53 protein-coding genes, 1 tRNA gene and 1 pseudogene (2 of these 55 only partly in view) are annotated in these 56,793 nt (G+C 69.4%); 35 read left to right on the top strand and 20 right to left on the bottom strand.

What is annotated here, in order from left to right; genetic code table 11:
* Window positions 1-1,061: the 5' end (the start) of a tetratricopeptide repeat protein gene (locus tag ACI2LP_RS10085; RefSeq protein WP_404724038.1), read on the bottom strand. The gene continues 1,288 nt to the left of window position 1, outside the view; 1,061 of the gene's 2,349 nt are visible here — the first part of the coding sequence; its start codon is at window positions 1,059-1,061; its stop codon lies beyond the left edge, outside the window.
* Window positions 1,062-1,208: 147 nt separating this feature from the next.
* On the opposite strand from ACI2LP_RS10085, the gene ACI2LP_RS10080 reads away from it, so the two are divergent.
* Window positions 1,209-1,721 (top strand): hypothetical protein, encoded by a 513-nt coding sequence (locus ACI2LP_RS10080; protein ID WP_404724037.1) that lies wholly within the window; start codon window positions 1,209-1,211, stop codon window positions 1,719-1,721.
* Between the two features lie 119 nt (window positions 1,722-1,840).
* On the opposite strand, the gene ACI2LP_RS10075 is transcribed toward ACI2LP_RS10080, so the two are convergent.
* Both ACI2LP_RS10075 and ACI2LP_RS10070 read right to left on the bottom strand, forming a co-directional pair.
* On the bottom strand, window positions 1,841-2,317 hold the full coding sequence (locus ACI2LP_RS10075) for a hypothetical protein (RefSeq protein WP_404724036.1): 477 nt from the start codon (window positions 2,315-2,317) through the stop codon (window positions 1,841-1,843).
* 472 nt (window positions 2,318-2,789) lie between these two features.
* A tRNA-Arg gene (locus ACI2LP_RS10070) sits at window positions 2,790-2,861 on the bottom strand.
* 124 nt (window positions 2,862-2,985) lie between these two features.
* Here ACI2LP_RS10070 and ACI2LP_RS10065 point away from each other — a divergent pair.
* The 25 genes from ACI2LP_RS10065 to ACI2LP_RS09945 all read left to right on the top strand — a co-directional run bounded on the left by ACI2LP_RS10065 (window position 2,986) and on the right by ACI2LP_RS09945 (window position 28,960).
* Window positions 2,986-3,468, top strand: coding sequence for a response regulator (locus ACI2LP_RS10065; RefSeq protein WP_404724035.1), 483 nt, complete (start codon window positions 2,986-2,988; stop codon window positions 3,466-3,468).
* Window positions 3,469-3,523: 55 nt separating this feature from the next.
* Window positions 3,524-4,633: an ArgS-related anticodon-binding protein NrtL gene (gene nrtL, locus ACI2LP_RS10060; protein WP_404724034.1), complete on the top strand. Its 1,110-nt coding sequence runs from the start codon at window positions 3,524-3,526 to the stop codon at window positions 4,631-4,633.
* Window positions 4,634-4,653: 20 nt separating this feature from the next.
* Window positions 4,654-6,045: a diaminopimelate decarboxylase gene (lysA, locus tag ACI2LP_RS10055; RefSeq protein WP_404724033.1), complete on the top strand. Its 1,392-nt coding sequence runs from the start codon at window positions 4,654-4,656 to the stop codon at window positions 6,043-6,045.
* 100 nt (window positions 6,046-6,145) lie between these two features.
* On the top strand, window positions 6,146-7,435 hold the full coding sequence (locus ACI2LP_RS10050) for a homoserine dehydrogenase (protein WP_404724437.1): 1,290 nt from the start codon (window positions 6,146-6,148) through the stop codon (window positions 7,433-7,435).
* Window positions 7,436-7,441: 6 nt separating this feature from the next.
* Window positions 7,442-8,500 (top strand): threonine synthase, encoded by a 1,059-nt coding sequence (thrC, locus tag ACI2LP_RS10045; protein WP_404724032.1) that lies wholly within the window; start codon window positions 7,442-7,444, stop codon window positions 8,498-8,500.
* Window positions 8,501-8,838: 338 nt separating this feature from the next.
* Entirely contained in the window at window positions 8,839-9,756 is a 918-nt protein-coding gene (gene thrB, locus ACI2LP_RS10040; protein ID WP_404724031.1) for a homoserine kinase, read from the top strand.
* Window positions 9,757-10,149: 393 nt separating this feature from the next.
* On the top strand, window positions 10,150-12,150 hold the full coding sequence (rho, locus tag ACI2LP_RS10035) for a transcription termination factor Rho (RefSeq protein WP_404724030.1): 2,001 nt from the start codon (window positions 10,150-10,152) through the stop codon (window positions 12,148-12,150).
* Between the two features lie 325 nt (window positions 12,151-12,475).
* Window positions 12,476-13,579 (top strand): LCP family protein, encoded by a 1,104-nt coding sequence (locus ACI2LP_RS10030; protein ID WP_404724029.1) that lies wholly within the window; start codon window positions 12,476-12,478, stop codon window positions 13,577-13,579.
* A gap of 201 nt (window positions 13,580-13,780) precedes the next feature.
* On the top strand, window positions 13,781-14,005 hold the full coding sequence (rpmE, locus tag ACI2LP_RS10025) for a 50S ribosomal protein L31 (RefSeq protein ID WP_149181220.1): 225 nt from the start codon (window positions 13,781-13,783) through the stop codon (window positions 14,003-14,005).
* 101 nt (window positions 14,006-14,106) lie between these two features.
* A complete protein-coding gene (prfA, locus tag ACI2LP_RS10020) occupies window positions 14,107-15,186 on the top strand; it encodes a peptide chain release factor 1 (RefSeq protein WP_404724028.1) in 1,080 nt (359 codons plus the stop codon).
* Window positions 15,187-15,217: 31 nt separating this feature from the next.
* Window positions 15,218-16,063, top strand: a complete 846-nt coding sequence (gene prmC, locus ACI2LP_RS10015) for a peptide chain release factor N(5)-glutamine methyltransferase (RefSeq protein WP_404724027.1) — start codon at window positions 15,218-15,220, stop codon at window positions 16,061-16,063.
* A 40-nt stretch (window positions 16,064-16,103) separates the two neighbouring features.
* Complete coding sequence (locus ACI2LP_RS10010) at window positions 16,104-16,751, top strand: L-threonylcarbamoyladenylate synthase (protein WP_360872231.1); 648 nt, start codon at window positions 16,104-16,106, stop codon at window positions 16,749-16,751.
* Window positions 16,748-17,386 carry a protein-tyrosine-phosphatase gene (locus tag ACI2LP_RS10005; protein ID WP_360872228.1) on the top strand — a complete coding sequence of 213 codons (639 nt, stop codon included), beginning with the start codon at window positions 16,748-16,750 and terminating at the stop codon, window positions 17,384-17,386. The genes ACI2LP_RS10010 and ACI2LP_RS10005 overlap by 4 nt, the downstream gene beginning before the upstream one ends.
* A 129-nt stretch (window positions 17,387-17,515) precedes the next feature.
* Entirely contained in the window at window positions 17,516-18,787 is a 1,272-nt protein-coding gene (gene glyA, locus ACI2LP_RS10000; RefSeq protein ID WP_404724026.1) for a serine hydroxymethyltransferase, read from the top strand.
* A gap of 106 nt (window positions 18,788-18,893) precedes the next feature.
* Entirely contained in the window at window positions 18,894-20,261 is a 1,368-nt protein-coding gene (locus tag ACI2LP_RS09995; protein ID WP_404724025.1) for an MraY family glycosyltransferase, read from the top strand.
* Between the two features lie 262 nt (window positions 20,262-20,523).
* Window positions 20,524-20,961, top strand: coding sequence for a hypothetical protein (locus ACI2LP_RS09990; RefSeq protein ID WP_404724024.1), 438 nt, complete (start codon window positions 20,524-20,526; stop codon window positions 20,959-20,961).
* 228 nt (window positions 20,962-21,189) lie between these two features.
* Entirely contained in the window at window positions 21,190-21,999 is an 810-nt protein-coding gene (gene atpB / locus ACI2LP_RS09985) for a F0F1 ATP synthase subunit A (RefSeq protein WP_404724023.1), read from the top strand.
* Window positions 22,000-22,081: 82 nt separating this feature from the next.
* On the top strand, window positions 22,082-22,312 hold the full coding sequence (gene atpE / locus ACI2LP_RS09980; protein ID WP_137993321.1) for an ATP synthase F0 subunit C: 231 nt from the start codon (window positions 22,082-22,084) through the stop codon (window positions 22,310-22,312).
* Window positions 22,313-22,356: 44 nt separating this feature from the next.
* A complete protein-coding gene (locus tag ACI2LP_RS09975; protein ID WP_404724022.1) occupies window positions 22,357-22,902 on the top strand; it encodes a F0F1 ATP synthase subunit B in 546 nt (181 codons plus the stop codon).
* Window positions 22,899-23,714, top strand: coding sequence for a F0F1 ATP synthase subunit delta (locus ACI2LP_RS09970; RefSeq protein WP_404724021.1), 816 nt, complete (start codon window positions 22,899-22,901; stop codon window positions 23,712-23,714). The genes ACI2LP_RS09975 and ACI2LP_RS09970 overlap by 4 nt, the downstream gene beginning before the upstream one ends.
* A gap of 130 nt (window positions 23,715-23,844) precedes the next feature.
* A complete protein-coding gene (gene atpA / locus ACI2LP_RS09965; RefSeq protein ID WP_404724020.1) occupies window positions 23,845-25,437 on the top strand; it encodes a F0F1 ATP synthase subunit alpha in 1,593 nt (530 codons plus the stop codon).
* A gap of 20 nt (window positions 25,438-25,457) precedes the next feature.
* Complete coding sequence (locus tag ACI2LP_RS09960; RefSeq protein WP_404724019.1) at window positions 25,458-26,375, top strand: F0F1 ATP synthase subunit gamma; 918 nt, start codon at window positions 25,458-25,460, stop codon at window positions 26,373-26,375.
* A complete protein-coding gene (gene atpD / locus ACI2LP_RS09955; RefSeq protein WP_404724018.1) occupies window positions 26,375-27,817 on the top strand; it encodes a F0F1 ATP synthase subunit beta in 1,443 nt (480 codons plus the stop codon). The genes ACI2LP_RS09960 and atpD overlap by 1 nt, the downstream gene beginning before the upstream one ends.
* Before the next feature lie 185 nt (window positions 27,818-28,002).
* The gene (locus ACI2LP_RS09950; RefSeq protein WP_404724017.1) at window positions 28,003-28,374 is read left to right on the top strand and encodes a F0F1 ATP synthase subunit epsilon; all 372 of its coding nucleotides are present in this window, start codon (window positions 28,003-28,005) and stop codon (window positions 28,372-28,374) included.
* 136 nt (window positions 28,375-28,510) lie between these two features.
* Entirely contained in the window at window positions 28,511-28,960 is a 450-nt protein-coding gene (locus tag ACI2LP_RS09945; protein WP_404724016.1) for a DUF2550 domain-containing protein, read from the top strand.
* 82 nt (window positions 28,961-29,042) lie between these two features.
* Here the strand turns inward: ACI2LP_RS09945 and ACI2LP_RS09940 are convergent, their stop codons facing one another.
* From ACI2LP_RS09940 to ACI2LP_RS09930, 3 genes are all read right to left on the bottom strand, one after another.
* Window positions 29,043-30,905, bottom strand: a complete 1,863-nt coding sequence (locus tag ACI2LP_RS09940) for a glycosyl hydrolase family 18 protein (RefSeq protein WP_404724015.1) — start codon at window positions 30,903-30,905, stop codon at window positions 29,043-29,045.
* 158 nt (window positions 30,906-31,063) lie between these two features.
* A complete protein-coding gene (locus ACI2LP_RS09935; RefSeq protein WP_404724014.1) occupies window positions 31,064-31,714 on the bottom strand; it encodes a response regulator in 651 nt (216 codons plus the stop codon).
* Window positions 31,711-32,907, bottom strand: a complete 1,197-nt coding sequence (locus ACI2LP_RS09930; RefSeq protein ID WP_404724013.1) for a sensor histidine kinase — start codon at window positions 32,905-32,907, stop codon at window positions 31,711-31,713. Before ACI2LP_RS09930 ends, ACI2LP_RS09935 begins: the two co-directional genes overlap by 4 nt.
* Before the next feature lie 150 nt (window positions 32,908-33,057).
* Between ACI2LP_RS09930 and ACI2LP_RS09925 the strand changes: the two genes are divergently transcribed.
* Window positions 33,058-33,627, top strand: a complete 570-nt coding sequence (locus ACI2LP_RS09925; RefSeq protein ID WP_404724012.1) for a hypothetical protein — start codon at window positions 33,058-33,060, stop codon at window positions 33,625-33,627.
* A gap of 189 nt (window positions 33,628-33,816) precedes the next feature.
* Here the strand turns inward: ACI2LP_RS09925 and ACI2LP_RS09920 are convergent, their stop codons facing one another.
* The 3 genes from ACI2LP_RS09920 to ACI2LP_RS09910 are packed head-to-tail and all read right to left on the bottom strand — an operon-like array spanning window position 33,817 to window position 35,949.
* Entirely contained in the window at window positions 33,817-34,389 is a 573-nt protein-coding gene (locus ACI2LP_RS09920; protein WP_404724011.1) for a cob(I)yrinic acid a,c-diamide adenosyltransferase, read from the bottom strand.
* Between the two features lie 13 nt (window positions 34,390-34,402).
* Window positions 34,403-35,158 carry an ABC transporter permease gene (locus ACI2LP_RS09915; protein WP_404724010.1) on the bottom strand — a complete coding sequence of 252 codons (756 nt, stop codon included), beginning with the start codon at window positions 35,156-35,158 and terminating at the stop codon, window positions 34,403-34,405.
* A gap of 8 nt (window positions 35,159-35,166) precedes the next feature.
* Window positions 35,167-35,949 (bottom strand): ABC transporter ATP-binding protein, encoded by a 783-nt coding sequence (locus ACI2LP_RS09910; protein ID WP_404724009.1) that lies wholly within the window; start codon window positions 35,947-35,949, stop codon window positions 35,167-35,169.
* A gap of 79 nt (window positions 35,950-36,028) precedes the next feature.
* Here ACI2LP_RS09910 and ACI2LP_RS09905 point away from each other — a divergent pair, with 79 nt between their 5' ends.
* From ACI2LP_RS09905 to ACI2LP_RS09890, 4 genes are all read left to right on the top strand, one after another.
* On the top strand, window positions 36,029-36,667 hold the full coding sequence (locus tag ACI2LP_RS09905; RefSeq protein ID WP_404724008.1) for a TetR/AcrR family transcriptional regulator: 639 nt from the start codon (window positions 36,029-36,031) through the stop codon (window positions 36,665-36,667).
* A 128-nt stretch (window positions 36,668-36,795) separates the two neighbouring features.
* Window positions 36,796-37,644 carry a 3-hydroxyacyl-CoA dehydrogenase family protein gene (locus tag ACI2LP_RS09900; protein ID WP_360872172.1) on the top strand — a complete coding sequence of 283 codons (849 nt, stop codon included), beginning with the start codon at window positions 36,796-36,798 and terminating at the stop codon, window positions 37,642-37,644.
* A gap of 208 nt (window positions 37,645-37,852) precedes the next feature.
* Entirely contained in the window at window positions 37,853-38,176 is a 324-nt protein-coding gene (locus ACI2LP_RS09895; protein WP_399281687.1) for an STAS domain-containing protein, read from the top strand.
* A 255-nt stretch (window positions 38,177-38,431) separates the two neighbouring features.
* Window positions 38,432-40,852, top strand: coding sequence for an ATP-binding protein (locus tag ACI2LP_RS09890; RefSeq protein ID WP_404724007.1), 2,421 nt, complete (start codon window positions 38,432-38,434; stop codon window positions 40,850-40,852).
* A gap of 81 nt (window positions 40,853-40,933) precedes the next feature.
* On the opposite strand, the gene nucS is transcribed toward ACI2LP_RS09890, so the two are convergent.
* Window positions 40,934-41,596: an endonuclease NucS gene (gene nucS, locus ACI2LP_RS09885; protein WP_356226140.1), complete on the bottom strand. Its 663-nt coding sequence runs from the start codon at window positions 41,594-41,596 to the stop codon at window positions 40,934-40,936.
* Between the two features lie 241 nt (window positions 41,597-41,837).
* On the opposite strand from nucS, the gene ACI2LP_RS09880 reads away from it, so the two are divergent.
* A complete protein-coding gene (locus tag ACI2LP_RS09880; RefSeq protein WP_404724006.1) occupies window positions 41,838-42,230 on the top strand; it encodes an SCO5389 family protein in 393 nt (130 codons plus the stop codon).
* A gap of 84 nt (window positions 42,231-42,314) precedes the next feature.
* Here the strand turns inward: ACI2LP_RS09880 and ACI2LP_RS09875 are convergent, their stop codons facing one another.
* The gene (locus tag ACI2LP_RS09875; RefSeq protein WP_404724005.1) at window positions 42,315-43,376 is read right to left on the bottom strand and encodes an LLM class flavin-dependent oxidoreductase; all 1,062 of its coding nucleotides are present in this window, start codon (window positions 43,374-43,376) and stop codon (window positions 42,315-42,317) included.
* A 214-nt stretch (window positions 43,377-43,590) separates the two neighbouring features.
* Here ACI2LP_RS09875 and ACI2LP_RS09870 point away from each other — a divergent pair, with 214 nt between their 5' ends.
* Entirely contained in the window at window positions 43,591-43,923 is a 333-nt protein-coding gene (locus ACI2LP_RS09870; RefSeq protein WP_404724004.1) for an ATP/GTP-binding protein, read from the top strand.
* Between the two features lie 127 nt (window positions 43,924-44,050).
* On the opposite strand, the gene ACI2LP_RS09865 is transcribed toward ACI2LP_RS09870, so the two are convergent.
* The 6 genes and pseudogenes from ACI2LP_RS09865 to mce form a co-directional block, all read right to left on the bottom strand.
* Complete coding sequence (locus ACI2LP_RS09865) at window positions 44,051-44,878, bottom strand: ABC transporter permease subunit (protein WP_404724003.1); 828 nt, start codon at window positions 44,876-44,878, stop codon at window positions 44,051-44,053.
* Window positions 44,875-46,071: an ABC transporter ATP-binding protein gene (locus ACI2LP_RS09860; protein WP_404724002.1), complete on the bottom strand. Its 1,197-nt coding sequence runs from the start codon at window positions 46,069-46,071 to the stop codon at window positions 44,875-44,877. Before ACI2LP_RS09860 ends, ACI2LP_RS09865 begins: the two co-directional genes overlap by 4 nt.
* A gap of 136 nt (window positions 46,072-46,207) precedes the next feature.
* Window positions 46,208-46,403: pseudogene (locus ACI2LP_RS09855) on the bottom strand (ABC transporter ATP-binding protein); the annotation flags it as partial.
* A 170-nt stretch (window positions 46,404-46,573) separates the two neighbouring features.
* Complete coding sequence (locus tag ACI2LP_RS09850; RefSeq protein WP_360872153.1) at window positions 46,574-47,512, bottom strand: cellulose-binding protein; 939 nt, start codon at window positions 47,510-47,512, stop codon at window positions 46,574-46,576.
* 114 nt (window positions 47,513-47,626) lie between these two features.
* Window positions 47,627-51,586, bottom strand: coding sequence for a polarized growth protein Scy (gene scy / locus ACI2LP_RS09845; protein WP_404724001.1), 3,960 nt, complete (start codon window positions 51,584-51,586; stop codon window positions 47,627-47,629).
* Window positions 51,587-51,752: 166 nt separating this feature from the next.
* Complete coding sequence (gene mce, locus ACI2LP_RS09840; protein ID WP_360872148.1) at window positions 51,753-52,181, bottom strand: methylmalonyl-CoA epimerase; 429 nt, start codon at window positions 52,179-52,181, stop codon at window positions 51,753-51,755.
* A 146-nt stretch (window positions 52,182-52,327) separates the two neighbouring features.
* Here mce and ACI2LP_RS09835 point away from each other — a divergent pair, with 146 nt between their 5' ends.
* Both ACI2LP_RS09835 and meaB read left to right on the top strand, forming a co-directional pair.
* A complete protein-coding gene (locus ACI2LP_RS09835; protein ID WP_404724000.1) occupies window positions 52,328-53,536 on the top strand; it encodes an acetyl-CoA C-acetyltransferase in 1,209 nt (402 codons plus the stop codon).
* 32 nt (window positions 53,537-53,568) lie between these two features.
* Window positions 53,569-54,525, top strand: a complete 957-nt coding sequence (gene meaB / locus ACI2LP_RS09830; RefSeq protein ID WP_404723999.1) for a methylmalonyl Co-A mutase-associated GTPase MeaB — start codon at window positions 53,569-53,571, stop codon at window positions 54,523-54,525.
* 426 nt (window positions 54,526-54,951) lie between these two features.
* On the opposite strand, the gene ACI2LP_RS09825 is transcribed toward meaB, so the two are convergent.
* From ACI2LP_RS09825 to ACI2LP_RS09815, 3 genes are all read right to left on the bottom strand, one after another.
* Window positions 54,952-55,428: a MarR family winged helix-turn-helix transcriptional regulator gene (locus ACI2LP_RS09825; RefSeq protein ID WP_404723998.1), complete on the bottom strand. Its 477-nt coding sequence runs from the start codon at window positions 55,426-55,428 to the stop codon at window positions 54,952-54,954.
* Between the two features lie 129 nt (window positions 55,429-55,557).
* Entirely contained in the window at window positions 55,558-56,340 is a 783-nt protein-coding gene (locus ACI2LP_RS09820) for an AIM24 family protein (protein ID WP_404723997.1), read from the bottom strand.
* Window positions 56,337-56,793, bottom strand: the 3' portion of a protein-coding gene (locus ACI2LP_RS09815) for an AIM24 family protein (protein ID WP_404723996.1). 194 nt of this gene lie beyond the right edge of the window; only the last 457 of its 651 coding nucleotides appear in the window; its start codon lies off the right edge, out of view; its stop codon occupies window positions 56,337-56,339. Before ACI2LP_RS09815 ends, ACI2LP_RS09820 begins: the two co-directional genes overlap by 4 nt.

The raw sequence follows: 56,793 nt of genomic DNA, 5'->3' as shown, positions 1-56,793 counted from the left end.
AAGCCACCATACGCGTACATCGCTTCGGTGTGTCCCGCCTCGGCTGCTCTCCGCCACCACGTCTCCGCCTCGGTCTTGTCGCCACGCGTATACAGGAACTTCCCCAGAGTGGTGATCGCCTCGACGTAGCCGTCTTCTGCGGCCCTCCGCAACCAGGTCTCAGCCTGCTCGTCGGCGCCCTTGTCGCGATAATGCGTGAAGAGGCTAAAGGAGGCGAGTGCCAGTCCGGCTTCTGCGGCCGCTAGCCACCATCTCTCGGCTTCCTCCTCCGCACTGCGCATCTTTAGAACGGCGGCGAGGTTGAGCTGGGCGAGAGGGCTCCCGCCCTCCGCGACCGGGCGCAGCAGCGGTTCGACTTCGGCGGGATCCCAGCGCTGAAACAGTTGCGCAGCCGTGAAGGAGATGACCGCTTGTTCGTCGCCGATCTCGGCGAGGGGTCGCCATGCGTGCTCTGCGATCGCCCACCGTTGGCTGAGTGACGCTGTCTGGGCGATAAGCGGACGCGTCCGGTCGTCGGCGTGTTCCAAGGCAGTGAGCCACACCGACTCCGCCACGTCCGGCGCCGCGGGATCGCGGGCCACCGAGTCGGTGAGGTAGTCGAAGGGCCGTTTGGTCCCCTCCACGTCGCCTTCCATCAGCAGACTGGCAACACCGTAGCGGACTTGGGAAGCCCATTCGAAGGCGTCAGCGTAGGGCTCCGGGCGCAGCGCGGCGCCTCCAATGGACCGCAAATACCCATGATGCACCTCGCGTAGAAGAGCTTCGGGTAGATCGCCGATCAGGCCTATGCGGGCCAGGTCCACGGCGGCCGCGACGAGTGCGGCGCCTCGCGGATGGCCGCCCCTTGGCGTGGCGCGCGCTGCCCTGCGCCATTCAGCCAGCAATTCCGGTCCAGCTGCCAGGTATTCAGCGATGCCGTGAGTGCCGTGACGAGCGTGTGCCTCATTCAAGCGGGTGTCGTCGACCTCTGCCACGCGCGCCAGTTCAGTGTCGCTCCACAGTCGCGGTACGGCTATGGGCTCCACCATGTTCAGTACGCGTAGGCCGCTCTCGGCCGCCATGCGGCTGGGACCTCCCTCGCTCGGTACGCCATCGGCCGCTGCCCGTAGGCTGTCGTAGCGCTCGTCTCGAAGTGATGCCAACACCACCAATCGAGCCCTAATCAATGACGAAAGCAGAGACGGTTCGAGGCCGCCTGGCCCCAAGTAGTGCTCCAGATCGTCGAGCCACAGGACATGCTGGTGGTACCCGGGCTCGCCGGGCACTCGGCGCAGCGGTCGCAGATCAGCACCCCGAGGCGGGTCCAGAAGCAGGTGTTTGGGGAGTACGGCCCGCAGCGCTTCGATGGCTGTGCGGCTCTTGCCGGCGGTCGAGTCTCCGGTGAGCAGCACGAACCCACCAGACACAGCCGCCGCCCGCAACTCGGCCCGCAGCTGACCATCCACGTCCCGGAGGACGTAGGGCGGCAGCGTCGAAGCATCACAGTCTCCGACGCGAGCACGGTGAACACCGAGACCGAGAAGGTCAACGTCGCTTACGGGCTGCCAGTTCCCGAGGACTGCCACCTCCGCCGAGCCAGCAGCGTAGTGATGCTGGTGAATTCCTCCGGCGACATTTTTCACCGCCACTCCACCCGTAGAGGCGAGGATATGGGTCGGCTCAGCAACGAATCGCAGCGCCGAGGCCGTGGCGTGTGTGTCTCCGGGCACGCTCAGCTCTGACCCGGGCCCGTCCGGGGAGGGTTTGGCCGCCACACTGTTCTGTTCGGCGCTGGCTGCAACGGTCTCCCGGGAATCGGTGTCGGCGGGAGGCGGTGGTGGGCTTGAGGTGGCCGGTCCGTTCAGCCCTGGGACGGATCCGGCGCCGGAGGGCGATTGATGTGTGCGCCTCCATGGATGACCCCGGCTGCGATCGAACCTTCCTCAGCACTGATATCCATATTGCCGCCAACGGCCAGGCCGCCTTGCCCAGCTGATACACCGCCCAGGCGGGTGTGCTGTGAAAGGAGGGCACGCAACTCCTCGGCAGCCTGGGTCTGCTGAGCATCGTCCAAGCTCTCCAGCATGGCCTCGATGCGAGCCTGCCAGGCCGCCTCCTGGCGGATGCGCATCCGCTCCGCCGCTCCCGCCTCCGCGGCTTCCAGCTCACCTGCGGTCTGGTCCAGACGCTCAAGTTCCGCCCGCTCGCGCTGCCCATCACCTCGCCCGAACCAACGAGCCACCGCTTGCCGCAGCCCGGTCCACACATCCGTTCCCGCAGCTTGCACTACCGCGCTTCCGCCTGCCGCGGCCAGCGCCGTCAACGCCTGCTCCAGCATCCCTATTCTTCCCCTCCCCAAGACCGCCGATCTCGCCAGCACGGTAATGCCGCCTCCGGTGCCTGCGCAGCGTTATGAGGGAACACGCTCTGCATCTGTGCTGGCTACCGCCCACGCACTCGCGACCTGATGATCAGTGTGTTAGCGAATTGAGGACCTCTCCGGCCAACATGCGCAATGAGGTTCCACGGGCCCCTGTTGTGACGCTGCGACAGGTGTGACGGCCGAGTCTGCCCGCGCCCCTCCCTGCGTGGTGCTCTTCGTGTGAGGGGCGTGTGGATCTCGGGTAGTGCGGCGAGGGCCAACAGACGCTCTGCCTCGCAGGGCGGTCCGCTCTACAGGGTGTGTCGCAGGTGTGTCGCGAACAGTGAGAGACAACGAGAGAGAGCGGGAGTCAGTGAGACTGACTCCCGCTCTCTCATGTCGGCATCCGCGCAGGTCAGAGCTTGATTTTTGCTGGCTGACTGGCGAGTGCCCCCGGCAGGATTCGAACCTGCGCACACGGCTCCGGAGGCCGTTGCTCTATCCCCTGAGCTACGGGGGCGTTCCGCCGCTCTTCGCGGCGACGGGTAGAACCCTACCAGCTCCCACGCGGTCCCCGTGAACAGGTATTTCGGGCCTCCGAGCCGCGCCCCCGGAGTCCGAAAGCTCGCCCGCACGGGGTGGAAGTGGGCAAAACCCGGACGCAGCCCTGCCCCCCGACCTACTCTCGAGTTGTGTCAGGCGCGTCCGGTCGGGTGCTCGTTGTCGACGACAACAGGGTCATCCGGCAGCTGATCAGGGTCAATCTCGAGCTGGAGGGCTTCGAGGTCGTGACCGCGGCTGATGGTGCCGAGTGTCTGGAAGTCGTCCATCAGGTCTGTCCCGATGTCGTCACTCTCGATGTCGTGATGCCCCGGCTCGACGGGCTGCGTACCGCCGCGCTGCTGCGGGATGATCCGCGGACCAGTCATCTGCCGATCGCGATCATCAGTGCCTGTACGCAGTACGAGGTGGAGAGCGGCCTCATCTCCGGTGTGGACGCGTTTCTCTCGAAGCCCTTCGAGCCTGCCGAGCTCGTCCGTCTCGTACGGCAGTTGATGCACCGGGAGGGTCCGCCGTCTGTTGACGGCAGGCATGGTGCCGGGCGGGCGGGGAGCGCGCGCGGCTGACCGCATGGCGAAACCGGTTCGCGAAGGGCCCCCCTCCCTCCCATACGCTTGTCCCGTGACCCCCGCTGAGCTCTCCCGTACCGTGCTGCACGCCGTGTGCCGTGCGGTGGAGGACGGTGTGCTGGATGCACCCGTGCCCGAGAGTGTCAGCGTCGAGCGGCCGCGGCCCGGGGGGAGCGGGGACTACGCCACCAATGTCGCGCTGCGGCTGGCCGGGCCGACCGGGCAGCAGCCCCGTGCCGTCGCCGAAGTGCTGCGGGACCGTATAGCCGAGGCCCCCGGGATCGCCTCGGTCGAGATCACCGGGCCCGGGTTTCTCAACATCACCCTGGGCGAGGGTGCGCAGCAGGCTCTCGTACGCCGCGTGCTGGAGCAGGGGAGCGACTACGGGTGGGTCGAGCTGACCGGCGAGATCGCCCAGCCCAGCTATCGCGCCGAGGTCCGGGCGGCCGTCGTGGCCGATGCTCTGCGGCGGATTCTGGGTTCGCAGGGTGTGCTCGTCCGTACCAGTTGTGAGGGGAAGGCCGATCCGGTCTGGGTCGAGCTGCGCGTACGCATCGAGGCTCAGGAAGGGCGCGGCCGGCTGCCCGCCGACGTGACGCCCGTGCCCGCCGATGACGACGCGGCCACCCTGGTGCGGCGGCTCGGGGTCGATGCCGCCCGGTGGGGGCTGCTGTCCGCCGCGTCGCACGACCGCCCGAGGACCGGCGACGAGCTCCTCGTGCAGCAGGAGAGCAATCCGCTGTTCAAGGTGCGCTACGCCTACTCCCGCACCCGCGCCCTCGCGCGCGGCGCCAAGGAGCTCGGGTTCGCACGCGCCACCGACCCCGCCGCCTACACACACGTCGACGCCCCCGCCCTCACCGCCGCCATCGGTGACTATCCCGCCGTCCTCGCCTCCGCCGCCCGCCTGCGCGCGCCCGACCGGCTCGTCCGGCATCTGGAAGCCACCGCCGACGCTCTGCTCGCCTTCCAGCACACCGTGCTGCCCTTGGGCGACGAGAACGACGGGAAAGGCTGGAAAGGCGAGAACGACGAGAAGGACGAGAAGGACGAGAAACCCATGGCCGCCCACCCATCCCGCCTCGCGCTCGCCGAAGCCGCCGGGACGGTGCTCGCCGGTGGCCTGTCACTGCTCGGCATCAGCGCACCCGAATATTTGTGAGACGTGAGAGAGACCGAGAAATGAGCCGTTCCGCACATCCCGCCGGGCCCCGTCACGCAGACGTCCTTCCCGAGGGGCACTACAGCGCCCCTCCCACCGACCTCAACGTCCTCGACGAGAAGGTCTGGGCGAAGACCGTCTCCCGCAACGACGACGGCGTCGCGACCGTCGGCGGGATCGAAGTGACCGGGCTGGCCGAGGAGTTCGGCACCCCCGCCTACTTCCTCGACGAGGCCGACTTCCGCGCCCGCTGCCGCGCCTGGGCCGACGCCTTCGGCAAGGACGCGGATGTCTTCTACGCCGGGAAGGCGTTCCTCTCCCGGGCAGTGGTGAAGTGGCTCCACGAAGAAGGGCTCAACCTCGACGTCTGCTCCGGCGGCGAGCTCACCACGGCCCTCGGCGCCGGTATGCCCGCCGAGCGCATCGCCTTCCACGGCAACAACAAGTCCGCGGACGAGATCGAACGAGCTGTGCGCGCCGGCGTCGGGCGCATCGTCCTCGACTCCTTCGAGGAGATCGTCCGCGTCGCCCACACCGCCCAGCGCCTCGGCAAGCGCCAGCGGGTCCAGATCCGCGTGACGGTGGGTGTGGAAGCCCACACCCATGAATTCATCGCGACCGCGCACGAGGACCAGAAGTTCGGCATCCCGCTCGCGGGCGGGCAGGCCGCCGAAGCCGTGCGGCGCGCTCTCAAGCTCGACGGCATCGAGCTCATCGGCATTCACTCCCACATCGGCTCGCAGATCTTCGACACCTCGGGCTTCGAGGTGGCCGCCCATCGCGTCGTCCGCCTCCTCGCCGACATCCGGGACGAGCACGGGATCGAGCTCCCTGAGATCGACCTCGGTGGCGGGCTCGGTATCGCGTACACCTCCGACGACGACCCGCGCGAGCCGCACGACATCGCCAAGGCACTCAACGAGATCGTCACCCGTGAGTGTGAGGCCGCCAAGCTGCGCACGCCCCGGATCTCCGTCGAGCCCGGCCGCGCGATCGTCGGCCCCACCGCCTTCACCCTGTACGAGGTCGGCACCATCAAGCCGCTCGAGGGCCTGCGTACCTACGTCAGTGTCGACGGCGGCATGTCCGACAACATCCGCACCGCTCTCTACGACGCCGAGTACAGCGTCGCGTTGGTGTCCAGGACGTCCACCGCCCCGCCGATGCTCGCCCGCGTCGTCGGCAAGCACTGCGAGAGCGGTGACATCGTGGTCAAGGACGCGTTCCTGCCCGCCGACCTGGCGCCCGGTGATCTGATCGCCGTGCCCGCCACCGGCGCGTACTGCCGCTCCATGGCCAGCAACTACAACCACGCACTGCGCCCGCCCGTCGTCGCGGTCAGGGACGGCGAGGCGCGCGTGATCGTCCGGCGCGAGACGGAGGAAGATCTCCTGCGTCTTGACGTCGGATAGTTGAGATAGATGTCTCGCATCCCGGACGGGGGATAGAAACTTCCGTCCGGTGAGTGAGACTGGTCCACACCGTAGAAGTATTGAGAAGCGAGGTCGGATGATGCGTACGCGTCCGCTGAAGGTGGCGCTGCTGGGCTGTGGAGTGGTCGGCTCAGAGGTGGCGCGCATCATGACGACGCACGCCGACGACCTCGCCGCGAGGATCGGCGCCCCGGTGGAGCTGGCCGGGGTCGCGGTCCGCCGGCCGTCCAAGGTGCGCGAGGGCATCGACCCCTCGCTGATCACCACCGACGCGACCGCCCTGGTCAAACGCGGCGACATCGACGTCGTCATCGAGGTCATCGGTGGCATCGAGCCCGCCCGCACTCTCATCACCACCGCCTTCGAACACGGCGCCTCCGTCGTCTCCGCCAACAAGGCGCTGCTCGCCGAGGACGGCGCGACGCTGTACGCCGCCGCCGAGGAGCACGGCAAGGACCTCTACTTCGAGGCCGCCGTCGCCGGTGCGATTCCGCTGATCAGGCCGCTGCGCGAGTCGCTCGCGGGCGACAAGGTCAACCGGGTGCTGGGAATCGTCAACGGCACGACGAACTTCATCCTGGACAAGATGGACTCCTCCGGGGCGGGCTATTCCGAAGCGCTCGACGAGGCCACTGCCCTCGGATACGCCGAGGCCGACCCGACTGCCGACGTCGAGGGCTTCGACGCCGCCGCCAAGGCCGCCATCCTCGCCGGGATCGCCTTCCACACCCGCGTACGACTCGACGACGTCTACCGCGAGGGCCTCACTGAGGTCACCGCCGCCGACATCGCCTCCGCCAAGCGCATGGGCTGTACCGTCAAGCTGCTCGCCATCTGTGAGCGCGCGGCCGACGGCCAGTCCGTCACCGCCCGGGTGCACCCCGCGATGATCCCGCTCAGCCACCCGCTCGCCTCCGTCCGCGAGGCGTACAACGCCGTCTTCGTCGAAGCGGATGCCGCCGGGCAGCTGATGTTCTACGGTCCTGGCGCGGGCGGTGCGCCCACCGCGTCAGCGGTCCTCGGTGACCTCGTCGCCGTCTGCCGCAACAAGCTTGCCGAGGCCACGGGCCCCGGCGAGTCCGCGTACACCCAGCTGCCCGTGAGCCCCATGGGCGACGTGGTGACGCGGTACCACATCAGCCTCGACGTGGCCGACAAGCCTGGCGTGCTCGCCCAGGTCGCGACGGTCTTCGCCGAGCACGGCGTATCGATCGACACGGTGCGCCAGCAGGGCAAGGACGGCGAGGCCTCTCTCGTCGTCGTCACCCACCGCGCGCCCGACGCCGCCCTCTCCGGGACCGTCGAGGCGCTGCGCAAGCTCGACACCGTGCGCGGTGTCGCCAGCATCATGCGGGTTGAAGGAGAGTAACCAGCAATGACTCACCAGTGGCGTGGAATCATCGAGGAGTACCGGGACCGGCTGCCGGTCACGGACACGACCCCGGTCGTCACACTCCGTGAGGGGGGCACGCCGCTCGTGCCCGCGCAGGTTCTCTCCGAGCGCACGGGCTGTGAGGTGCACCTCAAGGTCGAGGGCGCCAACCCCACCGGGTCCTTCAAGGACCGGGGCATGACCATGGCCATCACCCGGGCCAAGGAGGAGGGCGCGCAGGCGGTCATCTGCGCCTCCACCGGCAATACGTCCGCCTCCGCCGCCGCCTATGCCGTACGGGCCGGAATGGTCTGTGCGGTACTGGTGCCGCAGGGCAAGATCGCGCTGGGCAAGATGGGACAGGCCCTCGTGTACGGCTCGCGCATCCTGCAGGTCGACGGAAACTTCGACGACTGCCTGAACCTGGCCCGCAGCCTGTCGGAGAACTACCCGGTGGCGCTGGTGAATTCGGTCAATCCGTACCGCATCGAGGGTCAGAAGACCGCCTCGTTCGAAATCGTCGACGCGCTCGGCGACGCCCCCGACATCCATGTGCTGCCCGTCGGCAACGCCGGCAACATCACGGCGTACTGGAAGGGGTACAAGGAGTACGCCGCGGACAAGGTGTCCACGCACACTCCGCGAATGTGGGGCTTCCAGGCCTCGGGATCGGCTCCGATCGTCCGCGGCGAAGTGGTCAAGGACCCCTCCACCATCGCCACCGCGATCCGCATCGGCAACCCGGCCTCCTGGAAGCAGGCGCTCGCCGCGCGCGAGGAGTCGGGCGGCTTCATCGACGAGGTGACGGACCGTGAGATCCTGCGCGCCTACCGGCTGTTGGCCTCGCAGGAGGGCGTCTTTGTGGAGCCCGCCTCGGCGGCGTCCGTCGCGGGCCTGCTGAAGGCCGCCGAGCAGGGCAAGGTCGACCCGGGCCAGCGGATCGTCTGCACGGTCACCGGCAACGGTCTGAAGGACCCGGACTGGGCGGTCGCCGGAGCGCCCCAGCCGGTCACCGTGCCGGTGGACGCGGCGGCGGCGGCGGAGCGCCTCGGCCTCGCCTGAGCCGTCCCCGCCGCTCGTGGCGACTTCTCGTACGAACTTCTCGTACGGGCGCCTCGTCCGAACGCTGTCCGCGGTGCGGCCGTACCCCTCGGGGAAGGCGCCGTACCCCTTGTAAAAGCAAGGCAAGCAGGACATCGGCGTACGTAGGGGCACAGGAGGCTTGCGACACGCATCGTGCGCCTCCTGTGCGCCCTATGTCGCCACTGAACCTTCCTTCGATAAGCTGTACCGGACCCGCCCCGCCGCATATGCCGCGGTGTTGTTGCCGTAACGGCCCACGGGTGTTGGTACCTCTCGAAAAAACCTTCGCAGTCAGATCCAAGGAGAGTCATCGAGCGATGGCCGGTCCAGCGTTCCGCGCCGCCGCCGTCCGAGTGCGCGTCCCTGCCACCAGCGCCAATCTCGGCCCGGGCTTCGACGCCCTGGGGCTGTCCCTGGGGCTGTACGACGACGTCGTCGTACGGGTCGCGGACTCCGGTCTGCACATTGACATCGCAGGTGAGGGCGCCACGACGCTGCCCCGCGATGAGAGCCATCTGCTCGTACGTTCCCTGCGTACGGCCTTCGACCTGCTCGGCGGGCAGCCGCGCGGCCTCGAAGTCGTCTGCGCCAACCGCATCCCGCACGGGCGCGGCCTCGGGTCGTCCTCGGCAGCCATCTGCGCCGGCATCGTCGCCGCCCGCGCGGTGACCATAGGCGGCGACGCCAAACTCGACGACGCGGCCCTCCTGGAGCTCGCCACCGAGATCGAGGGGCACCCCGACAATGTCGCCGCCTGTCTGCTCGGCGGCTTCACGCTCGCCTGGATGGACGGGGGAGCGGCGCGCGCCATCAGGATGGAGCCGGCCGATTCCGTCGTTCCGGTGGTTTTCGTGCCGGCCAAGCCGGTGCTCACGGAGATGGCGCGCGGGCTCCTGCCGCGCTCTGTCCCCCATGTGGACGCAGCCGCCAACGCCGGTCGCGCCGCCCTGCTCGTCGAGGCGCTGACCAGGCGTCCCGAGCTGCTGCTGCCCGCCACGGAGGACCGGCTCCACCAGGAGTACCGGGCCCCGGCGATGCCGCAGAGCGTCGACCTTGTCAACCGACTGCGTGCCGACGGCGTCCCAGCAGTCATCTCCGGCGCGGGCCCCACGGTCCTTGCGCTGGCCGAGGACAGTGCGGCCGACAAGGTCGCACGGCTGGCGGGTGAGGGCTGGGCGGCCAACCGGCTCACCTTCGACGCCGCGGGCGCGAGTGTTCTGCCGCTCGCCCCGTAGTGACACGAGATTGCCGGTGATGGAGAGGGGGAATGTTTGTTGGAGCCGGTAGTGTTAACCTCAAGTCTGCAACCGACGTCTTTGTGGCGCGGTGCTTCGTGTCCCCATTAGGGACCAACATTCTTCCGGGAGCCTCCCCGACTGCCTGAGCAGCCTGCCTGAGCAGTTTCGAGCACGCTCCGGAACCGGCACGACACCCCTCGCTTTGCCAGGAGTGGGCCGAGCAGGGGGACCTCGGGCCGGGCCTTGCACGTTTATTTCTCCGCCGTTTACTCCCGGCGGGACCACCGCCCCGGCTTCGGTCCGTGATACGCAACATCACAGGCCGATGTCGGACAGCACAACCGGTCGCCGAGCCAGAAGGCCGACGTCCGCTCCAGGGAAGGACCCTTCGTGAGCGACACCACCGATCTGATGGGCGTGACTGCCGACAACAGTGTCGACACCTCCGCGCCCGCCGCAGGTGCTGCCTCCGGCACCACCTCACGGCGCCGCCGCTCCGGCACCGGCCTCGAGGGCATGGTCCTGGCCGAGCTGCAGCAGGTCGCGTCCGGCCTCGGCATCAGGGGCACCGCGCGGATGCGCAAGAGCCAGCTGATCGAGGTCATCAAGGAGGCGCAGGCCGGAGGCTCAGCTCCGGCGAAGAGCGCCGACGCTGCCGAGGCCAAGCCGAAGCGCCGCGCCACCTCCAAGGCCCGTACGGGCGACGCGCCTGCCGCTGCCGAGGAGAAGGCCGAGAAGGCCGTGGCCCAGCAGCAGATCGACATTCCGGGTCAGCCGGCCAGCGACGACCAGCCGGCCGCGGAGCGCCGCCGCCGGCGGGCCACCGCACAGGCGGGCAGCCCGGAGACCAAGGCAGAGGCCAAGGTCGAGGGCTCCGTCGACGTCAAGACCGACGTCAAGACGGAAGCCCAGCCGGACACCAAGGCCGAGGCCGCCGTCGCCGTCTCCGCACAGGACGGCGAGGGCCGGCGCGACCGCCAGGAGCGGGGCCAGCGCGGGGAGCGCGGCGGCGAGCGCCGTGACCGCCAGCGCGACCGTGGCCGCGGCAAGGGCGACGAGCAGCAGGGCGGCCAGCGCCAGCAGCGCCAGGGCGGCCAGCAGGGCGGCCAGCAGGGTGGTCCGCGCGCCGACGAGAGCGAAGACGACTTCGAGGGCGGCCGGCGCGGCCGCCGGGGCCGTTACCGCGACCGCCGTGGCCGCCGTGGCCGCGACGACTTCGCGACCGGCGAGCCGCAGGTCTCCGAGGACGACGTCCTGATTCCCGTCGCGGGCATCCTGGACATCCTCGACAACTACGCCTTCATTCGTACGTCGGGTTACCTCCCCGGTCCGAACGACGTGTACGTGTCGCTGGCCCAGGTCCGCAAGAACGGTCTGCGCAAGGGTGACCATGTCACCGGTGCCGTCCGTCAGCCCAAGGAGGGCGAGCGCCGCGAGAAGTTCAACGCGCTGGTCCGCCTGGACTCCGTCAACGGCATGGCGCCCGAATCCGGCCGCGGCCGCCCGGAGTTCCAGAAGCTGACCCCGCTCTACCCGCAGGACCGGCTCCGTCTGGAGAGCGACCCGGGTGTGCTGACGACCCGGATCATCGACCTCGTCGCGCCCATCGGAAAGGGCCAGCGAGGCCTGATCGTGGCCCCGCCGAAGACCGGCAAGACCATGATCCTGCAGGCGATCGCCAACGCGATCACGGTCAACAGCCCCGAGTGCCACCTGATGGTCGTCCTCGTCGACGAGCGTCCGGAAGAGGTCACCGACATGCAGCGGTCGGTGAAGGGCGAGGTCATCTCCTCGACCTTCGACCGCCCGGCCGAGGACCACACCACGGTCGCCGAGCTGGCCATCGAGCGCGCCAAGCGCCTCGTCGAGCTGGGTCATGACGTGGTCGTCCTGCTGGACTCGATCACCCGCCTGGGCCGTGCGTACAACCTCGCGGCCCCCGCCTCCGGACGCATCCTGTCCGGTGGTGTCGACTCGACCGCGCTCTACCCGCCGAAGCGCTTCTTCGGTGCCGCGCGCAACATCGAGGACGGCGGCTCGCTGACCATCCTGGCCACCGCGCTGGTCGACACCGGCTCGCGCATGGACGAGGTGATCTTCGAGGAGTTCAAGGGCACCGGCAACATGGAGCTCAAGCTCGACCGGAAGCTCTCGGACAAGCGGATCTTCCCGGCGGTGGACGTGGACGCGTCCAGCACCCGTAAGGAAGAGATCCTGCTCGGCAGCGACGAGCTCGCCATCACCTGGAAGCTGCGCCGGGTGCTGCACGCCCTCGACCAGCAGCAGGCGATCGAGCTGCTGCTGGACAAGATGAAGCAGACGAAGTCGAACGCCGAGTTCCTGCTGCAGATCCAGAAGACGACTCCGTCCGCCGGCAACGGTGGCGACTGACGGTCTTCACGGCGGCCCCTGAAGAGGCCCTTCCAGAGCCTCTTCAAGGCCGTGGGCGGGAGATCTTCGCCACAGTCGTACGACGTGACGTGACTCTCGCGCCCGGCTTCCCGCTCCCCGAACTCGCAGGTGAGGACGGAGAGTCGGGTCGGCAGGCAAGCTGATGTGCCCACCGTGCGATGCACGGTGGGCACATTGCGTTCTTAAGGAGTCTCAAGACCCCTGTGCAACCCTTCTTCCTGCTTCACCGTCTGAACAAGTAACAACAAACCGCGCCTGAACAGCACGGCAGGGGGTAGCGGGAAAAGCGGAAGCAAGGGAGACCATGACCGAGCAGAACAGCGGCGGCCGAATACGCAGCCGCGGCAAGCGCCGTAAACAGCCCAGCAGGCGCCGCAGGGCACTGACCGTCGCCGCATGGTCGGCCGCGGGTCTGGTGCTGATCGGCGGATCCGGACTCGGTTACGTCTACTTCAAGCTCAACGGCAACATCCAGGGCGTCGACATCAACGCCGCACTCGGCACCGACCGCCCCGAGAACGTCGACAACGGTTCCATGGACATTTTGGTCCTGGGCTCCGACTCTCGCGCCGGCGCCAACGCCAAGTACGGCCTCGACGAAGGCGTCGCCCGCTCCGACACCGCGATGATGGTGCACGTCTACGAGGGCCACAAGAAGGCCAGCGTCGTCTCCATCCCGCGTGACACCCTCGTGAACCGCCCGCAGTGCACGGACGGCAAGGGCAAGTCCGTCTCCGGCGAGAAGCGCGCCATGTTCAACACGGCGTACGAGGTCGGCGGCCCGGCCTGTGCGGTGAAGACCGTCGAGAAGATGTCCGGGATCCGCATGGATCACTACATCGAGGTCGACTTCACCGGCTTCAAGAAGCTCATCGACGAGCTGGGCGGCGTGGAGATCACCACCACCAAGCCGATCCACGACTCCAAGAGCCATCTGAACCTGCCGCCGGGCAAGCACACCCTGAACGGGGAGCAGTCGCTCGGTCTCGTACGCACCCGCAAGAGCGTCGGCGACGGCAGCGACCTCGGCCGCATACAGCTCCAGCAGGCCTTCATGAAGGCCTTCATCAACCAGGTCAAGGGCATCGGCCTGTTCAGCAACCCGAAGAAGCTCCTCGACGTCGCGGACACCGCCACCAAGGCGATCACGCCCGACTCCGAGATCGACTCGGCGAAGGAGCTGATGGGCTTTGCCCAGGGTCTGAGCGGGCTCGGTGCACAGGACGTGCAGATGATCACGATGCCCGTGGAGTACGACCCGGTCGATCCCAACCGCGTGATCCCGCTCAAGGCCGCATCCCAGCAGGTGTGGACCGCCCTCAAGCAGGACAAGCCGATCCCTCCGTCCGCGATCAAGAAATCGGCGGGCGACAAGGGCGCGGCCGGCTCGCTCGTCCAGAGCCACTAGGTACGGCTCGACAGCCACTGGGCACGGCTCAGTAGCCATCGGGCACGGCTCGGCGCACCCGCTGCGCGCCGGGGAATAGTTCTGCCCGCCCCCCGGTTTTGGGAGATACGGCCGGTCCTGGCAGACTGGTACGTCGGCCCCGGTTCACGTACGAGCAATCCGCCCGTGCGACCCGGTGCCCTCCCGAAACTAGGAGACACCTTGAAGCGCGACATCCACCCCGAGTACGTCGAGACGCAGGTCAGCTGCACCTGTGGCGCGTCGTTCACCACCCGTAGCACGATCGAGGCCGGCACCATCCGTGCCGAGGTCTGCTCCGAGTGCCACCCGTTCTACACGGGCAAGCAGAAGATCCTCGACACCGGTGGCCGTGTGGCCCGCTTCGAGGCCCGCTTCGGCAAGGCTGCCGGCTCCGCCAAGAAGTAGCGAGCCACTGCGCCGGTCTTCGGCTGCCCCCGCGCGGGGTGGCTGGGACCGGCGCTTTGCCGTCCCCGCAGCCCTTCCGTACGCAAACCCAGGAGCCCCCGATGTTCGAGGCGGTCGAGGAACTGATCGGCGAACACGCCGATCTCGAGAAGAAGCTCGCCGACCCGTCGGTCCACGCCGACCAGGCCAACGCGCGCAAGCTCAACAAGCGCTACGCCGAACTGACCCCGATCGTCGGCACGTACCGCTCCTGGAAGCAGACCGGGGACGACATCCAGACCGCGCGCGAACTCGGCGCCGACGACCCGGAGTTCGCGGCCGAGGTCAAGGATCTCGAGAAGCAGCGCGAGGAGCTCACCGAGAAGCTGCGGCTGCTGCTCGTGCCGCGCGACCCCAGCGACGACAAGGACGTCATCCTCGAGGTCAAGGCGGGCGCGGGCGGCGACGAGTCCGCCCTGTTCGCCGGCGACCTGCTGCGGATGTATCTGCGCTATGCCGAGCGCGTCGGCTGGAAGACCGAGATCATCGACGCCACCGAGTCCGAGCTGGGCGGCTACAAGGACGTCCAGGTCGCGGTGAAGACCAAGGGCGGCCAGGGCGCGACCGAGCCCGGCCAGGGCGTCTGGGCGCGGCTGAAGTACGAGGGCGGGGTGCACCGTGTGCAGCGGGTGCCCGCCACCGAGTCGCAGGGCCGTATCCACACCTCCGCGGCCGGTGTGCTGGTGACGCCCGAGGCGGAGGAGATCGACGTGGAGATCCACGCCAACGATCTCCGTATCGACGTCTACCGGTCCTCCGGGCCCGGCGGCCAGTCCGTCAACACCACGGACTCCGCAGTGCGCATCACGCACCTGCCGACCGGCATCGTCGCCTCCTGCCAGAACGAGAAGAGCCAGCTCCAGAACAAGGAGCAGGCGATGCGTATCCTGCGCTCCAGGCTGCTGGCCGCGGCCCAGGAGGAGGCCGAGAAGGAAGCGGCGGACGCCCGCCGCAGCCAGGTTCGAACGGTCGACCGCTCCGAAAAGATCCGTACGTACAACTTCCCGGAAAACCGCATCTCGGACCACCGTGTCGGGTTCAAGGCGTACAACTTGGACCAGGTGCTCGACGGGGATCTCGACGCGATGATCCAGGCCTGTGTCGACGCCGACTCCGCCGCAAAGCTCGCCGCCGCCCAGTAACAACAACATCCCGCAGCCCCGGAGGACCAGCGTGAACCTGCTGCTTGCCGAGGTGGCCCAGGCCACCCAGCGGCTGGCCGACGCCGGCGTGCCCTCACCGCGCTTCGACGCGGAGGAGCTTGCCGCGTTCGTACACGGCGTGAAGCGGGGAGAGCTGCACAACGTCCCGGACGGTGACTTCGACGCCCGCTACTGGGAGGCGGTGGCCCGCCGCGAGGCCCGCGAACCGCTCCAGCACATCACCGGACGCGCCTTCTTCCGCTATCTGGAGCTGCAGGTCGGACCAGGGGTCTTTGTGCCGCGCCCGGAGACCGAGTCGGTCGTCGGCTGGGCCATAGACGCCGTACGGGCCATGGATGTCGTCGAGCCGCTGATCGTCGACCTGTGTACGGGCTCCGGGGCCATCGCGCTGGCCATGGCGCAGGAGGTGCCGCGCTCGCGGGTGCACGGCGTGGAGCTCTCCGAGGACGCGCTGCGCTGGACCCGCAAGAACGCCGAGGGCAGCCGGGTCACCATCCACCAGGGCGACGCGCTGCGCGCCCTGCCGGAGCTGGACGGCCAGGTGGACCTGGTCATTTCGAATCCGCCGTACATTCCGCTCACGGAGTGGGAGTATGTCGCCCCCGAGGCACGCGACCACGACCCGGACATGGCGCTGTTCTCCGGCGAGGACGGTCTGGACACCATCCGCGGCATCGAGCGCACCGCCCACCGGCTGCTGCGGCCCGGCGGCCTCGTCGTCGTCGAGCACGCGGACACGCAGGGCGGCCAGGTGCCGTGGATCTTCAGCGAAGAGGCCGGCTGGGCGGACGCCGCCGACCACCCCGACCTGAACAAGCGGCCGCGCTTCGCGACCGCGCGCAAGGCAACGCCATGACCAAGCTTGTGTACGTGTCCATGTACGAGGAGGCCCGCTGATGGCTCGGCGATACGACTGCAACGACGCGACGGATCGCACCACCGGTCTGCGTGAAGCCGCATCGGCCGTACGCCGCGGCGAGCTGGTCGTGCTGCCCACCGACACCGTGTACGGGATCGGTGCGGACGCCTTCAGCTCGGAGGCAGTTGCGGACCTGCTGGAGGCGAAGGGGCGCGGCCGCAATATGCCCACCCCTGTCCTCATCGGGTCGCCTAACACTCTGCATGGCCTCGTCACCGACTTCTCCGAGCAGGCCTGGGAACTTGTCGACGCGTTCTGGCCGGGCGCGCTGACGCTGGTCGCCAAGCACCAGCCCTCCCTCCAGTGGGACCTGGGTGACACCCGGGGCACCGTCGCGATCCGGATGCCGCTGCACCCGGTCGCGATCGAACTGCTCACCGAGGTGGGCCCGATGGCCGTCTCCAGCGCCAACCTGACCGGGCACCCGGCACCGGAGGACTGTGACGCGGCGCAGGAGATGCTCGGCGACTCGGTCTCGGTCTATCTGGACGGCGGCCCGACGCCGGGCATCGTGCCGTCCTCGATCGTCGATGTCACGGGCAAGGTGCCGGTGATGCTGCGCGCGGGAGCACTCTCGGCGGACGAGCTGCGCAAGGTCGTACCCGACCTCGAGGTGGCCAGTTGACCGCCCCTGAGGGGCGTGGCATAGCGGGACCTACGGACACTTTCCGCATCCTCCACGTCAGCACCGGCAACGTCTGCCGCTCGCCGATCACCGAGCGGCTGACCCGCCATGCCCTGAGCGACCGCCTCGGCGATCCGCTCACGGGCGGTCTGATCGTGGAGAGCGCGGGCACGTGGGGGCACGAGGGCGCTCCGATGGAGGCCAACGCCGAGATCGTGCTTGCCGACTTCGGCGCGGATGCGACCGGTTTTGTGGGGCGCGAACTGCTCGACGAGCATGTGATCCGAGCGGATCTGGTGCTGACGGCGACCCGGGACCACCGGGCGCAGGTGATCTCGATGGGTCACTCGGCGGGCCTGCGCACGTTCACGCTCAAGGAGTTCACCCGGCTTGTACGGGCGATAGACCCGGCAACGTTGCCGGACCCGCGCGAAGGCGTCGTGGCCCGGGCTCGCGCACTGGTCCGCGCGGCGGCGGCGCTGCGGGGCTGGCTGCTTGCGCCGAGCCCGGACGCGGATGAGGTGTACGACCCGTACGGGGCGCCGATCACCTTCTTTCGCTCGATCGGCGATGAGATCAATCAGGCGCTGGATCCGGTGGTGACGGCGCTGACGGGGGTGCGGGCGCGGCGCTGACGGGCGGCCTGATGTGCCCGGGCCGTTGTCGGGGCGGGGAAAAGAAAGATCCCCCGACACCGCGCAGGCCGCGAGACCCCGGCCTACATTGGAGACGCCGCCCACTCCACGCGAGGCCTGGAGCCACAGATGCCGGTCACCGCTGCACCAGACGCCGTCCGCATCACCCATCACGGCGCCGACTTCGACGCCCTGCGCCGCCAGGACCCCGAGATCGCCGAGGTGATCCTGGGCGAGCTGGGGCGGCAGAGCGACAGCCTCCAGCTCATCGCCGCCGAGAACTTCACCTCACCCGCGGTCCTCGCCGCGCTCGGCTCACCGCTCGCCAACAAGTACGCCGAGGGCTATCCCGGCGCCCGCCACCACGGCGGCTGCGAACTCGTCGACGCCGCCGAGCGGATCGCCGTAGCGCGCGCCACCGCACTGTTCGGGGCCGAACACGCCAATGTGCAGTCGCACTCCGGCTCCTCCGCCGTCCTCGCGGCATACGCGGCGCTGCTCAAGCCCGGCGACACGGTCCTCGCCATGGGGCTGCCGTACGGCGGTCATCTCACCCACGGCTCGCCCGCCAACTTCTCCGGCCGCTGGTTCGACTTCGTCGGCTACGGCCTCGACGCGGAGACCGGTCTCATCGACTACGACCAGGTGCGCACCCTGGCCCGCCAGCACCGGCCCAAGGCCATCGTCTGCGGCTCGATCTCGTACCCCCGCCACCCCGACTACGCGGCGTTCCGCGGGATCGCGGACGAGGTGGGCGCGTACCTGATCGCCGACGCGGCCCACCCGATGGGGCTGATCGCGGGCGGCGCCGCCCCGAGCCCCGTCCCGTACGCCGATGTGGTGTGCGCTACAACACACAAGGTGCTGCGCGGGCCGCGCGGCGGAATGATCCTGTGCGGTGCCGAACTGGCCGAGCGCATCGACCGCGCGGTGTTCCCCTTCACCCAGGGCGGCGCCCAGATGCACACGATCGCGGCCAAGGCCGTCGCCTTCGGCGAGGCGTCGACCCCGGCGTTCACGGCGTACGCGCACAAGGTCGTCGCGAACGCCCGGATGCTCGCCGACGGGCTCGCCGAGGAGGGCTACGCCGTGCTGACGGGCGGCACCGACACCCATCTGATCAGCGCGGATCCGGCGCCTCTCGGCGTGGACGGCAGGGCGGCCCGCGGCCGTCTCGCCGCGGCCGGACTGGTTCTCGACACCTGCGCCCTCCCGTACGGCGACGGGCGCGGCATCCGGCTCGGCACCGCGGCTGTCACCACCCAGGGCATGGGCGAGGCCGAAATGACGCGGATCGCCGCGCTCTTTACGGCGGCGATGCGTGAAGAGGGAGAAGAGGCGAGAAAGGTACGTTCGGAAGTGCGCGCGCTGGCCGGTAGATTTCCGCCTTATCAGGGGTAGCCGCGACATTGTGCAACCATCGCGGCCCCCCGTATGTCCTCAAGCATGTGGCTACCAGAGCTAGTGTGTGGGGCTGAGATGGCCAGCGATTCCTGTGGGGCAGCCCGTGCGTGATTACCTGCTGACGCTCTGTGTCACGGCCGCGGTGACCTATCTGCTGACCGGTCCGGTGCGTAAGTTCGCCATCGCGACCGGAGCGATGCCTGAGATCCGTGCCCGCGATGTACACCGAGAGCCGACGCCGCGACTCGGCGGCATCGCCATGTTCTTCGGTCTGTGCGCCGGTCTGCTGGTCGCCGACCATCTACAGAATCTGAACAGCGTCTTCGAGCTGTCGAACGAACCGCGCGCGCTGCTCTCCGGCGCGGCCCTGATCTGGATCATCGGCGTCCTGGACGACAAGTTCGAGATCGACGCCCTGATCAAGCTCGGCGGCCAGATGATCGCCGCCGGTGTGATGGTGATGCAGGGTCTGACGATCCTGTGGATCCCCGTGCCCGGCATCGGCACGGTCTCGCTGACCTCCTGGCAGGGCACCCTGCTGACCGTCGCCCTGGTCGTCATCACCATCAACGCGGTGAACTTCGTGGACGGCCTGGACGGTCTCGCCGCCGGCATGGTCTGCCTCGCCGCCGCCGCCTTCTTCCTCTACTCGTACCGGATCTGGTACGGCTACATGATCGAGGCGGCCGCCCCCGCGACGCTTTTCACCGCGATCCTGATGGGTATGTGCCTGGGCTTCCTGCCCCACAACATGCATCCCGCGCGGATCTTCATGGGCGACTCGGGCTCGATGCTGATCGGCCTGGTGCTGGCCGCGGCCGCGATCTCGGTGACCGGCCAGGTGGACCCCGACGCCCTGAAGATCTTCGAGGGCAGTACCCGACAGGCCACGCACGCAGCGCTGCCCGTCTTCATTCCGCTGCTGCTGCCGCTGACCATCATCGCGATCCCGGTCGCGGACCTGGTCCTCGCTATCGTGCGCCGCACCTGGAACGGACAGTCGCCGTTCGCCGCCGACCGCGGCCATCTCCACCACCGGCTGCTGGAGATCGGACACTCGCACAGCCGCGCGGTCCTGATCATGTACTTCTGGTCGGCGCTGATCGCCTTCGGCGTCGTCGCGTACTCCGTGCACTCGGCGTCGATGTGGATCGTGCTGGCCATCGTGGCGCTGAGCGCCGTCGGCCTGGTGCTTCTGCTGCTGCCACGCTTCACGCCGCGGGCTCCACGCTGGGCCGAGGCCTTTGTGCCGCCGCGCTACCGGCGCCGTACGGTGCAGTCCGAGCCGGCGGCGGTGCCCGCGCTCGCGTACGGGGCTGAGACGCCCGAGGCGCCCGAGGAGCGCGCCCCGGTCGCGGTGGGCGCCCCTGGGGTCAACGGCGTCAACCGCGTCCACGGCGTCAACGGAGCGACCGCGATCGGCCCCCGTTCGCGTTTCCCGGACGGAAGGAAGGCCGGGACCCGCGGATGACGATTTACCGGATGTCCGCCCAATAGCAGACATAGTGACCGGCTGGCGTGCACACACGCGCGCGTTCACTCTCATGTGTGATGGTTGGCACACTCCTGGGTAAAGACCTATTCAAATAGTTTGTGATACGGTTCACGAGACCCGGAGACAGCGCCGAAGGGCCGTAGTGCGACGGCTCGTTGGCCCCGAGGCCCATCTCGGACCGGGATTACGCTCGTCCATGACGACACCACTGCCCCCACCAGTAAGCGGAGCTGCCGCCATGCCGACCAATGACGTCCGGACTCTCCTTCACACCGCCGTGCCCGCGGCTGTCGCCGGCGCTGTCGCCGTTGCCGTCAGCGCTGGAGTCGCCGGTGGCAAGGGAGCGATCGGGGCAGTCGTCGGCACCTTGGTGGTCCTCCTCTTCATGGGGATCGGGATGGTCGTGCTCCAGCGGACGGCGAAATCGCTTCCGCACTTGTTCCAGGCCATGGGGCTGATGCTCTACACGGCACAGCTGCTGCTTCTCTTCATCTTCATGGCGGCGTTCAAGGACACCACCCTGTTCCACCCCAAGGCCTTCGCTTTCACCATTCTCGCGGTGACCCTCGTCTGGGTCTCCGCGCAGGCTCGTGCGTATATGAAGGCCAAGATCCTCTACGTGGATCCCGACGCCGCGAAGGGTGAAAAGCCCGAGAACGCGGGGTCGTCGACGTGAAGGGTAGGGCCGGGATAAACGCCCGTTCGCGATCCTGCTATCGTCCGGTGCCAACTGCGGCACTGCGGGCGCGGGTGTCCGAGCTGACGCCTGTCCCAGCGCGAGGCTCGATGCCGAACCGTCGCCCCCACATCCGTAAGACCACCAGTCCAGTGCCGTCCCGCGGCTCAGCGCCGCGCCGACACAACGAGGTTGCCGTACCTATGCGCCACGCTGAAGGAGCCCGCGGTGAGTGCTGACCAGACGCTCGCCTTCGACGCGAGTTGCCACATCTTCACCGGATGCGGATTCCCGGCTCCGGGCCTGCATACGTTCATCTACGAACCCATCGCCACGGTGGGCGGCTTCGAATTCACCAAGCCGATGCTGCTCGCGTTTCTCGGTTCGTTCGTGGTCGTCGCCTTCTTCTGGGCCGCCTTCCACAAGCCCAAGCTGGTGCCGGGCAAGCTGCAGATGGTCGGCGAGGCCGGTTACGACTTCGTACGCCGCGGAATCGTCTACGAGATCATCGGCAAGAAGGACGGCGAGAAGTACGTCCCGCTGATGGTGTCGCTGTTCTTCTTCGTCTGGATGATGAATATCTGGTCGATTGTGCCGCTCGCACAGTTCCCGGTGACCTCGATCATCGCCTACCCGGCGGCGCTCGCCCTCGTCGTGTACGTGCTGTGGGTCAGCCTGACCTTCCGGAAGCACGGCTTCGTCGGCGGCTGGAAGAACATCACCGGGTACGACAAGTCCCTCGGCCCGATCCTTCCGCTCGTGGTCGTGCTGGAGTTCTTCTCGAACCTGCTCATCCGGCCCTTCACCCACGCGGTCCGGCTCTTCGCGAACATGTTCGCGGGCCACCTGCTGATCTCGATGTTCGCCATCGCGACCTGGTACCTCGCCAACAGCATCGGCTTCGTCTACGCCGGAACCTCGTTCCTGATGGCCGTCGTGATGACCGCGTTCGAGCTCTTCATCCAGGCCGTCCAGGCGTACGTCTTCGTCCTCCTGGCCTGCAGCTACATCCAGGGCGCGCTCGCCGAGCACCACTGAGCAGAGCCCGACCCGCACACCTGAAATCAGTCGTCCGGTGGCCAACCCCCACCGGGTCCTTGAAAGAGAAGGAAGAACCGGCATGTCCGCTCTCCAGACCCTTGCTGCCGTCGAAGGTAACGTCGCCTCCATCGGTTACGGTCTCGCCGCCATCGGCCCCGGCGTCGGCGTCGGCATCATCTTCGGTAACGGCACCCAGGCCCTCGCGCGTCAGCCCGAGGCGGCCGGCCTGATCCGTACCAACCAGATCATGGGTTTCGCCTTCTGTGAGGCGCTCGCCCTCATCGGCATCGTCATGGGCTTCGTCTACTAAGCCGGCCTGACGACAGCCCCATCATTTTCACGGAAGGCACTGATGTGAACGCTCTGTTCCTTGCGGCAGAGGCGGAGACGCAACCTCCGCTCATCCCGCATCTCGACGAGCTCGTCATCGGCCTGATCGCCTTCGTCATCGTCTTCGGCTTCCTCGCCAAGAAGCTCCTCCCGAACATCAACAAGGTTCTGGAAGAGCGCCGAGAGGCCATCGAGGGTGGCATCGAGAAGGCCGAGGCGGCGAGGATCGAAGCCGAGAGCGTGCTCGAGCAGTACAAGGCTCAGCTCGCCGAGGCCCGCCACGAGGCCGCCCGGATGCGCCAGGAGGCGACCGAGCAGGGCGCCGCGATCATCCAGGAGATGAAGGCGGAAGGCCAGCGGCAGCGCGAGGAGATCATCGCGGCCGGCCACGCCCAGATCGAGGCCGACCGCAAGGCTGCGGCCGCTGCGCTGCGTCAGGACGTGGGCAAGCTCGCCATCGAGCTGGCCGGCAAGCTCGTCGGTGAGTCCCTCGAGGACCAGGCCCGGCAGAGCCGCACCGTCGACCGCTTCCTCGACGAGCTCGAGGAGAAGGCCGAGGCCGCCCGATGAACGGAGCGAGCCGCGAGGCACTGGCTACCGCACGCGAGGCTCTCGACGCGCTGACCGACAACACCTCGGTCGACGCGGCGAAGCTTGCCGAGGAGCTGGCCGCCGTCACCGCGTTGCTCGACCGCGAGGTGTCGCTGCGTCGGGTCCTGACCGACCCGGCGCAGTCCGGCGAGGCCAAGGCCGAGCTGTTGGTGCGGCTGCTCAGCGGTCAGGTGGGCGGCCCGACCGTCGACCTGGTCTCCGGCATGGTCCGCTCCCGCTGGTCGCAGTCCCGTGACCTGGTCGACGCGATCGAGGAGCTGGCGGCCACCGCCGACCTCACCGCGGCACAGCAGGCGGGCGCGCTCGACGATGCCGAGGACGAGCTGTTCCGGTTCGGCCGGATCGTCGAGTCCAACATCGAGCTGCGGGCCGCGCTGACCGACAGGTCGGCGACGAAGGCCGCCAAGGCAGAGCTGGTCAGCACACTGCTCGGCGGCAGGGCCAATCCGGTCACCGAGCGACTGGTAGTCCGTCTTGTTACGGCGCCCAGGGGACGTAGCCTGGAGGCGGGACTCGAGTCCCTGTCCAAGCTCGCCGCGGCGCGTCGGGACCGGATGGTAGCGGTCGTCACCTCGGCGGTACCGCTCACCGACCAGCAGAAGCAGCGCCTCGGCGCCGTGCTGGCGAAGCTGTACGGCCGCCAGATGCACCTGAACCTCGACGTGGACCCCGAGGTCCTCGGCGGGATCTCGGTGCGTGTCGGCGACGAGGTCATCAGCGGCACGATCGCGGACCGTCTCGCCGAGGCGTCCCGCCGTATCGCCGGCTGACAGCCAGTAACTGAACAAGCAGGACGAGCGGCCCGGTTGGGCCGTGCAGAAATTGCAGAAGATTCCTGGGGGTCGGCCCCCAGACCCCCTTAAGAAACTTCGGGCCCAACAAGGAGAGCAGGGAACCCAGATGGCGGAGCTCACGATCCGGCCGGAGGAGATCCGGGACGCGCTGGAGAACTTTGTCCAGGCGTACAAGCCGGACGCGGCCTCGCGCGAGGAGGTCGGTACGGTCAGCCTTGCCGGCGACGGCATCGCGAAGGTCGAGGGTCTTCCCTCGGCCATGGCGAGCGAGCTGCTGAGGTTCGAGGACGGCACCCTCGGTCTCGCCCTCAACCTCGAGGAGCGCGAGATCGGTGCGATCGTCCTCGGCGAGTTCAGCGGTGTAGAGGAGGGCCAGCCGGTGCAGCGCACCGGTGAGGTTCTCTCCGTCGGCGTCGGTGAGGGCTACCTCGGCCGCGTTGTCGACCCGCTCGGCAACCCGATCGACGGCCTCGGCGAGATCGAGACCGACGGCCGTCGCGCCCTCGAGCTGCAGGCACCGGGCGTCATGGTCCGTAAGTCGGTGCACGAGCCGATGCAGACCGGCTACAAGGCTGTCGACGCCATGGTGCCGATCGGCCGCGGCCAGCGTCAGCTGATCATTGGTGACCGTCAGACCGGCAAGACCGCTCTGGCCGTCGACACGATCATCAACCAGCGCGACAACTGGCGCTCGGGCGACCCGAAGAAGCAGGTCCGCTGCATCTACGTCGCCATCGGCCAGAAGGGCTCCACCATCGCGTCCGTGCGCGGTGCGCTGGAGGAGGCGGGCGCGCTCGAGTACACGACCATCGTCGCCGCCCCGGCGTCCGACCCGGCCGGATTCAAGTACCTGGCGCCGTACACCGGCTCGGCCATCGGCCAGCACTGGATGTACCAGGGCAAGCACGTCCTGATCATCTTCGACGACCTGTCGAAGCAGGCCGACGCCTACCGCGCCGTGTCGCTGCTGCTGCGCCGCCCGCCGGGCCGCGAGGCCTACCCGGGCGACGTCTTCTACCTGCACTCGCGTCTGCTGGAGCGCTGCGCCAAGCTCTCCGACGACATGGGCGCCGGTTCGATGACGGGTCTGCCGATCGTCGAGACCAAGGCGAACGACGTGTCGGCGTTCATCCCGACCAACGTCATCTCCATCACCGACGGCCAGTGCTTCCTGGAGTCCGACCTGTTCAACGCCGGCCAGCGTCCGGCCCTGAACGTCGGTATCTCGGTCTCCCGTGTCGGTGGCTCCGCCCAGCACAAGGCCATGCGGCAGGTCTCCGGCCGTCTTCGCGTGGACCTCGCCCAGTACCGCGAGCTGGAGGCGTTCGCCGCTTTCGGTTCCGACCTGGACGCGGCCTCCAAGGCGCAGATGGAGCGCGGCAAGCGCATGGTCGAGCTGCTCAAGCAGGCTCAGTACCAGCCCATGCCCATCGAGGAGCAGGTTGTCTCCATCTGGGCCGGCACCACCGGCAAGATGGACGACGTCCCGGTCCAGGACATCCGCCGCTTCGAGTCAGAGCTGCTCGAGCACCTGCGCCGCGAGCGCAAGGAGCTGCTGACCAGCATCGCCGAGGGCGCCAAGATGTCCGACGACACGCTGCAGGCCATCGGCGACGCCATCGCCGCCTTCAAGCGTCAGTTCGAGACCTCGGACGGCAAGCTTCTGGGCGAAGACGCGCCGGTCAGCACGGCCAAGTGACGACGGAAGGGACCTGACTCATGGGAGCCCAGCTCCGGGTCTACAAGCGTCGCATCAAATCCGTCACCGCGACCAAGAAGATCACCAAGGCGATGGAGATGATCGCCGCCTCGCGCATCGTCAAGGCGCAGCGCCAGGTGGCCGCCTCCACTCCGTACGCGACCGAGCTCACCCGCGCGGTGACTGCGGTGGCGACCGGGTCGAACACGAAGCACCCCCTCACCACCGAGGTGGAGGCGCCGGTCCGTGCCGCGGTCCTGCTCATCACGAGCGACCGCGGTCTGGCCGGCGGCTACTCCGCCAACGCCATCAAGGCGGCGGAGCAGCTCACCGAGCGGCTCCGGGCGGAGGGCAAGGAGGTCGTCACGTACATCGTCGGCCGCAAGGGTGTGTCGTACTACGGCTTCCGTGAGCGCAAGGTCACGGACTCGTGGACCGGGTTCACCGACGCCCCGACGTACGCGGACGCCAAGAAAGTGGCCGGCCCGCTGATCGAGGCCGTCCAGCAGGACACGGCCGAGGGCGGCGTGGACGAGCTCCACATCGTCTTCACCGAGTTCATCTCGATGCTGACGCAGACGCCGGTACAGAACCGGCTGCTGCCCCTCAGCCTCGAGAAGACGGTCGAGGAGTCGGGGACGAAGGGCGAGATCCTTCCGCTGTTCGACTTCGAGCCGTCGGCGGAGGACGTCCTCGACGCCCTGCTGCCGCGCTACGTCGAGAGCCGTATCTACAACGCGCTGCTCCAGGCCGCTGCTTCCAAGCACGCTGCCACCCGCCGCGCGATGAAGTCGGCAACCGACAACGCCGGTGAGCTCATCAAGAGCCTCTCCCGGCTTGCCAACGCGGCCCGCCAGGCCGAAATCACCCAGGAAATCAGCGAGATCGTCGGTGGCGCCAGCGCCCTGGCCGACGCGACCGCGGGGAGTGACAAGTAATGACGACCACTGTTGAGACGGCCGCCGCCACGGGCCGCGTCGCCCGGGTCATCGGCCCGGTCGTCGACGTGGAGTTCCCCGTCGACGCGATGCCGGAGATCTACAACGCACTGACCGTTCAGGTGGCCGACCCGGCCGAGGACGGCAAGCTCAAGACACTGACCCTCGAAGTCGCCCAGCACCTGGGTGAGGGCATCGTCCGCGCGATCTCGATGCAGCCCACCGACGGTCTGGTCCGCCAGGCCACGGTGACCAACACCGGCGCGGGCATCACCGTTCCGGTCGGCGACTTCACCAAGGGCAAGGTGTTCAACACCCTCGGTGAGGTGCTGAACGTCCCCGACGCGAACACCGAGACCACCGAGCGGTGGCCGATCCACCGCAAGGCGCCCAGCTTCGACCAGCTCGAGTCCAAGACCGAGATGTTCGAGACGGGCATCAAGGTCATCGACCTTCTCACCCCGTACGTCAAGGGTGGAAAGATCGGTCTGTTCGGTGGTGCCGGTGTCGGCAAGACCGTTCTGATCCAGGAGATGATCTACCGCGTCGCCAACAACCACGACGGTGTGTCGGTGTTCGCGGGCGTCGGTGAGCGTACCCGTGAGGGCAACGACCTCATCGAGGAGATGACCGACTCCGGCGTCATCGACAAGACGGCGCTTGTCTTCGGTCAGATGGACGAGCCCCCGGGCACCCGTCTCCGCGTCGCGCTTGCCGGTCTGACCATGGCGGAGTACTTCCGCGATGTGCAGAAGCAGGACGTGCTCTTCTTCATCGACAACATCTTCCGGTACACCCAGGCCGGCTCCGAGGTGTCCACCCTGCTCGGCCGTATGCCGTCCGCGGTGGGCTACCAGCCGAACCTGGCCGACGAGATGGGTCTGCTGCAGGAGCGCATCACCTCGACGCGTGGTCACTCGATCACCTCGATGCAGGCGATCTACGTCCCCGCGGACGACCTGACCGACCCGGCGCCGGCGACCACCTTCGCCCACCTGGACGCGACGACGGTGCTGTCCCGTCCGATCTCGGAGAAGGGCATCTACCCGGCGGTCGACCCGCTGGACTCGACGTCCCGCATCCTGGACCCGCGCTACATCGCGCAGGACCACTACGACGCCGCCACGCGCGTCAAGGGAATCCTGCAGAAGTACAAGGACCTCCAGGACATCATCGCGATCCTCGGTATCGACGAGCTGGGCGAGGAGGACAAGCTGGTTGTCCACCGTGCCCGTCGTGTCGAGCGCTTCCTGTCGCAGAACACCCACGTCGCCAAGCAGTTCACCGGCGTGGACGGTTCGGACGTGCCGCTCGAGGAGTCGATCGCCGCGTTCAACGCGATCTGCGACGGTGACTACGACCACTTCCCCGAGCAGGCGTTCTTCATGTGCGGTGGCATTGAGGACCTCAAGGCCAACGCCAAGGAGCTCGGCGTCTCCTGAGTCGGCCGACTCGTAGAAGGGGGGCGGGTCCGTCCCGCCCCCCTTCGTACGCCCTTCCCGGGGGCCATCCCCGGACCCCCTGCCGTCAGGCGGGGCGGGCCCCGGCGTTTCGACGTCCGGAGCCCTACTAGACTTATGACCCAACACCCGGCAGTACCGCCGGGTGGTGACCCGAGGAGCCACCCTTGGCTGCTGAGCTGCATGTCGAGCTGGTCGCCGCGGACCGGCAGGTCTGGTCCGGCGAGGCCACCCTGGTCGTCGCGCGCACCACGTCCGGCGACATCGGCGTCATGCCCGGTCACCAGCCGCTACTCGGTGTGCTGGAGTCGGGCCCGGTGACAATCCGTACGAGTGAGGGAACGGTCGTGGCAGCAGTGCACGGCGGTTTCATCTCGTTCGCCGACAACAAGCTGTCGCTGCTGGCGGAGATCGCCGAGCTGGTGGACGAGATCGACCCCCAGCGCGCCGAGCGCGCGCTGGAGCGCGCCAGGTCGGAAGAGGACGCCGCCGCCGAGCGGCGCGCCGATGTCCGGCTGCGTGCGGTGGCGGTGCGCTGAGCACCCCGCCGACAGTCGCCCTCAGCCGCGGCCCGGGCTGGAGTTCTCCAGACCGTGTCGCGGCTGCGGCAATGCAGATGCACGTGGGATTGCGTGAGCAGACTCGGACGAGAACGATGCGAGGAGGTCGGTGGACATGTTCCTCGCTCTGCTTGTGAGCGGCCTGGTCGTCGTCGCACTGGTGGGGATCGGGCTGTTCGTCTTCGGGCTGCGCCGACGGCTGATCCAGCGCTCGGGCGGGACCTTCGACTGCAGTCTGCGCTGGAACGTTCCGGAGGAGAGCGATTTCTCCGGCAAGGGCTGGGTGTACGGCGTCGCCCGCTACAGCGGCGACCGGATCATGTGGTTCCGGGTCTTCTCGTACGCACCCCGGCCCCGTCGTGTCCTTGAGCGTTCGGCCATCGAGGTCGTCTCCCGGCGTACGCCCCAGGGTGAAGAGGAGCTGGCGCTGCTCTCCGACGCGACCGTGCTCGGCTGTGTGCACCGCGGGACGCGCCTGGAGCTGGCGATGAGCGAGGATGCGCTGACCGGTTTCCTCGCCTGGCTGGAGGCGGCGCCTCCGGGCCAGAGAGTGAACGTGGCGTAGGACATGATCGCGTAGGGCGTGACCGCGCAGGACATGACAAAGCCCGGGAGAGCGAGTCTCCCGGGCTTCGGTGTGTGCGGGATCAGCCCAGACCGCTGTTGATCGCGCTGACCAGCTCTCCGTTCGTCGTGTCACCGCTGAATTCCCAGAAGAACGCGCCTCCCAGGCCCTGGCCCTTCGCCCAGCTCATCTTCGAGGTGACGGTGGCCGGGGTGTCGTAACTCCACCAGTTGCTGCCGCACTTCGCGTACGCGGTGCCGGCGATGGTGCCGGTGGACGGGCAGCTGTTCTTGAGGACCTTGTAGTCCTCGATGCCCTGTTCGTACGTGCCGGCGGCGGGCCCGGTCGCGGTGCCGCCCGGTGTCGCCTGGGTGACTCCGGTCCAGCCGCGCCCGTAGAAGCCGATGCCCAGCAGCAGCTTCGCGGACGGCACACCCTTGGCCTTGTACTTGGCGATCGCCTCGGCGGAGTTGAAGCCCGCCTGCGGGATGCCGGGGTACGAGGTGAGCGGGGAGTGCGGCGCGGTCGGGCCCTGTGCGGCCCAGGCGCCGAAGAAGTCGTACGTCATCACGTTGTACCAGTTGAGGTACTGCGCGGCGCCTCCGTAGTCGGCGGCGTCGATCTTGCCGCCGGACGAGGCGTCCGCGGTGACGGCCGCGGTGACCAGGTTGTTCGTACCGAACTTGGCGCGCATCGCCTGCACCAGGTTCTTGAAGGCGGCGGAGCCGCTGGTGTCGCAGGACAGACCGCAGGCGTTCGGGTACTCCCAGTCAAGGTCGATGCCGTCGAAGACATCGGCCCAGCGCGGGTCCTCCACCAGGTCGTAGCAGGACTGCGCGAAAGCGGCCGGGTTCGCGGCCGCCTGGCCGAAGCCGCCGGACCAGGTCCAGCCGCCGAAGGACCAGAGCACCTTGATGTTCGGGTACTTGGCCTTGAGCTTGCGCAGCTGGTTGAAGTTGCCGCGCAGCGGCTGGTCCCAGGTGTCGGCGACGCCGTCGACGGACTGGTCGGCGGTGTACGCCTTGTCGTAGTCGGCGTAGGAGTCGCCGATGGCACAGCGGCCGCCGGTGACATTGCCGAAGGCGTAGTTGATGTGGGTGATCTTGGCGGCGGAGCCCGAGGTGACCAGGTTCTTCACGTGGTAGTTGCGTCCGTAGATGCCCCACTCGGTGAAGTAGCCCAGCTTGACCGAGGAGCCGGGGCCGGGGCCCGGGTCGGTGGTGCCCGTGGTGCGGACCGCGCGGGCGCCGCTGACCGGTCCTGTCTGGTCGGCGGTGTCGCGGGCCTGGACGGTGTACGAGTAGTCGGTGCCCGCGCTCAGTCCGGTGTTGGTGTAGGTGAGACCGGTGACCGTGGCGATCTTGGTGCCGTCGCGCAGTACGTCGTAGTTCTTGATGCCCTTGTCGTCACTGGCCGCGGTCCAGCTCAGCGTCACCGATGTGTTGGTGATGTTGCTCGCGGTCGGGGTGCCGGGGGCGGACGGCGGGTTGTCGCCGGGGACGCTTCCGCCGTCGCAGGAGGCGCCGTTGAGCTTGCAGCCGGAGGGGGAGCCGGAGCCGGTGCCGTTGAAGCCGAACGAGACGGACGCGCCGGGCGCCAGGGTGCCGTTCCAGCTCTTGTTCTTGGCGGTCCAGTGGGTGCCTGCGCCGGTGACGTCGGCGTCCCAGGCGCTGGTGACGGCGGTGCCGGAGGGGAAGTCCCATTCGACGGTCCAGGAGCTGAGGGAGGTGGTGCCGGTGTTCTTCACCGTCCACTTGCCCTCGAAGCCGGTGCCCCAGTCGGAGACCTTGGCGTAGCTGGCGGTCGCCGATGCGGCGGCCTCGGCGGGGGAGGCGAGGCCGACCATGGCGGCCAGCGGGAGGAGCAGCGCGGTCAGTCCCGCTGCGGCTCTGGATCTGAGTCCGAATCTGAATCTGGTTCTGTGCAGTGGAGGTTGCGTGTTCACGGGTGCTCCTCGAGGAGGTCCGGACGATCGGCGGTTGGTCCGTGCACTGCGCACCCTGCGTGGCTCACCGCAGTGTGTTGTGCGGTGAGCGTAGGAAGGTCTGGACCAATCGTCAATAGGTCCAGACCAAAGGTGTGGGTGGTGGAGAAGAGCTGCGGTCAGATGCCCAACTCCTGGGCCAGCACGGCCGCTTGGACCCGGCTGCGGAGCTTCAACTTGCCGAGGAGACGGCTCACATGGGTCTTCACCGTCGCCTCCGCCATCGCCAGCCGTCCCGCGATCTCGGCGTTCGACATCCCCTCGCCGAGACACGACAGCACCTCGCGTTCCCGGCGGGTGAGTGCATCGAGGATCGCGAGTTCGGCCGCGTCCCGGGGCCGTACGGGAGTGGGCGCCGCGAACTCCGCGATCAGCCTGCGGGTGACGGCCGGCGCGATCAGACCCTCGCCGCGGGCCACCGTGCGCACCGCCTCCAGCAGATCCGCGGCATCGGTGTTCTTCAGCAGGAAGCCCGCGGCCCCCGCCCGCAGCGCCCCGAAGACATACTCGTCCAGATCGAACGTGGTCAGGACGAGCACATCGGCGAGCTGTGCGTCGACGACCTGCCGGGTGGCCGAAACCCCGTCCAGACGCGGCATCTGAATATCCATCAGCACGACATCGGGGCGCAGTTCGCGGGCGCGCCGCACCGCTTCCTCACCGTCCGCCGCCTCGCCGACGACCTCGATGTCCGGCGCGCTGCCCAGGATGAGGACCAGACCGGCGCGTACGGCGCTCTGGTCCTCCGCGACCAGTACCCGGATCGTCATGCCTTCGCATTCCCTTCGTCGACGGGCAGCTGCGCCCGTACCCGCCAGATCGTGGCCCCGTCCCCGTTGGTCACGGGGCCCGACTCGAACTGCCCGTCCAGCAGCGCCACCCGCTCGCGCATGCCGACCAGACCGGCCCCCGAGCCGGGCGCCCTCGGCCCCGGCCGCTCGCCGTACGGGCTGGTGACCCGCACGGTCAGCGTCTGCTCGTCCTGGTCCAGGCTGACCGTGATCTCGCCAGGCGAAGCGTGCTTGAGGGCATTGGTCAGCGACTCCTGGATGATGCGGTACGCGGCCAGCTCGACCGGAGCGGGCAACGGGGAGCCGTCCTCGCGGGTGTCGGTGAGCGTGAACTCAAGGCCGCTGGATGCGCCGTTCGTCCGCGCCTGATCGAGCAGCGCATCGACGCCGGTCAGCCTCGGCGCCGGCGCGGGCTCCGCGCCGGCGCCCCGGTCTCTCAGCAGGCCTATCAGCCGACGCATCTCGGCCAGGCCCTCGACGCTGTTCTCGCGGATGACGGCCAGGGCGTCGCGGCTCGTTCCCGGGTCGTCGATGGAGAGCGCGGCGGTGGAGTGGATCGCGATCGCCGAGAGGTGGTTGGCGACCATGTCGTGCAGCTCGCGGGCCATCCGGGCGCGCTCGGCGGTCACCGCCTGGGTGCGGTCGATCTCGGCCAGCAGGGCCGTCTGCTCGGCGCGCAGCTGAGCCGCCTCGGCGGCGTCGCGGTGGGTGCGTACGCTCACGCCGGTCCAGGCCGGGGCCACGGTGACCAACGCGAAGACCAGGCCGAGCAGCACGGCCTGCGCGTCCTGGAAGACGACGAGCGCGGTGACCGTCACGGCGGCAGTGGCCACCATGGACACGGCGGGGATACGGCGTGCGGCGGCGGGTGTGCCGTACAGCACGGCCGCGTAGACGAGATCCGTGAACATTGCGATGGTCGCGACATTCCCGTCGGTGAACTGGTCGGCGAGCATCGCCGTACAGCCGATGGCCAGCGCGGTGTTCGGCATCGTCCGGCGCAGCAGCTCGGCGCCGCTCATCGCGGTCAGCGGCAGCAGCAGGAGCGCATGCGGGTCGACGCCGTGGCCACCGCGGGTGTCCAGGCCCAGCGCCCACAGCACCAGGCCCCCGAGGAGTCCGGCCACGGCGATGAGCACGTCGTCGCGGTGCGGGCGGGCGGGAGCGGTCACGGACCCATCAAACACGGCGGGCGGCGCGCGGGCCTCCACGTCCGGGGTGAAGGCCGGCTACATCGAAGGATGCAGCGCCACTTCGTCACTGGTGACGACGATCGGCGGCGATACGGACGGGAGGCTTGAGGGGAACGAAGGGAGAGTGCCGTGATCGTCACGCTGATCGTGATCTGCGAGGTCGGCTTCTGGGTGCTGCTGGCCGGCGGACTGGCACTGCGCTATGTGGCGCGGATGCCGCGGCTCGGGGCGGGCGTCCTGCTGCTGGAACCGTTGCTGGAGGTCGTGCTGCTGGTGGTGACGGCGATCGACCTCAAGAACGGCGCCGAGCCGGACTGGAAGCACGGGCTGGCGGCGCTCTACATCGGCTACACCGTCGCGTTCGGTCACTACACGATCAAGTGGATCGACGGGCACGTGGCGCACCGCTTCGCGGGCGGCCCGCCGCCGCTGAAGCCGCCGCGGTACGGGACGGCCCGGGCCAAGCACGAGGGCAAGCTGTGGCTGCGTACGGTGCTCGCCGCCGGGGTCGCTCTCGCTCTGCTCCAGCTCGCGATCTGGTACGTCGGCGACGCGAGCCGGACGGGTTCGCTCAGCTCCTGGCAGTTTGCGGCGCTGCGGGCGGCGGGGATTCACGGTCTGATCGCGCTCACGTACACGATCTGGCCGAAGAAGGGGCCGAAGCGGCCGGAGCGCGAACCGGTCCGGGCCGAGCGGTAGGGACCTGTTCCCCACCCCGCCCCTTCCCGAACTGGGGGCAAGCCCCCAGCCCCCGAGCGAGGCTTTGGGGCTCCGCCCCCAGACCCCGGGTACGCCCTTCGGGGCAGAGCCCCGACACGGGCCCGGGCAGATCAAGCCTCGCCGGCGATTGAGGCGCGGGGGTCCGGGGGCGGAGCCCCCGGATACCTACTACCGCTCCCCGCCCGGGACCCAGAGCACGTCTCCGACCTCCTTGTTCGCCGTCCTCGCCAGAATGAACAGGAGGTCGGAGAGCCGGTTCAGATACGTCGCTGTGAGGGCGTTCATGATGTCGCCGTGCACCTCGAGCGCCGCCCAGGTCGAGCGCTCCGCGCGCCGTACGACCGTGCACGCCTGGTGCAGCAGCGCCGCCCCCGGCGTACCGCCCGGCAGGATGAAGCTGCGCAGCTTCTCCAGCTGCTCGTTGAAGCGGTCGCAGTCCGCCTCCAGCCTGTCGATGTAGAACTGCTCGACCCGCAACGGCGGGTACTTCGGGTCCTCCACCACCGGCGTCGACAGGTCCGCGCCCACGTCGAACAGGTCGTTCTGGACGCGGACGAGGACCTTGACGACCTCCTCGGGGAGCTGTCCCAGTGCGATGGCCGTGCCCAGGGCGGCATTGGCCTCGTTGGCGTCGGCGTACGCGGCGATCCGCAGATCGGTCTTGACCGTCCTGCTCATGTCGCCGAGCGCCGTCGTGCCCTGGTCGCCGGTACGGGTGTAGATGCGCGTCAGATTGACCATGTGACCAGCGTAGTTACGCTCCGGCCCGGCGGAAGACACGTGTGCCGACCGTCACGGCCAGCGCCGCGAACCCCAGGGCGACCAGCACGCCGTACAGCATGGCGGCCGTGGTGTACTCGCCGATGTAGGCGTCCCGCACCGCGTCCACCAGATAGCGGAAGGGCATGAAGTGCGAGAGCACGTTCAGCCAGCCCGGCGCCAGGGTCATCGGCAGCATCAGCCCGGACAGCAGCATCGAGGGCATGACGAGGGCGTTGATGGCCGGGCCGAACTCCTGCGGCGTACGGACCTTCAGCGCCAGCGCGTACGACAGTGAAGCGAGCGAGACGGTCAGCAGGGCGACGAACGCGAAGCCGATCAGGACGCCGGCCAGGGGTGCGCGCAGGCCCATGGCCAGCGCGGCCAGCACCAGCAGCACCGCCTGGAAGACGAAGAGCGCGGCATCGCGCAACACCCGGCCGAGCAGCAGCGCGAGCCGGCTGACCGGGGTCACGCGCATCCGCTCGACCACGCCGTGGTTCTTCTCGATGATGACCGAGAAGCCCGCGAACGCCGCGCCGAACAGGCCGAGTTGGAGCAGCAGACCGGGGACGAGAACCTGCCAGGAGTCGGCCCGCGCGGAGAGCGGCAGATCGGTGAGCAGCGGTCCGAAGAAGAGCAGATAGAGCAGCGGCATCAGCACGCCGAAGAGGATCTGGAACTTGGACCGCAGGGTCTGGCGGGCGTACCGCTCGAAGATCAGACCGGTGTCGGAGAGAAATTCAGGCATCACGATTCCTAGACGGCTACGGGGGTGGTGTCCACCGGCGCGGGCCCGCGTCCGGTGATGGCGAGGAAGGCGTCCTGCAGCGTGGCGCCGGACGACCCGGCGTGCCGCGCCTTGAGCGCGTGCGGGGTTCCCTCCGCGACGACCACGCCCTTGTCGACGATCACCAGCCGGTCGGCCAGCGCGTCCGCCTCGTCGAGGTAGTGCGTGGTGAGGAAGACGGTGGTGCCGTGCTCCTCGCGGACACGGCGCAGGAGATCCCAGAGATCGGCCCGGCTGCCCGGGTCGAGCCCGGTGGTCGGCTCGTCGAGGAAGAGGACTGCGGGCCGGTGGGTCAGGCCCAGCGCGATGTCGAGCCGCCGCCGCTGCCCGCCGGACAGTGCCCCGGTCCTGCGCTCGAGGAGGTCGGCCAGGCCCAGGTCCTTCGCCAACTCCTCGGCGCGGGCGACGGCTTCGGACTTCGGCAGCCGGTACAGCCGCCCCTGGGTGACCAGTTCTTCCCGCACGGTCACCTGCGGGTCGACGCCGCCGGACTGGGCGACATAGCCGGTCCTGCGCCGTACACCACCGGGATCGCGGGCCAGGTCGAAGCCCGCGACGGTGGCCGCGCCGCCGGTGGGCGGCAGCAGGGTGGTGAGCATCCGCAGGGTGGTGGTCTTGCCGGCGCCGTTCGGGCCGAGGAAGCCGAGAATCTCGCCCGGTTGGACGGTCAGGTCGATGCAGTGAACGGCGTCGACGGGCCCGTTCCTGGTCTGGAAGGTCCGGGCGAGTCCGGCCGTACTGATGATTGCCATGGCTCCAGAAAAACAGAGTCACTTAAAGTTTGCAATGACACTAAATTTTAATGGAGCCCAACGAAGCTACGATGAGGTCATGGCTGAGGGACTCAGGGAGCGGAAGAAGCGGCAGACCAGGCAGCACATCTCGGACATGGCCACCGGTCTGTTCCTGGAGCGCGGCTTCGACGCGGTGACCATCGCCGAGATCGCGGGCGCGGCCGACGTCTCGGTCAACACCGTGTACAACTACTTCCCGGCCAAGGAGGACCTCTTCCTCGACCGCAGCAAGGGCATCGTCGAGCGGCTCTCCCGCTTCGTACGCGGCCGCGACATCGGGGAGTCGGCCGCCGACGCCGTACTGCGCGAACTGCGCGAGCAGGTCGAAACCGTCTCACCCACCGTCGGGTTGATGGAGGGGTATGACCGTTTTCTGCGGGTCATCCACGGTGCGCACACCCTCCGCTCCCGCCTCTGGCGCATCCAGCAGGAGGCCTTGGAGCACCTCGAGGACACACTCAGACAGGAGACGGACGCGGCGCCCGACGACACGCTGCCCACCCTCGTCGCCGGCCAGCTCGCCTGGGTGCAGGCCACCCTCATGGGTGCCATCGGTCGCGAGATGGTCAAGGGCCGCCCGCCCAACGAGGTTTCCCGCGAGGCTCTCGTCCTCCTCGACGACATGGAGGAAGTGCTGGGGGAGAAGGTGCTCAAGTTCGCCGTCCGTGACGCGTGATGAGCCGTGCCGGTGTGACGTCCGCCATTCGAGACGTGACGCGCATCTCTTCACCCCCACACGGCCCCTCACGGGCGCTAACCTCCGCCGGAGAGCAGAAATGTAAACAGGTGTTAAGGGGTGCCGCAGTGGCCAGGAAGCTCGCCGTCATCGGGGCCGGACTCATGGGGTCCGGTATCGCGCAGGTCTCGGCCCAGGCGGGCTGGGACGTCGTGCTGCGCGACGTCACCGACGCGGCTCTGGCCCGTGGCAAGGACGGCATCAAGGCCTCGTACGACAAGTTCGTCTCCAAGGGCAGGCTCGAAGCGGCCGACGCCGAGGCGGCGTTGGCGCGCATCACCACCACGACCGACCTGGACGCCGTCGCGGACGCGGACATCGTCGTCGAGGCGGTGTTCGAGAAGCTCGAGGTCAAGCACGAGATCTTCCGTACGCTCGACAAGCTCGTACGGGACGACACGGTCCTCGCCTCCAACACCTCCGCCATCCCGATCACCAAGATCGCGGCGGTGACGGAGCGTCCGGAGCGCGTCGTCGGCGCGCACTTCTTCTCGCCCGTCCCGATGATGCAGCTGTGCGAGCTGGTGCGCGGCTACAAGACCAGCGACGAAACCCTGGCCACCACGCGGGAGTTCGCCGAGTCCGTCGGCAAGACCTGCATCGTCGTCAACCGCGACGTCGCCGGCTTTGTCACCACCCGCCTCATCTCGGCCCTGGTCGTCGAGGCGGCAAAGCTGTACGAATCGGGCGTTGCGTCCGCCGAGGACATCGACATCGCCTGCAAGCTGGGCTTCGGCCACGCCATGGGGCCGCTCGCCACCGCCGACTTGACCGGCGTGGACATCCTGCTGCACGCCACCAGCAACATCTACACCGAGTCCCAGGACGAGAAGTTCGCCCCGCCGGAGCTGATGCGCCGGATGGTGGATGCCGGTGACATCGGCCGCAAGAGCGGGCAGGGCTTCTACACGTACTGACCCTCATCGACCGGTTTGGTATCACCCGGCAGGGTGAATTCGGTATCGGTTCGCTTACAAGCAGCAACCGCCCTGCCCATGTGGCAGTCAGTTGTTGCAAGGCACTGAGATGTTGCAAGGCATCGAGAGCAAACCAGAGCAACAAGAAGCAACAAGAAGAGTCAGAAGAGACAGACACAGGGCACTGACGCACTCACGGGGAGCGCATATGCACATCAGGGGCGACCACGCCGAGCTGGTCGTCGGGGGCCGCCTCGACGTCCGCAGCGCGGCGGACGCCCGTACGGTCCTGCACTCGGCCGTCGACGACGGAGCCGGCGACCTGGTGCTCGACCTGACCGATCTCGACTCCTGGGACGCCACCGGGCTCGGGGTCATCATGGGCGCACACCGGCGGGCCGGCCGGTGCGGTCGCCGGCTGGTGCTGCGCGGCGTGCCGCCACAGATGCAGAGACTCCTCGTGGCGACGCGGCTGCACCGCATTCTTGCCATCGAAGGCGGCATCGCGGCCGAATCGCTTCCTCGGGTGTGAACCGTACGACGCTCGCAATCCTCACGAGAATGTGATGTCACGGGCGGGGTGGCACCCCACACGTGACGAGATACTGGGCAAAGGTCTAGGGTTCGGACGCCTGCCGAATCGACAGACCCATGCGGTGGGCACCGGACCGAAGCTACAGCGGGGCGTGCAGAAAGCCGGGAGGGACATCCGCACGCGGCTCCGCCACCAGGAATCAGATACCTCGGCGGGGACAAGCTGAGCCAATCGCATCTGGGGGGCTTGACCATGGACAACGACACTTTCGGCGAGGGCGCGGGACAGGCGCGCCCCCAGCGCGACACCGGCACTGCCGACTTCGGGCAGCCCACGCCGGCGCTGGCCCGTACCGTCCGGCTCGTATCGGGTGACTTCCTGCTCACGGTCAACCCCGTGGACGGCAGCGAGATAGAGCCCTGCCCGCCGGGAGAGCAGCCCGCGCGGCCGGCCCGGCGCAGCGCCGCGGAGCGTGCCGAGCTGCTGCGCGCCGCTCAGCCACCGGTGCCGCCGGGTCCGCCCGCGCCGCGGCTTCCGCTGCTCGAGCGCGACGAGGAACGTGAGCGGCTGGTACGACTGCTGGGCCGCGGGCGTTCCGTACGGCTCACCGGACCCGCGGGCTCCGGGCGCAGCGCCCTGCTCGACATCGTCGCCGAGGACTGCGCGGATCTCGCGCCCGACGGCGTCGTACGCCTCAGCGGCTACCACCGCACCCCCACCGAGCTGCTGTACGAACTCTTCGCCGTCGTCCACAGCGCTCCCAAGCACCGGCCCGACCGCGACGCGCTGCTCCAGTACGTACGGGAGATCGGCGCGATCGTCGTCCTCGACGACCTGGAGTTCGGCGGCGCCGCCCTCGGCGAGCTGCTGGACGCCGCGCCCGAGTGCGCCTTCCTGGTCGCCGCCACCCCCGATGTGCCCGCACCCGCCGCCGACTCGCACCTCGAAGAGGTCTTCCTCGCGGGCCTGGGCCGCAGCGCTTCGCTGGACCTGCTGCAGCGCGCCGTGGAGCGGCCGCTCACCGAGGACGAGGCGAACTGGGCGGGCGACCTCTGGTTCGAGTCCGAGGGACTGCCGCTGCGCTTCATCCAGGCGGGCGCGCTGCTGCGGCAGGCCGACAGCCTGCGCTCCGACCCGGACGAGCTCGACGAGTACACGCCGTTCGACGGGATTGCGGAAGTCGAGATACCGCTGCCCACGCTGGGGGAGGGCGCCGCACCGGCGTCACTGCTCGCCTCCCGGCTGAGCGAGGCCGCCCGCGACACCCTGCGCTTCGCCGTCGCGCTCGGCGGCGAGGTCCCGCACCAGGCACATCTGCCGGCGCTCGTCGGGGACACGCATGCGGACGCCGCGCTGGGCGAGTTGATGGCGTGCGGGCTGCTCTCCCCGGTCGGCAGCCGCTACCGGCTCGCGGCCGGCGTGCTCGCCCAGCTGACCGAGAAGGGTTACTCCGAGGACGCGGTCGACCACGCCCACACCGCCGCCCAGCACTACGCCTGGTGGTCCGGGCACCCCTCTGTCACCCCCGAGCGTGCGGTCGCCGAGGCGGACGCCGTACTTGCCGCGCTGTCCGCGATGGTGCCGGGTCAGGAGGCGGGACACCCCAGCGCGGCCGTACTGCTGGCCCGCAGCGCCGGGCCCGCCTTCGCCGCCGGACTGCACTGGGGCGCCTGGGAGCGGGCCCTGCGGGTCGGCTCCGAAGCGGCCCGTATCGCCGGCGAGGTCGCCGAAGAGGCGTACTTCCACCATGAGCTGGGCGTCTTCGCGCTCTGCACCGGCAACCTGGACCGGGCGCGTGCCGAGCTGGAGACCTCGATCGGCATGCGGGGCGCGCTCGCCGACAAGCGCGGCACCGTCGCGAGCCGGCGGGCGCTGGCGCTCGTCACGGACCGCGAGGGTGGCCTCGCCCCCGCCGTCCGCACCCCCGCGGGCGAGGAAGTGCCGGCCGCGCGTCACGAGGAGTCGGCGTCGCCGCCCGGCGGTGTACCGGCGGCCGTGCTGCCGTTGGGCCTGCGGACGGGACCGGGCACGGGAGCCGTGGGGCAGTCGAAGTCCATGGAGGAACCCGCGACGGTGGTGTCGCGGGCGTCGGCGGGCGGTGCGAAGCCCCGCCGCTTCTCCGTCCTCGGCGGAGCCCGCCGCAACCTGGTCGCCGCGGGCGCCGGCGCGCTACTGGCCGCGGTGCTCGGCACGGTGGTCACGCTCGGGGCGACCTCGGACCACCAGGACCCGCCGGGCAACAAGGTCAGGAACGGTCAGTCCGCGAACGAGGACGACACCGAGAACGGCCTGGACGCGGATGTGCCCGCCGACGGTTCGACCCCGAGCCCCGGCGACGAACCGAAGAACCCGGGCGCGGTGACGCCGGGGGCGAGCTCGTCCACGGGCAGTTCGTCGACGCCGGGCGGGCAGCCGTCGTCGCGTGAGACGCCGGAGGGAATGCCGACGACTTCGGGCAGGCCCACGACGAAGCCACCGAAGCCGACGCCGACGAAGTCGACTCCGTCTTCGACGCCGACACCCACGCCCACACCTACGCCCACACCGAGCGGTACCCCGAGCGGTTCGACCTCGCCGAGCCCGCCCGGAGGGTCGACCTCGGCCAGCGCTCCCATCACCAGCAGCGCCCCCGCGTCCAACGACCCTTCCGGAGGCGGCTCACCCGTCATCTGACGGCGCCCAGCACGCAGTACGGCCCCGGGCGGCATCCCCGCCCGGGGCCGTACTCATGCCGTACTCAGGTCGTAACAGCGCTCAGAAGAGCCGCAGCTTGTCGTCCTCGATGCCCCGCAGCGCGTCGTAGTCCAGCACCACGCACCCGATCCCGCGGTCCGTCGCGAGCACCCGCGCCTGCGGCTTGATCTCCTGTGCCGCGAACACGCCCTTCACCGGAGCCAGATGCGGGTCCCGGTTCAGCAGCTCCAGATAGCGGGTGAGCTGCTCGACGCCGTCGATCTCGCCGCGCCGCTTGATCTCCACCGCCACCGTCGCGCCGTCCGAGTCCCGGCACAGAATGTCCACCGGGCCGATGGCTGTGGGGTATTCGCGGCGGATGAGGCTGTAGCCCGCGCCCAGTGTCTCGATCCGGTCGGCGAGCAACTCCTGGAGGTGAGCTTCCACACCGTCCTTGATCAGACCGGGGTCCACACCCAGTTCGTGCGAGGAGTCATGGAGGATTTCCTCCATTGTGATGATCAGTTTCTCGCCCGCTTTGTTGATGACCGTCCAGACGCTGTCATCACCCTCCTTGAGGGTGCAGGGCGGGGACATCCAGTTCAGTGGTTTGTACGCCCTGTCGTCCGCGTGGATGGAGACGCTGCCGTCTGCCTTGACCAGGATCAGACGGGGAGCGGAGGGCAGGTGGGCGGTGAGCCGGCCCGCGTAGTCGACGGAGCAGCGGGCGATGACAAGACGCATGGTCCGCAACGCTACTCGACACACGCCGCCGCGCGCGATTCGCCCCGGAAGCCCTGTTCATTATTGGCCGGTTGTGCTCCCAATCTCCTGGTGCGCTCCGGACGGCGCACTTACCGTGGAAGCGGGAGGTTGTCGGTCGTGCACGCTGCGTCGTCGTATGCCGTTCGTATGTCGCCGTTGTCCCTCATCCTCCGTCCCTGCCCGTAAGGCCCCGCAACGCGGGGCCGCGAGAGGAGAACCCATGTCGCTCGACGTCTCACCGGCGCTGTTGGAACAGGCCGAGCGAGGCGAGGTCGACGAAGCTGCCTTCGTCGACTGCGTCCGGACCTCCCTGCCCTTCGCATGGGAGATGATCAGTTCTCTGGTGGCTCAGCTGAAGGTGGACGGCGGCGAGTTCGCCGACAACCAGACGCCCCCGCCGGACGAGCAGGCACGTGGTCAGCTGCTGCGCGCGCTCGCAAGTGATGCGATACGCGGAGCGCTCCAGCGGCACTTCGGGGTGCGTCTGGCATTCCAGAACTGCCACCGCGTCGCGGTGTTCCCGCTGGACTCCTCGGTCGACGAGCGGTTCGCCCGCTTCACTTCCGTGCGGGCCCAGTTACTCAATCAGTCGCCCGAACTGCGCGACTGCTGACACCTTTCGCTGTCGCTCCGCATCGCGGGAGGTGCTACTGATGTCGGAGCGGCAGCACCTCCCGTACGGCCGCGAAACCCGGACTCAGCTCAGCAGCGGCAGTACCTCTGCGCCAAGACGCCGCACATTCTCCTCGGTGGCGGCGAGGTCGCCCGAGCCCTCGGCGAGCAGGGCGAAGCGGGTGATGCCGGTACGTTCCGCGGTGGCCGCGATCCGGTCGGCGGCGAGCCGGGGCGGGCCCACCGGATGCACCCCGCAGAGCAGTTCGGTGTACGCCACGGGGTCCCGCATCGCGCGCTGCCGGCCGTCGACCGTGACATGCGCTTCCAGTCCCTGCTTGAGCCAGCCGGGCATCGCTTTCAGGAGAGTCTCCGTGGCATCGACCCTGCGGTCCGCGATCTGGACCACGCCGGCCGACACATGTCCGGCGCGCTCGATCTCGTCGTGCGTACGCCCCGCGGCGCGCGCGAACGTCCGCCACAGGGCGACCATCTCCGCCTTTTCCTCGTCGCCGCAGTGCATCCCGAGCAGCATCGGCAGCCCGCGCCCGGCCGCGAGCCGCACGCTCTCCTTGGACGTGCAGGCGACGATCACCTCGGGACCCTGGTCGGGGCTGCCGATCAGCTCGGGACCCTGCCCGGAGCCGCTGATCAGCTCGTCCGGCCTTGGCACGACCGGGACTTCACGGAAGTTGAATCGTTCCCCCCGGGCTGCGACGCGGGGTTCACGCAGCCAGCGCAGCAGCAGGTCCAGGGACTCCGGAAAGCCCGTTTCGTACGCGGCCAGACCGGTGCCGAAGACCTCCAGATCGACCCAGGGCCCGCCCCGCCCGACCCCGACGGAGAACCTTCCTCCGCTTGTGAGATGCAGCAGGGCCGCCTGCTCGCCGAGCGCCACAGGATGGGCGTTCGGCAGGACGCTCACCGCGGTGCCGACCCGGATCCGCCGGGTGCGGCCGAGCAGCAGCGCGGCGAGTGTCACGGCCGACGGGCACACGCCGTACGGCACGAAGTGGTGCTCGGCGAGCCAGACCGAATCGAGCCCGGACTCCTCCGCGACCTCGGCGGACCGCACCGCCCGGTGCAGTGCCTCCCCCTGCCCCTGGCCCGGGAATTGGGCCGCCAGCACAAAAGTTCCCACGCGCATCGCCTTCTGCCTCCTTGCGGCCCGACGCGTCACTCCCCCTACTGGCAACAACGTCTGACACGTGCCAAAGGCACGGCCATTCGTGAAGTTGTTGCGATTTTCCGGTAACCGCCCCTTGTGGGTGACACGGTCTCACGCCGTGCGGTACGTGTACCCCTGACTGCGGCCCGTAGGCTGGACGGGAACTGTCCTGACTTGCCCCGTGAGGTGTCACGTGTCCCCGCGCCGCAACCGCCCCCGAGGCGGCGAGAAGCCGACCGAGCAAGCCGCCGAGCCGGGCGACAGGTATGGCGGCTTCGGCCGGACCGAGTCCTGGCAGGGGGAGGAGTGGTCGGTCCGCCATGTCGCAGGGGCAAGTGCGGCGGGCAAGCGGTACCGCTGCCCAGGCTGCGACCAGGAGATCCCGTCCGGGGTGCCGCATGTGGTCGCGTGGCCGGAAGGCCGCGGTGGCGTCGAGGAACGGCGGCACTGGCACAAGGCGTGCTGGAACGCGAAGGACCGCCGCACCACGCGGGTGCAGCGGTCCCGTAACGCGCCGAAGTACTGAAGCCCTTACGGCTCTTGCGCGTCCGCGTTCATGCGTCCGCGTTCATGCGTCCGTGCTCATGTGTCTGTGCTCATCTGCCTGTGCTCATCTGCCTGTGCTCGTGCCGTCCGTGCGAAAGCCCGCGTGCTTACACGTCGCGCGCGTTGAGTGCGGCGAAGGCGCCGGCCATCGCGGCCGCCGTCACGCCGAGCATGATCCACAGCGGGTCCCAGCCGGCCGGTCCGGAGTCGGTCACGGAGTTGTCGTAGAAGACGCCGAGCTGGTTGGGGATCGAGTACTCGAAGAGGGCCTGGCGCAGATCCGCCAGCGACTCCGAGAACATGAACATGGCCAGCACGAGCGGCAGCAGCACCACGCCGATCATGATGGTGATGGCGCCCGCCGAGTGGCGGATCAGCGTGCCGACGGCGAGCGAGAGCAGACCGAGGACCGCGACATAGAGGCCGACGCCGACCGTTGCGCGGAACCATTCCTTGCCGGTGGCGGAGCCCTGGTCGATGATCGAGAGCTGCAGTGCGCCCACGAGCGCGGCGATCACCGTGGTGATCGTGAAGACGAGCAGGAAGAAGACGATCGACTTGGCGATGAGCACCCGGATCCGGCTCGGGCAGGCGGTCAGTGTCGTCCTGATCATCCCCGTGCCGTACTCGGACGCGATCGTCAGCACGCCCAGCGTGATCACGCAGATGCTGCCGAGCAGTACGCCGAAGAAGCCGAGGGAGAGGATCGGCTGACCCTCCAGATTGGCGTCCGACGCGGAGACGGCCACCGCGGAAAGGATGCCGATGCCGACCATGAGCACGATCATGACGCCGAGCGTCCACATCGTGGAGCGCACGGAACGGATCTTGGTCCACTCGGAGGCGAGTGCGTCGCCGAGGTGCGCGCTGCGCACGGGGATCGACGAGGAGTACGCGGCGCCGGGCGCGCCCTGCTGCTGGTAGGGGGTGGTCATCGGGCGTCCTCGGGCTTGGTCAGGTCGGCGGGGGCGGCGGCCGGGGGCATGGCGGGCGGGGCGGCGGGAGCGCCGTACGGACCGGCCGGAGCCGCGGGCGCGCCCGCGTACGGACCGGCCGGAGCTCCCGGAGCGCCGGCGTACGGGTTCGGGCCGCCCTGACCCGGCTGGGGCGGCGGCGGGGCGTACCAGCCCTGCTGCGGCACCTCGGGGATCTGCGGCTGCGGCGGGGCGTAACCCATCGGCGGCTGCTGCATCAGACCCGACTTCTGGTCCGCCGTCGAGCGGTAGTCCACGGCGCCCTGCGTCATCCGCATGTACGCCTCCTCCAGCGAGGCCTGGTGCGGCGAGAGCTCCCACAGCCGGACGTCCGCGCCATGCGCGAGATCGCTGATCTGCGGCAGCGGCAGCCCGGTGACGCGCAGCGCGCCGTCCGGCTCCGGCATGACCTGTCCACCGGCCTCGGTGAGCGCGGCGGACAGCTTCTCGCGCTGCTGCGGCTCGGTCCCCGGCGTACGCACCCGGGCGAAGTCCGCGGAGTTGTGCGAGATGAAGTCCTTGACGCTCATGTCCGAGAGCAGCTGGCCGCGCCCGATCACGATCAAGTGGTCGGCGGTGAGCGCCATTTCGCTCATCAGGTGCGAGGAGACGAAGACCGTACGGCCCTCGGCCGCCAGCCGCTTCATCAGATTGCGGACCCAGAGGATGCCCTCCGGGTCCAGGCCGTTGACCGGCTCGTCGAAGAGCAGCACCTGCGGGTCGCCGAGCAGCGCGGCCGCGATGCCGAGCCGCTGGCCCATGCCGAGCGAGAAGCCCTTGGAACGCTTTCTGGCGACCTCCTGGAGGCCGACGACGCCCAGCACCTCGTCGACCCGGCGGGCCGGTATGCCGGAGAGCTGCGCCAGCGAGAGCAGGTGGTTGCGGGCGCTGCGGCCGCCGTGCACGGCCTTGGCGTCGAGGAGGGCGCCGACCTGGCGGGGCGCGTTCGGCAGCTGCCGGAAGGGGCGGCCGCCGACTGTGACATGGCCTTCGGTCGGCTGGTCGAGCCCGAGGATCATGCGCATCGTCGTCGACTTGCCTGCGCCGTTGGGGCCGAGGAAGCCGGTGACGGCCCCGGGCCGCACCTGGAAGGAAAGGTTGTACACGGCCGTCTTCGCGCCATAGCGCTTAGTCAGGCCGACTGCCTCGATCATGCTCCAGCCCCATCGACTGTTGGGTCGTCGGGGCCCACGCCATCCGGCCGTACGCCCCCGTAAGAGTTAGGAGGATATCCGGGCCTTGACGGTTCCGGCCAAGCCGTAACACTACGGTCTCGGTGGGGGGAGTCGAAGCCCGGCCATTGTCGGCCAGAAGTCGCCCCTGCCCGATCGCGATCAAGTGGTCGGCGGTGAGGGTCATTTCGCACATCAGGCGCGCGAAGATGAACATCGTGCGTCCTTCTGATGCAAAGTCTTCACCGGAATGCGGATCCGGTGAATTCCCTCCGGCCCAGACCCTTGACCGGCTCGCCGAAGATCAAGATCTCCGACATCAAGATCTCCGGCATGAAGATCTCCGTATCGCCCGGCAGCGCCGATGGGCCGCGTGCCGCCCGCCACCGGGCGCGCACCTTCTTCGCCGGGTGCGGACGCACGAATGCCCGGCGCCGTAAGGGCGCCGGGCACTCTCAGACGTGCCGCTCAGAACCTAGGCTGCCTAGCGGGACTGCTGGGCCGGGACGCCGCGGGAGATCGGCTCGTCGTCGGCGGGGGTGCCGGCCGCGGCCACGGCCGCACCGGTCAGCGTGGCCAGCATCTCGCGGACGTTGGTCAGCTGCGCGTTGATCGAGTCGCGGCGGTTGGTGAGCGCCGCCAGCTCGCGCTCCGATTCGCTGCGGATCCGGTCGGCCTTGGCGTTCGCGTCGGCCACGATGTCCTCGGCCTGGCGCTGCGCGGTCTCCACCGTCTGACGGGCCCGGCGCTCCGCGTCCGTACGCAGCTTCTCGGCCTCCAGGCGCAGCTGCTCGGCGCGGTGCTCGATCTCGGCCAGGCGCTTCTCGGCCTTCGCCTGACGCGAAGCCAGGTCGCGCTCGGACTGCTCGCGGCGCTTGGCGAGGTTCGTCTCGAAGTCCGCGGCGGCCTGGGCGGCCTTGGCGCGGGTCTCCTCGAAGAGCGCGTCCGCCTCCTCGCGCTTGGACTGCGCGTCCTTCTGCGCCTCGGAACGCAGCGTAGAGGCGTCGCCCTTCGCCTTCTCGACGATACGGACGCCCTCGTCCTCGGCCTTGGCCTTGCGCTCGGCGGCGAACGATTCGGCGTCGTTGCGCACCTGCTGGGCCGCGGACTCGGCGAGGTCACGGTGCTGCTCGGCCGCGCGACGGGCCTCCTCGCGCAGGTCCTTCGCCTCCTCCTCGGCGAGGCGGAGGATCTTCTCGACACGCGCACCGAGACCGGCGTACGACGGCTCCGCGTCGCTGACCTGGGCCTGCGCGTTCTGCGTCTCGAGGTGGAGCTCCTCGATGCGCTTTTCCAGAGAGGTGATTCGGGCCAGAGCACTGTCACGGTCGGCGACGAGCTTGGTAATGCGGTCGTCCACCTGACCGCGGTCGTAACCACGCCGCACGAGCTCGAAGCCGAATGGGGAGGAAGTGTCGCTCATGGGGTTCCTGTCGAATGAGACCGGTGAGGTGATAGGGGGAATCCTAGGGGTCGAAGCGGTGTGTCATCGAGCGGATGCCCGTTTGATCTGGAGAATGTCCAGCCTTTTGAGTGGCTAGGTGTCGGACGACTTGCCACTCGAACGTGTAACCCCGGCTGTCACGCCCGCTTTCACACCGCCGCCCTCCTTGCTACCCCCCGACGGCGCTTCGAAAGATTCCAACGCTTCAAGAACGTCCTGGACACGGGAAATCTCCGCCTGAATGTCCTCGCGCCTGCGCACCAGCACGTCCAGCTCGCGCTTGCCCTCGTCGACCAGGCGGTCCGCCTCGGCCTGGGCATCCGCCCGGATCCGCTCGGCCTCGCGGATCAGCTCGGCCTTCTTCTGCCCGGCCTCCTTGAGCAGCCCCTCCGCCTTCTTGACCGCGGCGATACGGACCTTGCTCGCCTCCGAATTGGCATCGGAGACCAGTTCCTTGGCCTTCGCCTCGGCCTCGGCCTGCTGCTCGGTTGCGGCCTTCACCAGCTGGTCGACGCGCTCGCCGGCCGTCTTCATCTGCTCGGCGGTCTCCCGGCGGGCCCGCTCGTGCAACTCCTCGATCTCGGCCTCGACGCGGGCGCGCAGCTCCTCGCCGCGCTCCCTGATGGCGGTGGCGTCCCGGCGCGCTCCGACCAGCAGCTCGTCCGCGTCCGTGCGGGCCCTCTCCACCAGGGAGTTGCCCTCGACGGTAGCGTCGGCGACCAGCCGCTCGGCCTCCGTGCGGGCCGCGCCGACCATGGTGTCGGCCTGCTGCTCGGCCTCGGTGGCAGCGCGCAGCGCCTCCTCCTGGGCCTTGTTGACGAGCTGGTCGGCCTGTTCGGCGGCGTCCGCGCGGCGCTTGGCCGCGGCCTCGCGCGCCTCGTCGACCGTACGCTCCGCCTCCTGCCGGGCCTGAGCACGCATCCGCTCGGCCGCGGCCTCGACGTCCGCCTTGATCTTCTGCGCCTCGGACGTGATGCGCTCGGCCGCCTGCTGGGCCGAGCCGACGGTCTCGGCGGCCTCGGCGCGCAGCCGCTCCGCCTCGCCGGACGCCTCGGAGATCAGCTGGTCGGCCTGGGTGGCCGCGTCGCTGCGGCGCTTGTCGGCGGCCTGGCGGGCATCGTCGAGGATCTGCTCGCCCTCGGCCCGGATGCCGGCGTGCAGCCGCTCGGCCTCGGCCTCGGCCTCCGCCTTGACCTGCTCGGCCTCGGCGCGCAGCCGAGCCGCGGCCGCCTCGGCGCCGGACAGTGCCTCCACTGCCTCGGTGCGCAGCCGCTCGCTCTCGCTCGACGCCTCGCCGATGAGCAGGTCGGCCTGGGCCGCGGCGTCCGAGCGGATGCGGTTGGCGTCCTCGCGGGCCTCGGCGCGGGTGCGCGAGGCATCCTGCTCGGCCGATGCCAGGGCGTCCGTCGCCTCCGTACGCATGCGCTGGACGTACTCGGTGGTGTCCGCGCGCAGCCGGTCCGACTCGGTGATGGCCTCGCCGACGGTCCGCTCGGCGAGCGCGTTGGCCGCGTCCGTCTCCTCCTGGGCCCGTGTCCGCAGGCGGCTCGCGTCCTCGGCGGCCCGCTCGCGCTCGGCGTACGCATCGGCGCGGACCCGGTCCGCCTCCTCCTGCGCCTCGGTCCTGGTGCGGTCGGCCGCGTGCTCGGCGGCGGAGCGCAGTCCGGCGATCTCCTGCTCGGCCTGCTCGTGGAGGCCGTTGACGGAGTCCCGCACCTGCTGGGCGGTCTGCTCGGCGGCGGAGACCATCTCGGTGGCCCGGCGGTCGGCCTCCTCGACGAGGCGCTGCGCCTCGGCCTGGGCCTCCTCGACCCGCTTGCGGGCGGAGGCGAGCAGCTCCTCGCTCTGCTCGCGGGCGAGCTCGCGCTCCTGATTCGCTTCCGTGCGCGCGGAGTCGAGGATCTCCTCGGCCTCCCGGCGGCGGCGGTTCGCCTCCTCCTGGGCGGCGGCCAGCGCCTCGGCGGCCTCGACGCCGATCCGGTCGGCGGCGGCCGCGGCCTCCGCGCGCAACCGGTCGGCGCTCTCCTGTGCCTCGGTCTTGAGCCGCTCGGCCTCGTTGGCGGCGTCGCTGCGCAGCCGTACGGCGACGTTCTCCGCCTCTGCCCGGGCACTGGACGCGTCGACCGCGGCCTCCGTGCGCAGCCGCTCGGCCTCCTGCTCGGCCTGCGCCTGGAGCGTACGGATCCGCTCGGCCGCCTCCGTGCGCAGCCGCTCGGTCTCCTCGGCCGCCTCGCGGCGCAGCCGCTCGGCCTCGCCCCGGGAGTCCGTCAGGTTCTGCTCGGCGGAGGCGAGCCGGGACTCTGCCTCGGTGTGCAGCCGCGTCAGCTCTTCGGCGGCCTCGGCCTGGCGGGCTGCGACGCTCCGCTCGCCCTCCTCGCGCAGCTCGACAGCGGCCGCCTCCGCCGCGGACCGTACGCCGTCGGCCTGCTCCTCGGCCTCGCTGCGCAGCCGCTCGGCCTCGGCGCGGGTGCGCTCCAAGGTCTCCTCGGCCTGCTTGCGCAGGGTGGTGGCGCGCTCGATCGCTTCGGTACGGACCCGCTGGCTGTCGGTGGTCGCCGCCGAACGCATCTCGTCGGCGTCGGCCCGCGCCTTGGACAGCAGCTCCTCGGCGGTGCTGGCCGCCTCCTCGATCTGCTGGACGGCCTTCCGGCGGGCCTCGCCGCGAATCCGCTCGCCCTCGGCGATCGCCTCGGCGCGCAGCTGCTCGGCCTCTCCGCGCAGCCTGCGCGCCTCCTCCTGCAGCTCGACGGTCTTGGCCCGGTACTCCTTGGTGTCGTCCTTGGCCGCGCCCTTGAGCTGATCGGCCTGCTCGGCGGCCTCGCCGCGCAGCCGGTCCGCCTCGGCCTCGGCCTCGCGGCGGATCCGCTCGGCCTCCTCGCCCGCCGCGCGCGTGGTGGCCTTCGCCTCCTCGGAGGCCTTGGTCAGGACCTCCTCGGCGGTACGGGCCGCCTTGGCGAGCTGGGCAGCCGAGTCCTCGGCCGCGACCGTCTTGGCACTCTCCGCCGCGGCCGCGACCAGCTTCTCGGCCTCGGCCTTGGCGTCCGCGAGGGCCTGTTCGGCCTCGCCCTTGAGCGCCTCGGACTCCTTGGTGGCCTCGCCGACCAGCCGGGCGATCTCCGCCTTGGCGGTACGGGTGCGCTGCTCGTTGACCGACTCGGCGGACGCCAGCTGCTTGGCCGCCGACTCCTTGGCCTCGGTCAGCAGCTTCTCGGACTCCGCGCGGGCCTCGCGCAGCTTCTCCTCCGCCTCCTGGATCCGCTGCTCGGCGGCGCGGCTCAGTTCGGCGGCCTGCTGGCGGGCCTGGTCGGACTCGGCGGTGGTGGACGAGCGCAGCTGCTCGGCGTGGGAGGTGGCCTCGTGCGCCTGGTTGGAGGCGGCGTTCAGCAGCCGTTCGGCGTCCTTGCGGGCGCGCAGCAGGATCGACTCGGCCTCGGCACGGGCGGACTCCGCCTCGGAGCTGAGCCGCTGGCGTGCCTCCTCGGCGACCCGGGCGGCCTCGGCGCGGGCCGCGGCCAGCGACTGCTCGGACTCGGCGCGGGACTCGTCGAGGAGCCGGCGGGCCTGCGCCTCGGTGCGGGCGCGCAGCTGCTCGGCCCAGGCGACGTTCTCGTTGACGTGCGCCTCGACGGTCTGCCGGCGCTCGGCCAGCTCCTGGTCGAGGCGCTGGCGGCGCTGGTTCGCCTCGGAGTGCAGTTCGGCCTGGAGACGGGCCTGGTGCTCGGCGTGCTCCTGGAGGATGCGCTGGGTCTGGGCGCGGGCATCGCGCAGTTCGCGCTCGGCGTCGGAGCGCAGCTGGTCGGCCTGGATCTGGGCGTTACGCAGCAGCTGCTCTGCCTGGTAGCCGATGTCGGCGCTGTCGTAGGCAGGACGGGAGGCCAGAGTGCGCCTCGCCTCATGGAGCTTGGCGCGCAACACCTCGACCTGGTAACCGAGGTCCTCGGCGTGCTGGACGGCCTTCTCCCGCTCGGTCTTCAGCCGGTCCATCTCGGCTTCGAACCGCGAGAGGTGGTCGTCGTCAGCTCGGTGGCTCTCCTGGCGTTCGTAGCCCCGCACTGCGCGGTCCCATCCGTCCCCTGGTCGCAACTGACTCCGTACGAGCACCGTTCGCCGGCGAACGGCCCCCCGGGGAATGGTGACAGATCAGCGGAGGGAACGCGGCGCGGCCCCGACCCGGCCCCGGCCCGGAATCGCCCACTCTACCGGGCCGGGAATCCGGAGGTCAGTGGTCCGTTGCAGAGGTGACCAGTTCGGTGAGGACGCCGTGGCAGTCCTTGGGGTGGAGAAAAGTGATACGGGAGCCCATGGAGCCGATACGTGGCTGGTCGTAGAGGACTCGCACGCCCTTCTCGCGGATCGACTGTGCGTCGCCGTCCACGTCGGCGGTGCCGAAGGCGATGTGGTGGACGCCCTCACCGTTCTTGGCCAGCCACTTTCCCACCGCGGAGTCCTCCCGGGTGGGTTCCAGGAGCTGGAGGTAGGAGGCGCCGCCGTCGGACGTCTCATTGATCTTGAGCATGGCTTCGCGTACGCCCTGCTCCTCGTTGATCTCGGTGTGGAACACCTCGAAGCCGTATGTGGCCCGGTAGAACTCGACAGTCTTGTCGAGGTCGAAACAGGCGATCCCGATGTGGTCGATTCGCGTCAGCATTCCCCCAGTGCAGCGCCCCGGACGGTGGTTACGCAACGTGCGCGCGATCACACTGGCTGCCCGGTGACCTGGGACCGTACCGCTCAGTACATTGAGGTAAACCCTCGTTCACTCCTCAGCTCCGTGCTGGAAGGGGATCGTGCCTCATGTCAGGAACGACCGGTAACACCTCAGTGATCGTCGCGGGCGCCCGTACGCCCATGGGACGCCTGCTCGGCTCGCTCAAGTCCTTCTCCGGCGCCGATCTTGGCGGCTTCGCCATCAAGGCCGCGCTGGACCGGGCGGGCATCGGCGGCGATCAGGTGCAGTACGTGATCATGGGCCAGGTGCTGCAGGCCGGGGCAGGGCAGATCCCGGCACGCCAGGCCGCGGTCAAGGCGGGCATCCCGATGAGCGTGCCCGCGCTCACCGTCAACAAGGTCTGTCTCTCCGGGCTCGACGCCATCGCGCTGGCCGACCAGCTGATCCGCGCGGGTGAGTTCGACGTGGTCGTCGCCGGCGGTCAGGAGTCGATGACCAATGCGCCGCACCTGCTGCCGAAGTCGCGCGAGGGCTACAAGTACGGCGCTGTCGAGATGCTCGACGCCATGGCGTACGACGGTCTGACCGACTCCTTCGAGGGCGTCGCCATGGGCGAGTCGACGGAGAAGCACAACACCCGGCTCGGTATCGCGCGCGCCCCGCAGGACGAGATCGCGGCGCTCTCCCACCAGCGGGCCGCGGCCGCGCAGAAGAACGGCCTCTTCGAGGCGGAGATCACGCCGGTCGAGATCCCGCAGCGCAAGGGCGAGCCGGTCGTCTTCGCCAAGGACGAGGGCATCCGCGCCGAGACCACGGCGGAATCGCTGGGCAAGCTGCGCCCCGCGTTCGCCAAGGACGGCACCATCACCGCCGGTACGTCCTCGCAGATCTCCGACGGCGCGGCGGCCGTCGTGGTGATGAGCAAGGCCAAGGCCGAGGAGCTGGGCCTGGAGTGGATTGCGGAGATCGGCGCCCACGGGAACGTGGCCGGCCCCGACAACTCCCTCCAGTCGCAGCCCTCCAACGCCATCCGGCACGCGCTGGGCAAGGAGGGCATCGGCGTCGAGGACCTCGACCTCATCGAGATCAACGAGGCGTTCGCGGCGGTTGCCGTGCAGTCAATGAAGGATCTGGGGGTATCCCCGGAAAAGGTGAACGTCAACGGCGGCGCGATCGCGCTCGGCCACCCCATCGGCATGTCCGGCGCGCGGGTGGTCCTCCACCTGGCGCTGGAGCTGAAGCGCCGGGGCGGCGGAGTGGGTGCGGCCGCGCTGTGCGGTGGCGGCGGCCAGGGCGACGCACTGATCGTCCGCGTCCCGGGCAACGGCAAGTAAGTCCCGGGCAACGGCAAGTAAGGAGCGCGCGCATGGTGGACGTCCCCCAGCTGGTTGCCCAGGCGAGGGAGGGCCGGCCGCGGGCCGTGGCCCGGCTGATCTCACTCGTCGAGGGGGCGTCACCTCAGCTGCGCGAGGTGATGGCGGCGCTGGCTCCGCTGGCGGGAGGGGCGTACGTGGTGGGCCTGACGGGCTCGCCCGGCGTCGGCAAATCCACGTCCACGTCGGCGCTGGTGACCGCGTACCGCAAGGCGGGGAAGCGGGTCGGCGTCCTGGCCGTCGACCCGTCCTCGCCCTTCTCGGGCGGGGCGCTGCTCGGCGACCGGGTCCGGATGTCGGATCACGCGTCCGACCCGGGCGTCTACATCCGCTCGATGGCCACCCGCGGGCACCTGGGCGGTCTCGCCTGGGCGGCTCCGCAGGCGATCCGGGTGCTGGACGCGGCGGGCTGCGACGTGATCCTCGTGGAGACGGTCGGCGTCGGGCAGTCGGAGGTCGAGATCGCCTCCCAGGCCGATACGTCGGTGGTCCTGCTCGCCCCGGGGATGGGCGACGGCATCCAGGCGGCGAAGGCGGGCATCCTCGAGATCGGCGATGTGTACGTGGTGAACAAGGCGGACCGGGACGGGGCGGATGCGACGGCCCGCGAGCTGAACCACATGCTGGGCCTGGGCGAGGCACGCGTCCCCGGGGACTGGCGTCCGCCGATCGTGAAGACGGTGGCGGCGCGGGGCGAGGGCATCGACGAGGTCGTCGAGGCGCTCGAGAAGCACCGGGCGTGGATGGAGGAGCACGGCGTACTGGCAGACCGCCGGGCCCGCCGCGCGGCGGGCGAGGTGGAGGCGATCGCGATGACGGCACTGCGGGAGCGGATCGGCGACCTGCACGGGGACCGCCGGCTGGGCACGCTGGCGGAGCGCATCGTGGCGGGGGAGCTGGACCCGTACAGGGCGGCGGACGAACTGGTGGCCGGCCTGACGGAGGGCTGACGCGGGTTGCTTCACCGGGGGCAGGCCCCCGGCCCCCGGTTCGCGGCGGCTTCGCGCCGCGGGGGGAGTGGGCTGTCTGACGCCCGGGGCACGCCCTGGCGTCAACGGCCGGTTGGCCTGTTCGCGAACCAGGGGCCTCCCCGGCGCCTTGTGTGCGGCGGCTTCGCGCCGCGAGGTGGTGGGTGTCCGGGACGGGCGGGGCGGCAGCTTTGCGCCGCGGTGCCTGCAACGGGACACGTCCCGGCGCCAATGGCCGCTGCTCCGCCGCCTGTTCGCGAAGCGGGCCGAGCGCCTGGCCCCTTGTAGCGGGGCGGTTTCGCGTCGCGTAGCCCGATACGGGGACAGGTGGCCCCCGGCCCCCCGCGGCCATCCGGGCACGCCCAGCGCGATCCGCGCATCGCACCCGCACAGCGCGGGCCCGGAAGGCTACGGCTTGCCCCGGTGCCCCCGCAGGTGGTCCGCCACCGGTGACAGTGACTCCCGCAGGTCCGCCAGCGCCTCCGGCGTCAGCAGGTCGATGAAGTGCTTGCGTACGGACGCGACATGATGCGGCGCGACCTTCTGCATCGTCTCCATGCCCTGCTCGGTCAGGACCGCGTACAGCCCGCGGCGGTCTGACTCGCAGTTCACCCTGCGGACAAGACTCGCGTTCTCCATCCGGGTGATCTGGTGGGAGAGGCGGCTCTTGGACTGCAGCGTCGCCGCGGCCAGGTCGCTCATCCGCATACGCCGATCTGGTGACTCCGAGAGGTTGACCAGGATCTCGTAGTCGTTGTTGGTGAGGCCAAACGGCTGGAGGTCCTTTTCGAGCTGGTGCATCAGCAGCCTGCTGACGTCCAGGTGGGTGCGCCAGGCGCACTGCTCGTCATCGGTCAGCCAGCGGGTGGCCGTCTCGGTCTCCATATATGGATTCTACCTAAGAAGTTGAAAGACGGACGAAGTCGGGAAGCGTGACGCCTGGCACCCGGTGCACCAATGGCACCGCGTGCAGAAGGGTGCAGACGTTCGACGTCACACTCCGCAGACTACCGCTCACAGGCCGAAGCGACGCTGGAGGTCCCCCAGCTGACCGGGAAGGCGCGGGGTGGACCCGTGTTGACCTGGGGCTCCGGCTCCGGCGTGGCCCCCGGGGACCCCCGCATGAGCGGGCACCGCACCCGTCGCGGTCTCGGCCATCAGCGCCTCCGTCGACTGCAGCAGCACCGTTCCCGCGCCCACGAACTCGAACTGGTGCTCCTCGCCCGAGGCCCCGCCGATCCCCGTCATCGCCCGCAGGCCGCCCATCACGCCCGTCATATAGCCGTGGTCGTAGTGGTGGCAGGGGGACGGACAGTCCGCCCACCCCACCAGTGCCTGCGGATCCACCCGGATCGGCGGCTCCATGAAGACCACCGGACCATTGGACGCGGCCACGAACTTCCCCGTGCCGATCAGCGTCAGAAAGCCCGGCACGATCGACTGCTTCAGCGCCAGCGTCGGCTGGTACGCCAGCAGATTCCCGGACCGGATCGTCAGGTTCCCCTCGTCCAGGTCGTAGGAGTTCACATCGAAGGCCCGGTCGGCGAGCAGCATCTTGCCGCTGCCCTCCGCCACCACCCAGTCGCTCGCGTGCAGCGGCGAGTGGAAGGAGGTCCGCAGCAGCCGGTCCAGCCGGCCGTGGCCGATGCCGTTGAAGTCGATGCGCCCGTAGTAGGCGATCATCTTCCCCTTCTGCAGGAACCACTGACTGCCCTTGAGCTCCACGCAGAAGGTGTACGCGTTGACGTTGTCGTCGCTCGGCAGCGTCATGGGGTCATAGACCACGGGACCGGTCACAGCTTCTCCTCCGAGGCCTGTACGTACACCGCGCCGCTGCCGGTCAGCTCCAGCTGGAACGCCTCGCCCGAGCCGCGCCCCACCATGTCGCGCCAACCCAGCGCCGTGGAGAGCTTGTTGCGTACGTCGCCGTGGTGCGCGACATACGCCTGCGGGTCCACATGGACCGCCCGGCCCGGCGTGATCGGCAGCTCGATCACCCCGCCGTGCGCCATGACCGCCACCGCGCCATGCCCCTTGAGGGTCGTCGTGAAGAGCCCCTGGCCGGTGACCTGGCCGCGCACCATGCCCATGACCCCGCCCTGCGAGCCCATGAACATCGTGCCCTGCTGCAGTGTTCCGTCGAAGGCGAGCAGCCGGTCCGCCTCGACGTACAGGGTGTCGCCGGTGAGCTGGATGACCTGGATGTGGTGCCCGCCGTGGCCGAACATCACGGTGCCGCTGCCCTCGACC

Origin of the sequence: Streptomyces sp. NPDC019890, assembly GCF_044903445.1 — a bacterium.
In the GTDB taxonomy this organism is placed as follows: domain Bacteria; phylum Actinomycetota; class Actinomycetes; order Streptomycetales; family Streptomycetaceae; genus Streptomyces.
The sequence above is the reverse complement of the archived record's forward strand: the minus strand, read 5'-3'. Positions and strand labels throughout refer to the sequence as shown.

Bases quoted from the DNA above. Each gene is read 5' to 3' on its own strand.
- ACI2LP_RS10030 (WP_404724029.1), top strand. From the start codon at position 12,476: ATGACCGAGCAGAACAGCGGCGGCCGAATACGCAGCCGCGGCAAGCGC.
- prfA (WP_404724028.1), top strand. From the start codon at position 14,107: ATGTTCGAGGCGGTCGAGGAACTGATCGGCGAACACGCCGATCTCGAG.
- ACI2LP_RS09835 (WP_404724000.1), top strand. From the start codon at position 52,328: ATGTCAGGAACGACCGGTAACACCTCAGTGATCGTCGCGGGCGCCCGT.
- ACI2LP_RS09920 (WP_404724011.1), bottom strand. From the start codon at position 34,389: ATGGTCAATCTGACGCGCATCTACACCCGTACCGGCGACCAGGGCACG.
- ACI2LP_RS09935 (WP_404724014.1), bottom strand. From the start codon at position 31,714: ATGACGATCCGGGTACTGGTCGCGGAGGACCAGAGCGCCGTACGCGCC.
- ACI2LP_RS09990 (WP_404724024.1), top strand. From the start codon at position 20,524: ATGCCGACCAATGACGTCCGGACTCTCCTTCACACCGCCGTGCCCGCG.
- lysA (WP_404724033.1), top strand. From the start codon at position 4,654: ATGAGCCGTTCCGCACATCCCGCCGGGCCCCGTCACGCAGACGTCCTT.
- thrC (WP_404724032.1), top strand. From the start codon at position 7,442: ATGACTCACCAGTGGCGTGGAATCATCGAGGAGTACCGGGACCGGCTG.
- atpD (WP_404724018.1), top strand. From the start codon at position 26,375: ATGACGACCACTGTTGAGACGGCCGCCGCCACGGGCCGCGTCGCCCGG.
- ACI2LP_RS09910 (WP_404724009.1), bottom strand. From the start codon at position 35,949: ATGGCAATCATCAGTACGGCCGGACTCGCCCGGACCTTCCAGACCAGG.
- nucS (WP_356226140.1), bottom strand. From the start codon at position 41,596: ATGCGTCTTGTCATCGCCCGCTGCTCCGTCGACTACGCGGGCCGGCTC.
- ACI2LP_RS09960 (WP_404724019.1), top strand. From the start codon at position 25,458: ATGGGAGCCCAGCTCCGGGTCTACAAGCGTCGCATCAAATCCGTCACC.
- atpE (WP_137993321.1), top strand. From the start codon at position 22,082: ATGTCCGCTCTCCAGACCCTTGCTGCCGTCGAAGGTAACGTCGCCTCC.
- ACI2LP_RS09850 (WP_360872153.1), bottom strand. From the start codon at position 47,512: ATGAGCGACACTTCCTCCCCATTCGGCTTCGAGCTCGTGCGGCGTGGT.
- ACI2LP_RS09875 (WP_404724005.1), bottom strand. From the start codon at position 43,376: ATGCGCGTGGGAACTTTTGTGCTGGCGGCCCAATTCCCGGGCCAGGGG.
- glyA (WP_404724026.1), top strand. From the start codon at position 17,516: ATGCCGGTCACCGCTGCACCAGACGCCGTCCGCATCACCCATCACGGC.
- ACI2LP_RS10010 (WP_360872231.1), top strand. From the start codon at position 16,104: ATGGCTCGGCGATACGACTGCAACGACGCGACGGATCGCACCACCGGT.
- ACI2LP_RS09970 (WP_404724021.1), top strand. From the start codon at position 22,899: ATGAACGGAGCGAGCCGCGAGGCACTGGCTACCGCACGCGAGGCTCTC.
- ACI2LP_RS09915 (WP_404724010.1), bottom strand. From the start codon at position 35,158: ATGCCTGAATTTCTCTCCGACACCGGTCTGATCTTCGAGCGGTACGCC.
- ACI2LP_RS09895 (WP_399281687.1), top strand. From the start codon at position 37,853: ATGCACATCAGGGGCGACCACGCCGAGCTGGTCGTCGGGGGCCGCCTC.
- mce (WP_360872148.1), bottom strand. From the start codon at position 52,181: ATGCTGACGCGAATCGACCACATCGGGATCGCCTGTTTCGACCTCGAC.
- ACI2LP_RS10075 (WP_404724036.1), bottom strand. From the start codon at position 2,317: ATGCTGGAGCAGGCGTTGACGGCGCTGGCCGCGGCAGGCGGAAGCGCG.
- ACI2LP_RS09880 (WP_404724006.1), top strand. From the start codon at position 41,838: ATGTCGCTCGACGTCTCACCGGCGCTGTTGGAACAGGCCGAGCGAGGC.
- ACI2LP_RS09865 (WP_404724003.1), bottom strand. From the start codon at position 44,878: ATGACCACCCCCTACCAGCAGCAGGGCGCGCCCGGCGCCGCGTACTCC.
- ACI2LP_RS09860 (WP_404724002.1), bottom strand. From the start codon at position 46,071: ATGATCGAGGCAGTCGGCCTGACTAAGCGCTATGGCGCGAAGACGGCC.
- thrB (WP_404724031.1), top strand. From the start codon at position 8,839: ATGGCCGGTCCAGCGTTCCGCGCCGCCGCCGTCCGAGTGCGCGTCCCT.
- atpA (WP_404724020.1), top strand. From the start codon at position 23,845: ATGGCGGAGCTCACGATCCGGCCGGAGGAGATCCGGGACGCGCTGGAG.
- meaB (WP_404723999.1), top strand. From the start codon at position 53,569: ATGGTGGACGTCCCCCAGCTGGTTGCCCAGGCGAGGGAGGGCCGGCCG.
- ACI2LP_RS10050 (WP_404724437.1), top strand. From the start codon at position 6,146: ATGCGTACGCGTCCGCTGAAGGTGGCGCTGCTGGGCTGTGGAGTGGTC.
- ACI2LP_RS09945 (WP_404724016.1), top strand. From the start codon at position 28,511: ATGTTCCTCGCTCTGCTTGTGAGCGGCCTGGTCGTCGTCGCACTGGTG.
- ACI2LP_RS09905 (WP_404724008.1), top strand. From the start codon at position 36,029: ATGGCTGAGGGACTCAGGGAGCGGAAGAAGCGGCAGACCAGGCAGCAC.
- ACI2LP_RS09890 (WP_404724007.1), top strand. From the start codon at position 38,432: ATGGACAACGACACTTTCGGCGAGGGCGCGGGACAGGCGCGCCCCCAG.
- ACI2LP_RS09825 (WP_404723998.1), bottom strand. From the start codon at position 55,428: ATGGAGACCGAGACGGCCACCCGCTGGCTGACCGATGACGAGCAGTGC.